Source organism: Paraburkholderia sp. GAS448 (assembly GCF_050435685.1).
Taxonomy (GTDB): domain Bacteria; phylum Pseudomonadota; class Gammaproteobacteria; order Burkholderiales; family Burkholderiaceae; genus Paraburkholderia.
In genome coordinates, this window is the sequence record NZ_JBNDKT010000021.1 from 56,935 (window position 1) to 113,319 (window position 56,385).

Below are 56,385 nucleotides of genomic sequence, written 5' to 3' on the forward strand. Positions count from 1 at the left end.
GGGCGCACCGGTCGCGTTGATCGCTTCGCAGAAGAATCTCCACCCTATCCAAAGTCAACCTTGCGTGGTACAGGAAGTTCACGAGCGTCTGCTTTCCCGAAAGCCGAATGACTACAGGGTCGGTGAGAGTCAGTCTTGTGGGAAAAATGGCTTCCAGCTTAACGCGTTGTCGTGGGATTCACGCGTTCAATCGAGCGGAACCGTCAGCCGGTCGATGACGGCGCGCGTCTCGGGCCGCACGCCACGCCACCAGGCGAACGCTTCTGCTGCCTGCTCCACCAGCATGCCGACACCGTCCGCGACACCCCGCACACCCGCATTGCGGGCCAGCCGCAGAAAGGGCGTTAGTCTCTTGCCGTAGGCGAGTTCGTAAGCCGCGCCTGCGGGACTGAAAACAGTCGGTGGAACTGGCGGCAGATCGCCGGTAAGGCTGGCCGACGTCGCGTTGACCACCAGGTCGAACTGCCCCATCGCCTCAAGATCGCCGTACCCGCAGGCGGCCAACGGACCGCTCGTGGCGACTTGTTCGACCAGCGCCCGAACCTTCGCAATGTCCCTGTTGGCGACGACCAGTTCAGCGGGTCGCGCGGCAAGGAACGGCAGCAAAGCACCACGCACTGCGCCACCCGCGCCGAGGACCAGCACGCGCTTGCCGGCCATCGGCAGCTTCAGGTTGACTTCGATGTCGCGCACCAAACCGACGCCGTCAAAATTCTCGGCGACGATCCTGCCGTCTCTGAAGCTCAGCGCATTGGCGGCACCAGCCAGTGCCGCGCGCTCGCTGCGTTCGTCGGCCATCGCGAACGCCTTCAGCTTGAAGGGCGCGGTCACGTTCATGCCTTTGCCGCCCGCCGCGATGAACGCGCGCACGGTCCCGGCGAACGCGTCCGGCGGCTCCATCGGACCTTCGATCGCCGCATAGGACATGTCCTGCCGCGTCTCCTGCGCAAACAGACCGTGGATCAATGGGGATTTCGTGTGTCCGATCGGATTGCCGATCACCGCGTATTGGTCAGTCATGATGGCCTCACCCTTGAATACAACACACCGTCGGTCTGCATCGCGTCGATCTCGGCAGCGCCGAAGCCCAGCGATTGCGCCACTTCCGCATTGTGCTGACCGAGATCGGGCGCGACCTCGCGGATTGTCGTGTCGCAGTCGGAGAAGCGAAACGGCAGGTTCGGCAGGCGCAACTTCCCGTAACGCGGGTGCTCCTGCTCGACCACCATGCCTCGCGCGACGATTTGCGGATCGGCCAGCACTTCGTCGATGCGCTGCACCTTGGCACAAGGCACATCGATTCCATCGAGCAGTTCCAGCACCTGCGCCACCGGTCGGCCGGCAACCCAGGGCTGCACCACCGCCAGGATCTCGAGCCGATGAGCATTGCGTCCTGCGAGGTTGTGGAATCGTGTATCGGTGCCGAAGCCGGCCGGTCCTCCATGCGCCTCGATGAGGGCGGCGAAGCGCTTCCACGCGTCGTCCACCTGCGCCGCGATCACGAGGTCGCCATCGGCGGCACGGAACACGCCATAGAGCGTCGACGTGGGCATGTCGTGACCGGTCTGTTCAGGCACGATGCCTTGCATCGTGTAGCACTGCACCGCGTATTCGTGCATCGACACCAGCGTGTCGTACAGCGCCATGTCGATGTGCTGGCCGCGACCGCTCTTCACGCGACCGAGCAGCGCGGCATTGATCGCCGCCACCGCGTGAATGCCGGTGTACATGTCCCCGAGCGAGATGCGCATCAGCGGCGGCGGCTCGCCGGGATTGCCGATCATCTGCATGATCCCGCTCTTCGCTTCGGCGATCAGGCCAAAGCCGGCGCGATGCGCATCCGGTCCCGTATGGCCGTAAGCCGAAATCGAGCAATAAACAAGGCCCGGATTTCGCGCGGACAATTCGTCATAACCCAGCCCCAGCTTGCCCAGCGCACCGGGCCGGTAGTTCTCGACGAACACATCTGCCGAGTCGCACAGCCGCTGCATGAACTCCTTGCCGCGCGGGTCCTTCATGTTGATACTGACGCCGCGCTTGCCCATATTGAGCTGCAGGAAATAGCCGCTCTGCTCGTCATCGAGCACAGTGGCGTGCTGACGCCCCGCGTCGCCGCTGCCGGGGCGCTCGACCTTGATGACTTCGGCGCCGAGCGCCGCGAGACAGCGCCCAACATACGGACCGGCCAGAAAATGGCTGTAATCGACGACGCGGATACCTTCGAGAGGACGTGCCTGCATCAGAATGCTCCCGGTCGGCGCGGCACCATCAGACGATGCTCGCCATGCTGAACGATCTGGCCGTCCTGATTGATCAGCTCAGACGGCAGCACGACAATACCCCAACCGGGACGGCTCCTGCTTGCACGCATCGAACCCACTCGGAACTTCACGTGCAGCACGTCGTTGACCTTGATCGGCAAATGGAAGTCCCACGTCCAGCCGAGCGACATGCCTGGCAGGAAACGGTATTCGCTTTGGGTCTTGAGCCCATCGGCGATAGACAAACCAAACAGACCGTGCGCGACGATCGAACCGAAGTGGCTCGCGTTCGCATATTCCTCGTCCACATGCACCGGCGTGTGATCGCCGGTGAGGTCGGCGTAGGCAAGAATACGTTCCTTCGTCACTGTGTAGTTCGGGCTCACGCATTCGTCACCCTCGCGGGCATCGTCCCAGTATTTATCGACGATCGTCATGTCACACCTCCGCACGCGGGTTGATGTCCAGTGCCCGCGCCACGCACGAAGCGGGCCTGGCCTGGATCAGTTCGACGGCGAGGCCGTCCGGCAGGCGCAACCAGTTGCGTCCCTGCGGCATTTCGCTGACGTCATACCGTTGCGCGGCGGCCAGCGCGGCCTCCATGTCTTCGCACATCACGCCCAGGTGGGCGAGCCGGCCTTCAGGGCCTTCGTGGTTCGGGTCATGGATGAATTGCAGGCCGCCGAGCGTCCAGTACTGCCGGGGTTCCTCGATGGTGCCGTCGACCTCGCGCATCGTCATGCCGAGTACGTCTTCGAAAAAGCGGATGTGCCAGTGAATGTCCTTCACCCAGATGGCGACATGCTCCAGATAGGCCTTGCTGCCGTTCATGTGGTTGTCTCCTTTGTCGACCAGAGTGGGCGATTTAGCTGTCGACCAGAGTTCGCGCTTTAGCGCGATACTCCGGTCCCATGCAAAGCACTTACTCTGGTCCCATGCAAGATGTTGCTGAGTTGCCGGTCGGTCATGGCACGTTCGATGCCCTTGATGCAGGCCACCAGCGTCGCGTTGACCGGAGTCGGCACGCCGTGCCGCTGTCCCCAGCGCACGACCGCGCCGTTGATAAAGTCGATTTCGGTGATGGAGCCTTTTTCGAGGCTTTGCAGCATCGAGGTCTTGAAGGCGGCGGAAAGTCCTTCGCCGGCGAGGGTCCACGGGCCCTCAGGATTGGTGGTAGAGAGCGTCACGCCAGCGGCCTGGGCGACCGCCATCGCTTCGGCGACCGCCGCGAGCGCGGCCGTTTTCAGAAGCGGCTCGTCGTAGAGTTGCCCGTAGGTCAGGCCCGTGACGCCGGTCAGCGCGCCTGTTGCGACATTGACCAGCAGCTTGTCCCAGATCGTGCCGACGATGTTGTCGCTGACCGTGGTGACGAGTCCGGCGACATTGAAGATTTCGGCGATCGCCGTCACGCGGGAGGTGACCCGGCCATCGAGTTCGCCGATGTAAGTCGCCTTGCCGGCGACGCCGGACTCGATGTGCCCCGGATTGCGCATCACCCCGCCGACGTAGGTCTTGCCGGCCAGCACCCGCTCGCGACCCACGATGTCGGCGAGCACATCTTCGTGCCCAAGGCCGTTTTGCAACGACAGGACCAGCGTTTCGGGTCCGATCAGTTCCAGGGCGCCGCGCATCGCCGCATCGGTATGAAATGACTTGACCAGCACGACGACCAGATCGACTGCGCCGGCCTCGGCGGCCCGTGTCGTCGCCTGGACCTTCACTCGACGCGAGCCATTCGCGTCGTCAACGCGCAGACCATCGCGCCGCATGGCCTCCACATGCGCCGCCGAGCGGTTCAGCAACCAGACTTCGTTGCCGGCTTCGGTCAGCGCCGCGCCAATGGCACAGCCCAGTGCGCCCGCACCCAGAATCGCAATCTTCACTGCTATCTCCTTGATATGGAGACCAGGATACGATTTGGCGCTCATGCCGGCAATGCAATGGGTACAATGACATCATTGCGCTGGACAATATAGCCATGAATTCGACAGAACTTCCCGATCTGAAGCTACTGCAGCTTTTCGACCTTCTCTACGATGTCCGCAGCGTCACGCGCGTGGCCGAGCAACTCGGGCAGAGCCAGCCGACGATTAGCATCTGGCTGGGGCGTTTGCGGGAGTATCTGCAGGACCCCTTGTTCATACGTACGCCGGGCGGCATGGCACCGACGCCGCAAGCCGATGCGCTGATCGGGCCGTGCCGGGAGATTCTCGAATCGCTGCGGCGCTTCGCTGCGTGGGAAATAGCGTTCGATCCAGCCACCGCGAAACGGCGGTTCCGTATCTGCATGACCGACGCCAGCCACATCACGCTGCTTCCACGAATGCTGGCGCACGTGCGCGCGCAGGCACCGGGCTTGCGGCTGGAAGCGACGAGAATCGACGGCAATACGGAACGGACGCTGGAATCCGGTGAGGCCGACCTCGCGATCGGCCATGTGCCGTGGCTTGGCGGTGAGATCTACCAGCAGCAGCTATACATGCAGGACTGGGTCTGTCTGGCGAATCGCCGTCACCCGCGGTTGGGCACCAGACTCGGCTTGAAGCACTATCGCGCGGAGGGGCATGTCGCGATCAGCGCGGGGACGGGAGCACAACTGCTCGAACAGGCGCTGGTACGCGAACACATCGATCGCGACGTGGTGCTGGAGTTACCAGGTTTCCTCGGGCTCGGGGCGATCATCAAGAGCACCGACCTGATCGCCACGCTGCCGCGACACATCGGTGAGACGCTGGCGAAGGTCAACGATCTGGCGGTCCATCCGTGCCCGGTTCCCGTAGAAGGTTTCGCCGTTCGGCAGCACTGGCACGCCAGATATCACCACGAAGCGGGTAACCGTTGGCTGCGCGGTCTGGTGGTGCAGTTGTTTGGAACATCGGGCCGATAAGGCGCGTACCTCGAAGGGGCTCGCGTCGAACTATCACCGAGGCGCTGGTATATCGGACGAGTCATGGCGAACTGTTCGTGAGCCATCACCCACGACGGCCGTCTCGCCACGATCGAAGTGAACATGGACCGCCGCACTGTAGAAGGCCTGCCTGGGTGACCGACCCCTCGGTCGATAAAGCCAGCGGCTACAGATGCAACATGATCTCTGTCGCGAAGGCGCGAATGACTTCTTCATTTCGCGCTAGGAACATCCACTGACCAACACGGGTCGAAACGAGCAGTCTCGCCTTGACCAACACCGCGACTTGCGCTGATACAGTCGATTGAGATAGCCCACCGCGCGCATGGATTGCATTTGACGGTACCCCGCAACCAAGATCGACGTATCCCTCTACAAAGTATTTGTTGGGCGCCTTTAACCACCTCAAGATCTCGCGCCGGAACGGATTTGCGAGTGCTTTATAGATTAAATTCTCGTTAGCCATAGATTTCGACAAACACCTCGATAGAAGCTGAACTAATACGCGGGAGGTCACTCCGAAAACGCATTGCACCCATCAGGTTGCGCTCATGGTCGTGTCACTCTTTGCGAGACCGGAGCTCATCTTCGCTAGAACATATCCGTGGCACTCTTGCGTCTTCCTGGTGTCGGTGCATGGGCCAAACCTCACTGCATCTGGGCCATGACCGGCATTCGTGAGACGATTCAGGTGGATGCCATCGCATCATGGCGAGCGGCATCCCGGTTCGTTGAACGAGCCTTGACTTTGCGCTCACTTGCGCTGCCGCGACAATGACTCTGTAATGCTTCTGGCGAACTCTTCGCCAAGGTCCTCCCTGACCAGAGCCAAGGCCACCTGGATGCCGTCACTTACGCCGCGCGACGAGTACAGGTTGCCATCCTTCAAGCAGCCTTGATTGCTCACGAAGTGTACTAAGGGATACTCGATGGAGAGATGTGGCGCGTCGCGCCAATGCGTGGTCAACGCGCGATGGTCGGCAAGGCCGGCGCGTGCGATTAAAAAAGCCCCGTTGGACACCGACGCGAGCCTTCGCACCCTACGTCCGGCATCACTGAGCCAGTCCACCAGTTCGCGGTGCTCACGCCCCGTACCGATGACCGGGGAACCTGGCACTACGACGATGTCGAATGAAGTATGCGCATCCGACAGACATTCCGTCGTGCCCACCGCTATGCCATTCGAGCAGAGGACGGGCCCCGGGGACGGCCCCACGAGATGCTGCTCGTACAACATTGCGCCGCACAGACGGTTCGCTTCGTGGAAAACATCCATCGTGCCCATCACTTCGAGCAGCCGAAAACCTGCGTACAGCATCATCGCAACATGCATGAGCCGTCACCTGCAAGGCGCTCGGCGGCGGCTGGGAATCGACTTACGCCAATCCACAAGCCTCGCGTTGATGGGGGCACTGAGGGGGCAGATGTAGTGTCTCTCGTAGGCGTTCAAGGTTACGTAGATTCGACCGTACACGCGTTGTTGACTGAAGAGGTGACAAGTGAAATTCTCGATGAAAAATGAAATCCGCCCGGACGATGTTTCAACGATTGAGCATGCGATGAAGACCGTCGATGCCGACGCGAAGGTCAACGTTGACATTGACGCGAAGACGGTGAGCGTCGCTGCCATGACAAAATCCTTGCGATGAAGCGACTTGTCGCTCACGCACAACCGCCCGTCGTAAAAGAGACGCTGCCACTGCCGGATCATCCCGTCACCGATATTGTTGAGCAGAAGTACCTTGACGGGCACGCCATACGTGGCTCGGGCCGGCGGGTTTGAGTTTGCCTGCCGCGTTGAAACGCTCGGCGAGCTCGAGGACAAACTCAGGGCCTTCGTGGAATTTGACGGACCGGCTTTCCTCGAAGTCATGATCGACCAGAACGCTGACGTGTTTCCGATGGTGGGGCCGGGGCAAAGCTACGCGAATATGATCACCGGGCCGTTTATCCCGTCCCGGTCTGAGCGGGAACCTGGTGGAGGTAAGAGTGCAGGGCGTCAAGGGGCTGCGGATATGTTCTAAGCCGGCACGTGCTCACCAGGAACGCACGGGCAAACCATAGCCACTCCGCATCCGCCACAGGTCCCGCTCGTTGAGGTTGCCTGTGCTGTCGGCTGCATGCTGACTTCGCAGCTATACTACAGATCTGTGTTCGTCTGACGGCGCATCGCGCAAGCGGCCATGCAGCCCCCAACTCCCGACGTTGTACGTCTGTTCCCAACCTTCGTTTGGCAGGGCCGCCTTGAGCCGGCGTGCTACGAACCACTTAACCGGGATCTGCTGGCGTACGTTGAAACCTTGATGGGCGCTGGTGGAGGAACCCGCACAGGCGCCGCCTGGCAATCCGGGCACGCGCTCCAGCAGAAACCCGAATTTGCGGCGCTGATCCCCCATATCGAAGCCGCCGTGAGCAATGTGCTCGACTTTATCAAGGTAGTCGGTGCACCGTTCCGTATCACTGGGTGCTGGGCCAACGTGCTGGACCCTGGTGCGGCACACCCCATGCACAGCCATCCAAACAATTTCCTGAGCGGCGTTTACTACCTGCAGACCCAGACCGGCTCGGACACGATCAATTTTCACGATCCGCGTCCTCAGACTGCCATCATTCGTCCGCCGATCACCGAATTGACGGCGTACAACACCGACCAGGTGGTGGTGACAGTGAGCGATGGCACCTTGCTCGTGTTTCCCGCCTGGCTGCCGCACTCTGTGTCAGCGAACATGAGCGGCCGCCCGCGCATCAGCGTTAGTTTCAACGTCATGTTCACCGCTTACGACACGGCTATGAGCCCGCCGCTATGGGGCAAGGAATAGTGTTCGACCTGATCGGGCAGGGCCCGGACGGCTGCGGGGCGACGGCTGACCGGTGGTCCGCATCGCGGCGTCGCAAGCGACGTCAGCATGGTCTCGGCGTACTATAGTTGAATGCAGTACGACGCCGTCGGGCCCGCGCCCCGCAGTGAGGCGCCCGGCGCTATTGCCAGTCCAACATGTCCACGGTTCCGGCGTCGAACGTTCGGCGATCTCACGCAGCTCGTTCGTGTCAACGTTCATGCTGCGCGTCCTCCAAAATGACGATGGAGATTGAAATGGCCCACGCTGAGAACATGTACAACGGATTTAAGTACCAGGTTCAAACGCTTGCGAAACACGGCGTCGGGGGAGAGCACCTGAAGATATTCGGATTTAACGGTTTCGTGCTTATTCCTCGCGAATTTGATACAGAGCGACCCATGCAACTTCCCGTTCAATGCCTCGTGGAAGAGGGGTATCGTCGGGAAGACTGGGCGTTGAACGCGGCGATTGACGAAGCGAAGGCGATCGTCGACGGCAAGCGTCCGCCGATTGACCCGAAAACGTTTCGATAGGACTGGCTCCATTAACCGTTCCCAGGTCGGACATGCGCGGCTGGGAAGGGCTCGGCGGGACGCTCTGGGGGCAACGTAGCCGCCGGGCTTCATGAGCGTTATCCGATGACCGGCGTACGGTGGGGCCGCGTGCCACCAGGATGCTTGGCGTTCGGCCGATGTGCGCTGGAAAGCGATCCAGCCCGGTACGCGGCGAGCGTCACCTTGACGCGATGCGATTGGGCGAGCATTCGATGGTGATGATGCTGCGTGCCCGCGTAATACAGGCCCGGCATGACGACGGGCGTGTCGTCGCCATTCAGCCAGCGGCGAATCGCGACCAGATCCGCCGAACGCGCCCGGGAAGATCGCGCGCCGAGGAGCGCAATAATCAGCGGACCGTTCGGCATGTTGGTTTCGACCACGATGCAGCGTTCTGCCTCGTCGGTATAACCGGTCTTCGCGAGCTGAAGGTCCCAATCCGGCTGATCGACTATCGGGTCGGTGTTCCGATAGAACCTCGTTCTGCTGCCGATTGCCTCCTCGTAGCGCGGAAGTGTCGTGAATGCGCCGATCAACGGATAGTGCGACGCGGCATCCGCCATTTTCACGACATCACGCGCGGTGGAGAAGTTGTCTGGTGACAGCCCTGTTGGATCGTCGAAGTGCGTGTTGGCCATGTGCAGCTCGCGCGCCTTGTGGTTCATCTCCCGGATGAAGGCAGGCTGACCGCCCGGAAACGCGCGCGATAGCGCGGAGGCCGCGCGGTTCTCAGACGACATCAGCGCAAGGCGCAGCATCTCCTCGCGTTCGAGCGCAGCACCGACCGGGATACGCGAACTCGTATGTTTGAGCCGATCGATATCGGCATTGTCGATGGTCAGTGTTTCCCCCAATGCCTGCGCTTCGTCCAGCACGACCATGGCCGTCATCAGCTTGGTGAGCGAGGCGACGGGCCTGACTTCGTCAGGATTCTTTTCCAGCAGGACTTCGCTGCGCCCGACGTCGTACACGAGCGCGCTGTGGGAATAGAGAAGTGGCGTCCCGGCGGACGTCACGAGCGGTGCGGAGGCGAGAAGCAGCACGCCGGCGAGTTTCTTCATGTCAATCACACCCTGGGACTGCAATCAGGCGAACAGGCGATTACGGGTCCAACGTGCAGAATCGTCCCTAACAACTAAACTGTAGTTGTTAACCGCAGAAATGTATGTGGGCAGGAAGACAGATTCTGTCGCTGGAGATCAGCGGTCATGAGATGTTTGCTCGATGCAGTCTTTACCGTCCCGGTTCTGGCGGCACCGGCCGTATCGTTCGCTCAGCAATCCAGTTCGACCGTCCCGCGGGAACAGGTGAAAGCAGAACTGATGCAACTCGAAAGGACCCGCTGCAATCCCGTCCGTCGTAACGCCAACTATCCGGAAGACATCCGCGCCGCGCATGCGCGCGTCGCTGCGCAGAGTGGCGCGGCGCCGGGCCAAACCAGTTACGTTCCTGCGAACCGCGGTTCGTCGCAGTCGGGCGTCCCCGGCAATTGACGGCGGATAACCAGATCGCTTCGACCGCTCACACCATCAACCAATCGACTGGCGGAGGGCGGAAAAGCAGTCGATGGGAGATCGACGGTGTCACGGATATCGATAAGCGGAAGGCGCGCTCTTGTGGCGCTCGTGCTCTGCACAGGCGTTACGTGCCTGGCAATTGGCGCAACGCTGCTGTTCGAGCTGTCAGTGATCAGCCGTGCCATTAGCGATTTCCGTCTGGAAGAGGCAGTAGAAAACGCACGAATTTCCCGTGGCGAAAAGCCTGCTATCGAGGATCTCCTTAACCCGCCATACCTGAAGCGATACGGCCTGGACCTGAACCTGTACACGGACAAGCAAGGCCTGCTGTCGCCGACAGGCTCTGACTGGCAGCGATGGGGACTTCGGACAAAGGCCGCGGCCACGGTCATGTGGCTGGGTCACGATCCGCCTGGAACGTGGTGGACCTTCTTTCAGATCAGATGCGTCGACCGCTTTTATGAAGCTCATCGCGACAGCGAGCCGATTGTCGACGTCGCTGACGCTTGCCTTGGACAGCCACATTGACCGACGTTTATCCAATCGGTAGGGAATCAAATGAAACGAGGGACCGTTGTCACGCTGTCTGTCGCAGTGCTCGCGATCCTTGGCGGTTGCGGTAACAAGGACGGCGACCAGTTTATCGGTAAATGGGAGAATGCGAAGCGCAAGGAGACAGTTGAAATAAGCAGAAACGGTGACGGTTTTATCATAACCGACACGGCGCCTAACTTCTTTGGGGGTGGAATGAAGACTGTCAAGATTCCTGCTACCTATCAGAAGGGAATGTTGCAGGTGGGCACTGCGTTCGGTAATGCAAATATCGGCTATGACAGGCAACACGACACGCTCATGATGCCAACGATGGACGGAAGCGCAGAGCTGACCCGTGTCAAGTGACGTGTTCACTGTAAGAGACACGTTGACACTGATCGTACAAACGCCTCACGGCACGGGCGAATCGCAGTCGACCGAGGCCAAAGGACTCGCACTGGCGCAAGTCGAGAAGCGCATTGGATGGAGCGAAATGCGGGGCAACGGCATCCACGATGACGAAGCGTGTCTGACGCGGGACGCATCTTTCGATGCTGCAAAAGGTGCTCGCTGAAAGTGGCTTCGCACCGCGTTAAGCCATGACGGAAACCCGTCGTGCGTGCGAGTGTCGTGCAGTTCGCACCATCGCTCCGCTCGGCGAGAGAGAGTATTTGCTCGTACCACGATCTCCTTGTAGTTGGCTGGGAGCGCGCCATGGATGACGAAGTCTATGCAACTCATACGCATGTAGCGCGCGTCCGCGTGATCAAGACTGTGACTGGCCGCTACCGCGGATTCGTGTACCTGCGCCGCATAGGTGATGATCCGGAGTCGGCCCAGCTGCATCACACTGAAGAGGACTTTGCGCGGGAGGTTGAGGCGCGAAATGCCGCGCGCGCTCTGGCTCGCAAAGTGCTTAACGAGTATGGGAGCTGAAATCACGCGGGCCCTGTCTCGGCGCAGGTCGCGTCTTGTCGGTTGCGGCAACCCGAACGTCGAATCACAGCGGAACACATCGCAAATATTCAACAAGCCCGTACGGGTGTCACGCCTGGGCAGTGCGGACGAGCTTTCTGCCCGAATCGACTGTCGGATCTGTTCGACAGCCAACACTGCTTCAGGCAAGGGTCGTGTAAAAATCAAATCGCTTTAAATGCAGCTTTGTGGCGAAGGCATGATCCTTTCAATTTCGACAGATAACTTCGAGTATCGAGACGTTGCTTCCTTACCGCTCAGGCTTGGCACATCGTATTTTCTATATTTCTGAATAAGTCGACGGTTTATATCATGAAAAATGATATTGAAGCTTCCAGGTATTTCCTCTCGATGTTTGATCGGGAAATTGAAAAAATAGGACGATCGGCATGCCTGTCAGTAGACATCAAATCCGTCTCGGACCAATCCACCAGGAAAGTATTTGAATCGGGGCTCAACTGGCTTGCAGACTTTATCATGAGACCGCACGCTGAACTGGGTCGCCGCGGCGCCGTTTGTCCTTTCGCCAGGCCAGCTCATGACGAAGGGTCTTTGGTTTTTTGTGTCTGGGACGTAACAGAACTACCATTCGATACGTTCCTTTCGATATTAAACAGGCTGCCCGCTCTTTATCATAAACTGTTTGCCGATGTGTCCGGAAAATCACGACTATCTTCGATATGCATATTCCTGAATGGCTTGAAAGAAGAGCAATATTCTGAATATATAGACGAGGCGCATTCGATGGTGAAGCCTGTTTTCATGGAGGCCGGATTGATGATCGGAGAATTTCATCCTTTGAGCATGACTGCAGGGGTCCACTCAAGGACATTCCGGCCGATGCGTAGTAACCGGCCAGCTTTTGTTGTACGGGCAATAACGCCTCATGATGCGATGTTTATTGATAGAGACGGTAGCCCAGCAGAAGTGCGTCTTCGCGAACTATTGACCTATAAATCATGGGTTGGAGCAGTCCTGCCCGAAGACGAGATCCTGGCAATCGAGAAGCGGATTACAGAGTTGCGACTGGCGATCGCGAGTCGAAGTTGACGCGGTTATCGGGCCGCTTTGCGCGGACCGATCTGGAGCGACATCCGGTGCAGCGAACTCGGGTGTACAGCTGGGGCGCGCAAGACGCCGGTGCGCCCGGCATCGAGAATCCTCTCGCGCAAAAATTCCTCGAAATGAGCCATCACGACGTCACGCGCTGTGTGCGAGAACAACGCGTGATCCACCCTCGCGAGTATCTTTGCCGTAACGTTCGTCAGCTTTCCGAGTTCGCTACCGTTCGGCCCAAAACGGATCGCCAGTTCATCCAGCCCCGCATCGAGCGGCCCGTACACCAGCGACGTTTGCACGCCCTTGCGCTCGAGGTCCATGATGAGTTGGCGGATAGCACCCGTCGAGGTGTTGACGCCGAACCAGCCTTCGAACGGCCTGCTGGCGAGCGAAGTCAGGCGCACATACCAGCGGCGTCCCAGCTCCACGGCGATCGCTCGCCCATTTGCCCGGCCGGTCAGCAGCCGGAGCCACTTTTCGGGGTTGCGGATCGAACGCCAGTACACCCGACTCGATTCGATATGGTGAGCGCCCGGCTTCGTTTGCGGGCCCCCCCAAAAGAAAAACGGCAGGTTGACCGACATGCAGCCCACCACGCGAGGATGCGCTAACGCCGTATGAATACTGACGTATGCGCCCGTGCAGACGCCAAACGTGACAACCTCCGGGTATCCGGCCGCCGTCAGCCATTCCACTCCCGCTGTCGCGTCGGTGACCGAATGACGGGCGTACACGGCTTCGAGCGTCGGCGAATCTTCGTGATGAAGACTATCGCCGAGGCCGCCCAGGTCCATGCGTAACGAGGCGATGCCTTGACCCGCAAGCCGTCGGGCCATCAGGACGGCAAGCCGTCCGTCGCCGACGCGATGAACGCCGCCCGTATTGACGAGCAGCACAGCGGGGGCGTGCTCCTGCGCGCAGCGCGGCTGGCAGAATACGCCGACATAGCGCCCGCCTCCGAACACGACAGGTGTCTCATGACCTGCCGCAAAATCGATCCGTGCATCGGCGGCCGGTGCAAGTATCTCCACCGCCGGCGTCGCCGGCGTGCCGGACTGAAAGCCGAGCCACTCGAGCACACTGTCGAAGGCCCGCCGAGGCGGCACGCTGAACCGTGGGTCGACCAGGAACTTGTCGTACTCGGGAAAAATCTGCACGTCCGCGCTCACACCGTGACCACGGTAATGCCCGACCAGCCGATTCATCGAAAGGCTGTCGCAACTGTCATGCAGCAGCACGCGGTGCGCGGCGGGCCGCCCGCGCTGTACGAGGTCGACGGCAGCGAGTTGCTCGAGCGTGTCGGCATACAGCTGAAATCCGAACGCGCCCACGGCGCGCCCGATGTCATCCGCTTGCGCGCTTTCGCGGCCGTTTGGGGTCTTGAGCCAGCTCTGATGCTGCAAGCCCAGTTCCCGTATATAACGCTTGCCAGCGATGACGGGCGCCATCAAAACCAGGCTATCGACGCCGCCCAGTTCTTCGGCCGCGAGGACTGCCAACGTCGCCCCCAGACGCAAGCCGCACAAGATCACGCGTGTTATGCCGGTCGCAGCCCGCAGATACTCCGCCGCAGCCTTGATGCTGTCGATCCATGTGCGAAAGCGCTGCGGGTCTTCCTCGTTGCCGTCCGAATCGCCGGCTCCCGGATAGTCGAAGCGCAGAACGGGAATACCGCCCGCCACCGTCAGTGCTTCTGCAAAGTCGCGCCAGCCGCGGTGCACGCATAGCGCGTCGTAGCCGAACGGGCTGCACAGCACCATGCCCGTCGTGGCCCCGCCGCGTGCCGGCAGGTGCAGCGACCCGTAACAGCCACCAAAGGTGACCGGCCTCATCGCAGGATTGCCTGTCATGGCTATCGCCGCGCAGCCGCATACTGCCGGCCCGCCACCGACTCCTCACGCACGAGCGGTGCGAGCCCGCTCGTGAGCGAATCGATACATTGAAACAGGTCGAACGTAATCAACTCTCCCGGTATTTCTATGCCCAATACGTCTTCAACGGCCAGCATCAAACGGACCGTGCCGAGCGAAGATAGTCCAGCGGCGTAAAGGTTGTCGGTGTCGCTCAAGGTTTCGACCGGCACGTCGAGGCATGCGGTTTCCGCAAGAACGCGGCGCAAATCGGCTTTCATTGGCTCCCCTTTAAGGCTCATTTTGGTATCAATGCACTCATGCGCGGCGATGGCTGGCTATTCCTTGCCGGGATCTGGCACAAACCTCAGGCGGCAACCTCGCCGCGTGCGCACTGTCCGGCGAGGGCCATTCTGTCGATTTTCCCGTTCACGTTAAGCGGGAACGCATCGATGGCAACGATCCGTTGCGGCACCGCGTAGACCGGCAAGCGTTGCCGGCACGCCCGCAGAACCAGCGCGATCTCAACCCGGGCGTTTGTCACGAAGGCGACGAGGCCGGTGGCTCGCCCGACTTCATCGAGCGGCCACGGGATCACCGCGCACAGCGCAGCATGGCTGCACGCTTGCACGACATGTTCGACTTCTTCCAGCTCGACCCGGTTGCCGCGAATCTTGACCTGCGTATCGAGACGTCCCTGAAACACGATTCCGTGTTGCGTCGTTGCGCGCGCGGCGTCGCAGCTTCGATACCAGCGTTGCCCGCGCCGGCCCGGATAAGTCTTCGCCACGAACCTGCTATTGCCGGCTTCGTCAGGCGACAGATAGCCGCCGGCAAGCTGCGGGCCACCGATCAGCAACTCGCCCGTCTGCTGCGCGGCGACCGGTTCGAGCCCGGCATCCACGATCATCAGTTCCACCCCAGGAAGCGCCCAGCCGAGCGGCATGACCGTGTGCTGCGGATCGTCGAGGAATCCGGCGGTGACCTCGAAGCACGTGCAGGCGACGGTCGCTTCGGTCGGCCCGTACATGTGCAGGACCCGGCTGTTCGGCGCGGCCCGCATCCACGCCAGCGCCAGCGAGCGAGGCAACGGCTCGCCGCCGAACAGCGACATTCGAACACTTGGGAAGGCACCCGGCGTCAGCTTGCGCATTTGCTGCATGAAGCCGGCCGCGGACGGCACGCTGTTCCAGTGTGTAATCTCGTGACGCTTGATGAAGTCCGCGTTATAGACAGGATCGACGGTGTGCGGCACGTACAGGCAGCCGCCGTTCGCCCAGCAGACGAACATGTCGTGCACGGACGGATCGAAGCTCAGCTCGCAGAACTGCACATAGCGCGCATCGCGCACTTTCTCGGCCAGTTGCAATTGGCCCGTCACATACGCATCGGCGTTCGCATGCGTGATCGGCACGCCCTTCGGCGCGCCCGTCGAGCCAGAGGTAAAGAGTACGTAAGCGACGTCGTGCACGGTGCCCTGGTGTTGCACATACGGCGCGGCTGGCAACGACGACAGAGTGGCGGCAACGGAGGGCAGATGTGGATCATCCGCGTCTTCGTCGAGCAGGAAGATCTGCGGGCGTTCGTCGAGCAAGGACAGCACTTCATCAAGCGACGCGGCACAACGCCGATCGATCAGCATCAACGGCGCACCGGACTGCTCGATGATGGCGGCGATCCGCGTAGCCGGCATCTTTGGGCTGAGCGGCACATAGGCCATACCGGCGTCGAGAATTCCCAGCACGCCAACATAGGCGGCGACGCTGCGATGCGCAAACAGCAAACATCGGCGGGCGTCGCTGGTCCGTGCAACCGCTGCCAGTCCCGCAGACACGCGACGCGCCCTGGTTTCGATTTCGCCGTAGCTGTAAAGACGCTGATCGACCCATAACGCGGGGCTGTGCGACTGGCTCGCGGCAGAATCGAAGAAGAAGGATTGCAACATCTGACGGCCTCGATCGTTCCAGGGGAGACAGCGACCCGCCGCAAGCACTAACGGTGTCAGCGGCATGCCATCCCGTCATCCGTCGACGAATCGCCGAGGAAACGTTCGCTGCCGACAGCCGGGCGGGTCAATCCTGTCTCCTCCAGTAAGCTTCAAGCCCCCCCGTTGAAGGCTTGCGAAGAAGCGTAGCGTTTCAACCCACGGGTCTCTGTGCGATACCGCTCGCAACCTTTTCAGTTGGTTGGGCGGTTTCCAGACTGAAGCGCAACGCTGATGTCATTGAACGGAATCATCAGATTTGGGGGAGCAGGAGCGAGGCTTGCAGCAAAGACTGCAAACGGCGAACGGAATTGTCGTGTGGCGCGAGGTTGGCGGCGATACTATCAAGATCGCCTTCGCCGTATATCGAGCAGTCGAGGAAGACGGAGCTCTGGCGGCAGCGGTGCTGGATATCGATACTCCGCTCGACGGCTAAATGGCTGCGTGCGAAAACGTGTGCATCCGCGCCGCGCTATTGCAGCACCAGGGCCACCCGGCCGAAACCGCCCACGCCTCTTGCATTTCGCGGAAGAGCCTGTGGGAGACGATGCGCAAGCACGCAATGGCAGCCGAGCCATCGCATTGAAACGCGAGGCTGCGTCAACACGCTGCGGGAGAGCGGTATGGAAGCAGACGACGATGAAGGAATGCTCGAGACCCGGCTGGTCACGGTGTGTGGTCTCGTGCAAGGCATAGGCTATCGGGAAGCCTGCGTACGCCGTGCCGATGCGCTGAGCGTCACCGGTTGGGTACGCAATCGCATGGACGGTTCAGTGGAGGTCATGCTGCAAGGGTCGCCGGCGCAGCTTGCCGAGATGTGCGCATGGCTAGGCGAAGGGATGTCCGCAGCGCTCGTCGAGCAACTCGAAGTAACCGAAATGCAGCCTCCCTTTCCCCGCTTTGACCAGTTTCAGCGCTTGCCCACGCTGTAGCAACCGACGAATTGTCATATGGAAAGACAGTTCGCCTTCACCGGCCGCCAAACCGGCGCCCGTTGCTCGAGGAGCCCGATTGCCACGTTGCTGCTGGCAAGTCGCAAGGTCGATGGCCCTACAATGATCTCGCGGGAACAGGTGCACGCGTAGCCAGATCGGGGATGCGCGTTCCGGGTTCGGGCGATCTGGATTGGCGACGGTTCGGAGAGACTCAAGGAGAGAAAATGAAAGTGGCTGAACTGGAAGGAGAGCTGCTCGACTACTGGGTTGCTCGCGCTGCGGATTTGCTGAATCCTCGCGTCGACGATGGTTTTTGTTGGGTCGAGGAGCCCGCGTGCGATGGTGATCCCGCCGGCACGCTCGAGGCAGCATTCTCACCGTCGGCGGATTGGGCGACCGCCGGTCCGATCATCGAGCGCGAGCGCATCGCCTTTGTGCCGCACCGGGACGATCAATTGGCGTCCGCGTTCAAGATCGACGGTGACACCGTTTCAGGGGAACGATTCCGACAGACGGGCCCGACTCCACTCGTAGCCGTCATGCGTTGCTTTGTGTCCAGCAAGTTTGGCGAGGAGGTGTCTGACACGGCGTAGATAAGCGCATCACCTCTGATGAGCGGCGACCGCTTAAAGGCTCGTACACGCTGCTGCTCTGGCTGGAAGAAGAAGGAAGCCATGGTTATTGCGGTGCAGCGAGCGTTCACCCGGGCAAAGCGGAAAATCTGAATCTGGATCGTGCCGAAATGAGGGTTTCATCCCCCGGAAGCGGATACGAACGTATCCCCACAGTGGTAGATAGAGTCGCTCTGCGCGACGGGGCCGGTGAAAGTCTTATTTTGGTCTACGCTATATGCAGCGATCTGTTGTGCGTTTTCGTGTTTGTGCCGCATCACTGCTGTTGGGGTGGCTTCTGGATTCGCTGCGTTCGCAGCGGATCCTCCCGCGTGATACAGCTCCAACGGGCAGAGGTCGACCTTTCACGAAAACCAATATCCTGACCCTGCTTCAAACCAGCCAGAGTCCGTTGCTCGCACAGCAGCAATAGCACCCTGGCGCACCCACCCCATGGAGGATGAAGATGTCGATTCGATTAGGAGAAGAAGCTCCCGATTTCACCGCCGAAACCACCGAAGGGACGATCCGTTTTCACGAATGGATAGGGGACCATTGGGTAATCCTGTTCTCGCATCCGAAGGATTTCACGCCCGTTTGCACCACCGAGCTCGGGTACATGGCTGGGCTCAAGCCGGAATTCGACAAGCGCAACACCAGAGTTATTGGACTCAGCGTCGATCCCGTCAGCGACCACCAGAAATGGATGAAGGATATCGAGGAGACGCAGGGACACGCAATCAACTACCCGTTGATCGGCGATGCGGACCTGACGGTCGCGAAGCTCTACGACATGATCCACCCGAACGCAGCAGGCGGTGCGCGTACCGCAGCGGACAACGCGACGGTGCGCTCGGTGTTCCTCATCGGGCCCGACAAGAAGGTGAAGGCCATGCTCGTGTATCCGATGAGCGCAGGCCGCAACTTCGACGAGGTGTTGCGTCTGCTCGATTCGCTGCAACTGAACGCGAAACACACAGTGGCGACACCGGTGAACTGGAAACCGGGCGAAGACGTCATCATTCCGACATCCGTTTCGGACGATGACGCAAAGCAGAAATATCCGCAGGGTTTCAAGACCTTGAAACCGTACCTGCGGTACGTGGCACAACCGAGGTAACGCCTTCATCAAGCGAAGCCGCGAAGCGCCGGGCAACCTGGGTCCGGCGCCTGTCCTGATGGTGCGCGCAATCCGTGGTCATACGAATGGATGCGAGTCTTTGCGGGTCACGGGCTTACTGCGATGCGGGTCTGTTCGGCTGCTGAGGTGTTCGATTGATTCTTGTGGAATCCCGGATCAGTTGGTCCGTCATGGCCGCAGCGACCGGATTCGAGCCGCGGCGATCCGGGCTGTCCCGGCCGTGTAGGTCCGGCGGCGGCAGCGACGGATCGAGTTTGGCAGACTCCCTGACCAGTTCGTCCGTCATCGCCGTCGAGACCTGGTTCGAGCCGTGTCGACGCAGACCGTCACGCTCACGCTCGACGCGCGACACCGGGCCTGCCTTTGAACCGAAGGACTCCTCGACGTCAGCTGACCCGAGCCTACGAGCCGGCTGTTGATGCGGCAGTGCTTCTGGTTGAGGTTGTCTCGCAAGGTGCCTGGCTGGCAGACCGGGTTCAGGTGCCAAGGCCCTGGCCGGCGACGGCGGCGGTGGCGTTTCGATGTCGTCAGTGTTTCCGATATTCGGTACTGCGTGAACCACCGTTCCCGTGGCGACATGCGCGTCACCCACTCCAGGGCCGGGCGTTGTCGTTGTTGCTGAGCCGCTCATCACGGAGCCGGTTTCCGTCGTCGACGGTTCACCTTTTGGGAACAGCAGGTAAGAGGCGAATCCCAATCCAGCCAGGAACACGCCCGTGATCAGCACCTTGCCTGTATTCGTCATATCTAACAAACGGGTCGTTCAAGCGATGCGATACACCCATGATAGTCGACTGTCCAGAATGGAATCCAGGGTCAGAAACGAAGCGCCACCCGCGCGTTGAAAACATCGAAGTACGCGTGGTTTGAGAGCGGACCGGGATAGCATCGTCCGATAGCCGTCGGAACGGTGCGTTTCTGAAGGGAGAGAGCGGTGTAAGATGGCCGCATGCCGTGTCCTGGAGGCTCGCCGTGTTTGCCGATCCTGTTATCCAGATCCCTGCGTTCATCGAATTGACGTTGCTTGTGATCGTCTTGATCGCCGTCAGCGTGGTCCGTGCGCGACGGCAACGGGAACGCCAGCGCAACCGCCCCGGTGCTGGCCCGCAGGCGAGCAGATAGAGTGGCCGCCGACGTTCCACGAAGCTTGCACGTTTAGTACCGCGCACCTATGCGCTGTGGTTGCGCAGCCGCGTGTCGGCGCAGGTGAAGAGCGCGCGCAGCTCGCGTTTTATCGCAGCACCGCGCGCAGCCTTACCAGGCCATCGTGTGCAGGGCAGGGTCCCCGCACATCCCATCAGCCGCCGTAAATATCGAAGTCGAAGTACTTAGCTGCGAGCTTCCTGTAGGTGCCGTCCTTGAGCATATCCGCGATGGCCTTATCGATCTTTGTCTTCAGATCGGGGTCGTCCTTGCGCAGACCGATGCCGGCGCCGATGCCGAGCACCTTCTCGTCGACCAGTTCTTCGCCGACGAACTGGTAGCCCGCGCCGCGCGGCGTCTTCAGAAAGCCCAGGTCAGCCTGCACTTCGTCTTGCAGCGTCGCATCCAGACGACCCGACAGAAGATCGGAATAGACCTGATCCTGATTCTGGTATGACACGACGTTTGCGCCCTTCGGCGCCCAGAAGGTCTTCGCGTAAGTTTCCTGGGTGGTGCCCTGTTCGACCCCCACCGACTTGCCTTTCAGCGATTCCGTGGTCGGCAGGATCGTCGAACCCTTCTTTACGACGAGGCGTGTCGGCTGGTTGTAGATTTTCGTCGAGAAGGCGATCTGCTCGGCGCGTTGCGGCGTGATGGACATCGACGACAGCACCGCATCGAACTTCTTGGCCTTCAGGGCCGGGATCATCCCGTCAAAGTCGTTTTCGGACCACACACACTTCGCTTTCAGGCGCGCGCAGATTTCATTGCCGAGATCAATGTCGAAACCGACAAGCTTGCCATCAGCTGCCTTCGATTCGAACGGTGCATAGGTCGCGTCGGTACCGAAGCGGATGGTGGTCCAATCCTTCGCGTGGGCTGCGCCTGCCGATACGGCAAGCAGGGTAACCGAAACGGCTGCAATCAGTTTCTTCATCTAATTCGCTCCTTGGTGTGGTCTGTCCAGTTCAGAACGGTAATTCGTGAGGATTGCGCACCGGAAGCCAGCGACCGAAACAGCATTGCTCGCCCGGACGGGGCCCCTCTCTGGCGGGGCATCCGCATTGGGACTATAGGCCAAAAATAAAATAAAAGTCTAGAATGGACAAAAATATACATCGTCGATCATGAGGCCCGGGTATCGCCGAACCCTTGAGCATTTCGTCCGAGCGGACGTCGCGTGATGCCTTGCGCCCCTCGCAGAGCGCGAAAAGCAGCTACTTGCGGCGGTGCCGGCATACGCAATACTGGGCGAGGCCGTGTTTTGGGACACGCTCGCTCGTCGTTTTCCCCTGATTCAATCAGCGATCCTGGAACCTGGCCGACCCGACCCCTCCTGACGGTCGCCCTTGTCTGCGATCCAGTCAACGTCTGCGGCCGGGCCTCAAAAAGAACGCCCAGGAAAATAAGTTATCCGAATCAAATGGGGGGTGCGAACCTGCGCGGTTTTAGCCTCAGAGAACACGAAGGGGCTGATACGAGAGGATTCCGCTACGACTCCGGCAAGACCAATTGCACCCGAAGGCCTCCGTCCGGATGATTGTCCACGGAAAGGCGCGCTCCGCAGCTCCGCGACAGTTTCGCAACGATGGCGAGACCGAGACCCCAGTGGCGGTCGCTGCCCTCTTTGCCGCGCAGACGAACGAACGGCCTTGTCGCGTTGGATAGCTCGTCCGCCTGGATTCCGGCGCCATGGTCGCGCACGCTGAGAAGCCATCCGTCGGGATCCCTCGATGTACTGATCTCGATCGGAGGCGCCCCGTGCGCGAGTGCGTTGTCGACGAGATTGGCCATGAGGCGTTCGAGCAGCGTGCGCGGCATGGCGAACTGCGGGCCGGCCCTCAGGTCGAGGGCGAACCACGCTTTGTCCATCACACTGGTGAACGAGAACCGGTCGCGCAGGAACGCGTCCACGGGCACGGTCTGCTGGTCTGCACCGGACTGCCCGACTACGTCGAGAAATTGCTGCGCAATGGTCGAAAACGAGTCGATGTCTTCGACGAAGGCGACCCGCTTGTGCCATTCGGCAATGCCGAGCGCACGGGTACGCAGACGCGCGGTCCGGAACTTCATATACCGCGTAAGCCCTACTATGGCGACGGATTGATCCTCGGCCGCCTCATGGCGGCGACGGAGCATCTCGTTGAACGTCCTGACCAACTGACGCAACTCGCCGAGTCCCTGCTCGGGAAGCACGGTCAGCTGTCGGCCATTCCTGTACTCGCACGCTGTGCGCGTCACGTCCGCGAGGGGGCGCCGCATGAGCCGGGTACCCAGGAACGCGAGAGCGAGGAGTTCCGCCCACGTCAAAAAAACGAGGCGGGGCTCGAACGGAGAATCGAGGGATGTCATGAACTGCAGTGGACCGTCCCTGAAACTGGGCTGCACAGGCGGTAAAGGTTGTGCGGAGACTTCACCGGTGATTCCTGTTGCCGGCCCTTCGATGGCGTGTTCCCGCAGGTCGACCAGTTTCGGCCGGACGACAACGTCCGGCTTTGCCACCACCGGCGCGACCGCCACCGCCGGCCGGAATACGGACGAGGGAAGGGCAAGGGAGTTTCCCAGGGAATGCTGGGTGGAGTCCAGCGTGAAAACAGCACCTGGCGTATCCCGGTCGTCGTAGCCGGAAGATTGCGCCGCAACCTGCGTGAGGCAACCCGCGCCCGATACCAGCAACGTCACTATCGAAAGCAGAATCAGATTTTTGAACAAGGTGTCCAACGGTTCCTCTTTCCATCGTTGAGGGGAGGGCGGTGCCGATCGCGCATCCCGGGCGAGCCGGACGTGAAATTAAAATGTCACGAGGCTAAAGAATCCCAGGCGATGTCCGTTAACAAGTAAAAAGAATCGACGTGGCCGCAGCCGGTCTGGTTGGAGAGCGTCGCCAGCACATCATCGCAAAGCTCGTGACTATAAAACCTGTGAACATGCGCCGGGAAGTGCAAGTCCTTACCAAATCTTTCCTTTTGTTCCGCTGACCGGATTCACAGGCAGGCGGGCGCGTTGTCGCTTTCGGGGCGCGCAACCGCAGACCGGCAACGAAGGTCGGCCTGGGTTTCCGCGGATGTATCCGTCTCTGCCGGCCCGCGCCTGAACCGGATGGGGGCAACACGGGCGTTTCATGCCGCACCGCTGCAGCGTTTCTCCGGACGCGTGACAGGAAAAGAACCTATGCTTGTTTGGGCGGCGCATACGAGCCTCCGTCGGAGGGTCTGCGCCGTCGAACAGGAGGCACGTCATGCGTATGCTGCTCAACGTCCGGATCCCGAATGAGCCCTTTAACAGTCTCGTGCGCGATGGAACCGCGGGAGACGTGGTCGGGCGGATCATCGAGGACTGCAGGCCCGAGTCGATCTATTTCACCGAGCAGGATGGTGCCCGCGGAGCCGTTGTCGTTGTCGAAGTCGCTTCGGCGGCCGACATTCCAAGGCTTGCCGAGCCCTGGTTTCTGATGTTCGATGCCGAGTGCGAGTTACGCATTGCGATGACTCCGGAGGATCTTCAGAAAGCCGGACTGGACAAACTGGGCTCCAGGTGGCAATGAGCAGCGGCTGTCATCGCGGCTAAAGCGCTGACCGATAACGGGAAAGGCGCCCGCGGCGCCGTTGAAGGACCGGTAAGCAGCGGAAAGATGAATTTCGTCTGGCTACAACGGCGTGAATGGCAAAATCACCGGCTTCGCACAGACGTAGAAACCGGAAAGAGAGAATGTCTGAACTCAGGCTGGATCTGAAGCTCACGACCGACGGATCGCATCAACTCGTGCTATCGCTGCCGCACGGCCCCTACCTCATGGACGCGAACGGTGTGGAAGTGCTCGCCCGGACGCTGGCGCAGCAGCGGGACAAGATGCAGCCGGCGGTCGCCATGAGCAATCCGACAGGACCGCGGACTGCCATTCTCGACCCGCGCTGGTACGTCGCGCACGAGTCGCTCATCGACGGATGCGCGCTTCATCTTCGTCATCCCGGCTTTGGCTGGCTTTCGTTCGGGATGCCGCGTCAAAGCCTTCTTGACCTTCAGAAAATCATCGCTAACGTGCTCGACCGTGTGCAGCACGAGCAGGAATCGTTGCGGCCCAACTAGCGCATGTCGTCGTGTGCGTCCGGTCTCGATGGTTCTTCCGGTTGTGGGTGAAGCGCAAGGGGCTTGCAGGCGGGGTAGCGAGGCCTGTGACGCGTCCTGGCGGGTTGGGAACGGATGCACCGAGGCTCGCCGCGCCGATCCCGCTGTCGATGCGCTTTCGCGCAATCGGATAAGATCGACACTATCGGCAGTTCATTGAAGGCCGCCCGTAAGCCGATGGCGGCCTGTCGTCCTCCAACTATCAGGAACACAACATGGTCACATCGAGCTATACAGATACCCGACTCTTGATCAACGGCGAGTGGTGCGACGCTGCGAGCGGTAAAACCATCGACGTCATCAATCCGGCAACCGGTCAGGCGATCGGCAAGGTTGCGCACGCCAGTATTGTCGATCTGGATCGGGCACTGGCCGCCGCGCAAAAGGGCTTCGAGGCCTGGCGCAGGATTCCGGCCAACGAACGCGCGGCGACGATGCGCAAGGCTGCGGGCTTCGTGCGTGAGCGTGCCGAGGGCATCGCGCGCCTGATGACGCAGGAGCAGGGCAAGCCCTTCGCGGAAGCGCGCGTCGAGGTGCTGGCCGCGGCCGACATCATCGAATGGTTCGCCGACGAAGGGCGCCGTGTCTACGGCCGGATCGTGCCGTCGCGCAATCTGTCTGCGCAGCAACAGGTGCTCAAGGAGCCGATCGGCCCCGTGGCGGCGTTCACGCCGTGGAATTTCCCGGTCAACCAGATCGTGCGCAAATTGAGCGCCGCTCTCGCGAGCGGTTGCTCGTTCCTCGTGAAGGCGCCGGAGGAAACACCGGCTTCGCCTGCGGGCCTGCTGCAGGCGTTCGTCGATGCAGGCGTGCCGGCCGGTACGGTCGGCCTCGTGTTCGGCGACCCGGCTGAGATTTCCAGCTATCTGATTCCGCATCCGGTCATCCGCAAGGTGACGTTCACCGGCTCGACGCCGGTCGGCAAGCAGCTGGCGGCACTGGCTGGCGCGCACATGAAACGCGCGACCATGGAACTGGGGGGGCACGCGCCCGTCATCGTGGCCGAAGACGCCGACGTGGCGCTCGCCGTCAAGGCGGCGGGCGGCGCGAAGTTCCGTAACGCGGGGCAGGTCTGTATTTCGCCGACACGCTTCCTCGTGCACAACAGCATCCGTGAAGAATTCGCCGCGGCGCTCGTGAAGCACGCGGAAAGCCTGAAGCTGGGCGATGGTCTGACCGAGGGCACCACGCTCGGGCCACTCGCCAATGCGCGACGTCTTTCCGCGATGGACAAGGTTGTCAGCGACGCACGCGCGACCGGCGCCACGGTCGCGACCGGTGGTGAGCGCGTGGGCACGGCGGGCAACTTCTTCGCGCCTACGGTGCTGACGAACGTGTCGCTGGAAGCCGATGTGTTCAACAACGAGCCGTTCGGACCGGTCGCGGCGATCCGCGGCTTCGACAAGCTGGAAGACGCGATCGCCGAGGCCAATCGTCTGCCGTACGGGCTTGCCGGCTATGCGTTCACCCGGTCCTTCCGCAATGTCCATCTGTTGTCGCAGCAGATGGAGGTTGGCATGCTGTGGATCAACCAGCCCGCGACGCCGTCGCCGGAAATGCCGTTCGGCGGGGTCAAGGATTCCGGTTACGGGTCCGAGGGCGGTCCGGAGGCGATGGAAGCGTATCTCGTGACCAAGGCTGTGTCGATCATGGCGGTATGACAAAGCCGCGACCGACCTGGTGTCAACCAGCACGTTGTTGAGCGTGCTGCAGATCGTGCTGGCGCGCCCGCTCATTCAGAGGGGGCGCGCCTCATGGTCCGACCGTTTGTCCATTTAGTGATGAGCCGCCTGTGAACCCATTCTCCGAGACAGAAGCGGGTCGGATGCTCGCCGGCAAATGCCTGTGCGGAGCGGTGCACTACGCTGTGAAAGACGAGTTTGTCTATGCGCTGAACTGCCATTGCTCGAATTGCCGCCGCGCAACCGGCTCGGCATTCAAGCCTTTCGCCGGAATCGAGCATCACAAACTGAGCCTGACTCGAGGCGGCGACAACCTGTTGATCTTCGGCGACGAGCGAGCCGCTCACGATGTTCATTGCAAGACATGCGGATCCTTGATGTATTCGGTGGTTCGGGAGGGCGCGTTCGTGCACGTCACGCTTGGGACGCTCGTCGATAACCCGGCTATTCGCCCCACCGCACATATCTTCGTCGGCTCCAAGGCGCCGTGGTTCACGATCACGGATCAATTGCCTCAATACGACGAGTTTCCTTGAAGAGCCTGCACACGAACGCAATAGCCGGACACCGCCTTGCAGTTCGGCTCAGCACGCATCGCGCCACAAGACCTCGAGTCTGATTGAGCGAATGCTGCTCTATATCCGGATGGAAATGCTATAGCGTGTCGAATACCAGACTCTCGCGCATAGGGTCGCTGCGTGATAACACCACTCGCACGTTTTACCCAGACTGAACAAATCTAATTTGCATAGTATTGCGCCTGTTATAACGATCGCGCGGAATACCCGGAAAGGATTTTTATATTGACAGGCGATTCAGCCTAATACATAGTTATTGCATGCAATCGCTCAACATTATCGCCATCACAAAACACCGAATGAACGCCGTATGGGGCGTGTCATCGGGGGCGTGTGTGCGTTAGCAATCTTCAAAATCGCAAATCACAAGGCCTCGCCGGAAACGGATGGGGCCTTTTTGTTTTATGTGCCTTTTCCGTCTGTCGGCTCTATTGACGGAGAAGAAGATGGATCGTGCAAGCCAGCAGTCCGTTTGTCCCGATTTAACCGGATGCGATTCGCGCGAAGCGAACCGGTTGCCGAGAAGGGTAATCCACTTCGCGCTCATGCCGGGGCGGACCGTTTCGCTGCGTCTGGACGCGGATTCCGAAATCCGCGTTCGTGCCACACGTGTATGGCTCACGCGCGTTTTCTCTCCCTACGACTACTGGGTCCAGCCGGGAGATGTCATCCGGTTGCAGCGTGGCGAGCGTATCTGGCTGAGCCCAGACGGCGACGAAGTGGCCGAAGTGACGCTCACCAGCGAATACATCGAGCGGTATAACGCAGTCAGTCGCTGGATTTCCCGGTGGGCGGAACGGCTGTTTGATCTGTCTGTTCCGCGTTCGCGATGAATGCAGGTATTGGGTCCTGTTATCCGGGCATGTCGCCACGGGGATTGACAAAATCTTCCATGTGGATGAAGCTTGATGCCATGAACTACCACGCAATCCTGATCGCGCTGATTATTAGCACCATTCAACGAATGGTGGGTTAGCGCGCGTCTGATGGTAGTGACCGAAACCCGCCCCAAGAGGCGGGTTTTTTGTTTCCGCCTCCTGGATGCATGAAGACCACCCAGGAGCTTGCCATGCCGGCACACCAGACCAGACACGCTGTCGAAAGCGAGAGCGTGATCCAGCAGAACGACTATCTGAAGAAAACCCTGACCGCCCGCGTCTATGATGTGGCCCGCGAGACGGAGCTCGAACATGCACCGAATCTGTCGGCGCGGCTACGCAATCCGGTGTACCTGAAGCGCGAGGACAATCAGCCGGTTTTCTCGTTCAAGCTGCGCGGCGCCTACAACAAGATGGTGAATTTGCCGGCCGACGCGCTCGAGCGCGGCGTGATCACCGCCTCGGCGGGCAACCATGCGCAGGGCGTGGCGCTGTCGGCGGCACGGCTTGGCGTGAAGGCGATCATCGTGGTGCCGGTGACGACGCCGCAGGTGAAGGTCGACGCGGTGCGCGCCCACGGCGGCCCGACGGTCGAAGTCGTGCAGGCCGGCGAATCGTATAGCGACGCCTACGCGCATGCCGTGAAGCTTCAGGAGGAGCGCGGCCTCGCCTTCGTCCACCCGTTCGACGATCCGTACGTGATCGCCGGCCAGGGCACCGTGGCGATGGAAATCCTGAGTCAGCATCAGGGCCCGATCCATGCGATCTTCGTGCCGATCGGCGGTGGTGGCTTCGCGGCGGGCGTGGCCGCTTACGTCAAGGCGGTGCGGCCCGAGATCAGGGTGATCGGCGTGCAGACCGAGGATTCCTGCGCGATGGCGCAGTCGCTGAAAGCCGGGGAGCGCATCGCGCTGAACGAGGTGGGCCTCTTTTCGGACGGCACCGCGGTGAAACTGGTCGGCGAGGAAACCTTCCGGCTGTGCCGCGCGTATCTCGACGAAGTGCTGCTGGTGAATACCGACGCCCTGTGCGCCGCGATCAAGGACGTCTTCCAGGACACCCGCAGCGTGCTCGAACCGGCGGGCGCGCTGGCGGTGGCGGGCGCCAAGCAGTACACGGAACGCGAAGGCATCGAAAACCAGACGCTGATCGCGGTCACCTCGGGCGCGAACATGAATTTCGACCGGATGCGCTTTGTCGCCGAGCGTGCCGAAGTGGGCGAGGCCCGCGAAGCGGTGTTCGCCGTGACGATCCCCGAGGAGCGCGGCAGCTTCAGGCGCTTCTGCGATGTGGTCGGCACGCGCAGCGTCACCGAATTCAACTACCGGATCGCCGATGCGCGTTCGGCGCACATCTTTGTGGGCGTACAGATCCGCAATCGCGGCGAACCGGCGGAGATCGCGAAGGCGTTCGAGGCGCACGGCTTCGCCACCGTCGACCTGACGAACGACGAACTGTCGAAGCAGCATATCCGCTACATGGTGGGGGGCCGTTCGCCGCTCGCGCACGACGAGCGGCTGTTCCGCTTCGAATTCCCGGAGCGGCCGGGCGCGCTGATGAAGTTCCTGTCGTCGATGGCGCCGGACTGGAATATCAGCCTGTTCCACTACCGCAACCAGGGCGCGGACTACAGCTCGATCCTGGTCGGCATTCAGGTGCCCGGCACGGAAGACGGCGAATTCGCCCGTTTTCTCACGACACTCGGCTATCCGTACTGGGAAGAAAGCGCGAATCCGGTCTACCGGCTGTTCCTTGCCTGACAGACCGGCCGGGAAGACCGCCGTTCACAGACGATGAGCACTCGCGGATGGCGAAAGTGCTATGTAAGCCTTTTATGGCTTGCCACGGCAACGTCACAGCGTCATTGCCCGAGGCCGGCGCGTGGAACGACGGCCGCCGCCACGATCAACAGTAAGGCCCGGATACGGTTCGCGGGGGGCTGGAGCCTTGTCCCGCGGGACCCACAAAAAAAATTGAAGTCTCGCGTAGTTTGTACCGTTATAGGGGGTGTCTTCACACGGCGAAACTATGATGTCCCACTCCAGTCCGGTATCGTCTTCAGGCAAGAAGCGCCGCGTCGCCAGCCAGGTAGCGGCCAGTACGCGATTGCTGCCGCTCCCCGATGAGGTGGTGAGCGCTCTGCTGATCGACTATCACATGGCTTTGGCCAGTCTGCGTCAGGGACGCGGCGATCTGCACCATTTTGTGACGATGGCGCGGGTTGTCGTGGTGTCCTGCCACCTATTCGACGCAGGCTACGGCGAGGCCCATATCGACGGTTTGATGGAAGTTCAGGACGCGCTGGATCGCAGCCACCGGATGGCTGCGCAGACCGGCAACTGGTGCCTGGACGACGCGACGTTCGAATTGCTCGCCGACCTGTTGACGCTGCACGAGCAGCAACTCCGTGAAGCGCCGTTTCACGTCGTCGCCAGATCGAACGAGAAGATGGAGCAGGGCGTCAGCATGTCGGGCGCCCGTGCGTCGGGTATGCGCACCGCGGCGTGATTCGCGCGGTATTAGTCTCTTCTGTCCCCGCTGCCGGGAAATTCAGCTTTACGCGCTTCCATACGTCCGGCGTCCGCGCACGCGCTCGACGATCCGCCCGAACGCGAGCCATTGCTGCGCCAGCAGACCCTGTCCATAGGCGCGCCCCACGCCATGCGGCGCGGGCAACTGGTCACGGATACCAGTTGGCTCCACCGTCCTGTCCCACGAGGCGGTGCGAAAGATCATGTCCCACCACGGAAACAGCACGCCGAAATTGCAGCCATAGCGGGTGCCCTCGTGGCCATAGCCGACCGCATGATGCCGCCGATGGAAAATCGGGCTGACGATCAGACGTTCGAGCAGCCATCCATAAGGCAGCCGGGCGTTCACATGCTGGACGCTCTGCATGAAATTGCCGACTGCCACCAGCACGACGAACTGGGTCGGCTGCACGCCGATGAAGAGCGAGATAGCCGCGAAGAACGCTGCCTGGATGATGTCGTCGAGAAAGTGGTTACGATCGTCGGCCCATAGCGACATCTGCTGCTGGCTGTGATGCACGGCATGCAGTTCCCACCACACGCCGAAGCGATGCTGCCACCGGTGATACCAGTAGCCCGCGAAATCGAGCACGACGAGATAGATCAGGAACGACACGACCGGCTGGTCCGTCACGCCGGGCCCGATGCTGTCGAGATCGATGTTGGGCACGTTGTGGATGACCATCAGGCTCTGCCAGTGGTTGAACAACGGCTGCAGCATGAAAAAGAACGCGGTGTTGATGATGCCCAGTTTGGCGATCCAGGTGTCGATCACGTCGGCGCGCAGCGCCTTGCGGTCGCGCCATGTTTCGGCGGGCCGCAGCGCCTCGAGCGGCCGCAACGCGAGATACGTCACGATGACCTGCAGCGCGCCGATGATCACCCAGTAAAGCGCGTCGTACGTATCTTCGTCGTACCCCATCAAACCGACGCGGTAGAAAAAGGGTTGCACGACATCGACATACAGCAGCGTCTGCAGCGCCGAGATACCGTTGTCGAGCTGGGCGAGGATTTCGTGAATCATCAGAAGTCTCTTTGAAAGCGGGTCATGCGAGGCATCGGGTTTGCTCTTCAGTCCGGATTCGGCGCGACGACCGGCGCCCGTTCGGCGAAGTACAGGCCGTGCGGCGAGCGGCCGACTGCAATCGTCTGGACCAGCTTGTGCGTGGTCATATCGATCACACCGACATGCTTCGCGAACCGGAACGTCACCCATAGATAGCGGCGATCGGCCGATAGTTCCATGTCGTCCGGCCCAGGCATCAGTCCGGTGATGTCGCCGACTTTGGTCAGGGTGTTGTAGTCGAGGATGCTGATCGTACTGTCGACGCGATTGGTGACGGCGACGTGCGAGCCGTCGTCGAGATTGCGGAAGTTGTGCGCGCCGCGCCCCGTCTGGATTCTTTTCACCACTTGCCGGCTGTGCCAGTCGACGACGGCCACGTCGTCTTCGCCCGTCATGCCGACGAGCAGATAGCGATCGCCTGGCGTCATCCAGAGCCCGGCCGGCGTGTTGCCGACCGGCATCTTCCACAGGACGGTTTGCGTGGGCAGATCGATGGCGGCGAGTTCGCCGGTGTCCTGCAACGTGATGAACACCGTGCGGCTGTCGGATGAGAACGTCATGTGGCTCGGCGTTTTCGCGAGCGGGACGCGCGCAGCGAGCGTGAGGTCATGACCGTCGTACCGGTAGATGTCGATGCGGTCCAGACGCAAGCCCGCCGTCACGAACCACTTGTGGTCCGGAGAAAAGCCCAGCTGATAGGGATCTTCGATGTTATCGATGCGTCGCTGAAGCTGGCCGGTGTGCGGGTCGACGAACATCAGATCGTTCGAGACCGAATCCGCGACGATCAGCGAGTGGCCGTCCGGTGTGATCATCAGGTGATGCGGCTCCTTGCCGGTCGGCTCGGTGCCGACCACTTTGTGAGTCGCCTGATCGATCAGGGTCAATTGAGCTTCGCCCGAATCGAGCACGATGATCCGGTCAGCGGCGTGTGCGGAACCGACGCAGGTCGATGCAACGAAAAAGGCTGTGAGCAGGCTGGATCTTGTAGCTGAAATGATGGGTAATTCAGGCATTTTGAAAGATTGCGCGCAAAGAAGCCAGGCGAACGAAAGCCTGGCGTCGGAAGCTGTAAGGAAGCCGACGGAGGGGATGTCTGCCTAACGGATGAGCGGGTGCAGTGGATGACACGCAAGCGGGTTCAGCTTAAAAAAATCCGTCTGGATTCGCGTGTTTGTACTGTGCTCGTCCGCTGTGAAGGCACGAAGTCAGGAGCGAAGCGGATCTTCACGCGTCGTCCGCTGTGCCGGTGATCACCGACGCGGAAATCCATGCCTGCCATTGGGACGCGAAATCAAAACCGGAATCGACTGCGAAGGCCGCATCCAGTGCCTCGCTGAGCGTCGATCCGCGCTGCAACGCGACGAACGCAGCGTGTGCGGCAGCGGAGTGAACCAGTACCGTGGGACGCCACAATGGACGGACGACGAGCGCGTGCGTCGGTACGTCGATGTGTTCAGGAAAAACGCCGCCCGGTTGATGGGCGAGCCAGATGTCGGCGATCGCATACGGCGACACGATGGACGCGCACGCAGGATGCACCGCGAGGCGCCCATCGAGCAGCGCTTCGCTGCCGGTATCGTTCCACGCGTGCGGCGTGAAGACGGCAACGTCCGCGGCGAACCAGGCGACGTGCACCGCCCATTCGAGGCGTGCGACATCGGCGAAATATCGAAAGCGTGGATCGTGTTCGCGGGCTTCGATGAAAACCGGCAGTGAAGCGCCGAAACGGTTGAGGTCGCCGCTTTGCGACGGATGCGCCCCTCCGTAGGCGAGCGACAGCGCGTCGAAATAGCTGTCGCCGACGAGGGCAAGCAGTACCGGATAGGCACTGGCGAGTGCTGCTCGCCAGTGGGCCCTCAGGTTGCGCCGGTACAGCTCGACGCGCTTCGCGAGCTCGCCTGGTGGATCGGGCGACGATGGTGCGGGTTTCAACACGGCGAGTGCTGCCGGTTCGCGTTCCGTGCTGGCCAGCGCATCGGCGAACGCGCGCTGAAGCGAGTCAAGTGGCGCCGGCGACGCCGGTGACTCAGGCTGCGACGTCATCGCCGTCTCCCTGAGCAAGCGTCGCGGCGCCGGTGTGCCTTGCCCGATGCTGTCGTGCGAGTCGAACCTCGTCGAGCAGCACGTTCAACGGCGGCAAATCGGTGTCCCATTCGATCAGCGTCGGCTTCTTGCCGAACCGCTCTAGCGCGTATCGATAGAGCGTCCAGACCGCAGGCGCGACGCGTGAACCGTGATCGTCGATTACAGCGACGTCGGTCACGCAATGTCCGGCAAGGTGGATCTCGCCGACCATGCCGGGCGACAGTTCGTGCATCGCCGCCACGGCGTCTTCGCCGTGATTGCACTGATTCACGTAGAGGTTGTTGACGTCGAGCAATACACCGCATCCGGTGCGGCGCGACAGTTCGGCGAGAAAGGCGGTTTCGCCGTATTGGTCATCGCGATAGCGCACGTACGTCGAAACGTTCTCTACGAGGATTGCCTGGCGAAGCGTGTCCTGCACTTCGCCGATCCGGGCACAAAGCCGCTCGAGCGCCGCATCGGGCAGCGGCATCGGCAGGAGGTCGTTCAGATGGCCCGCCGGTGTCGCGGACCAGCATAGATGCTCGGAGACAACCGCAGGCTCGATTCGCTCGACAAGCCGCTTGAGCCTGCCCAGATGCACGGTGTCGAGAGGAGGAGTCGAGCCGAGGCCCAGGCCGACACCATGAAGGCTCACTGGCAGATCGCGGCGCACGACGCCGAGCACGTGCAGGTCATAACCGCCGTCGCCGAAGTAGTTCTCGCTGTGCACTTCGACCCAGTCGACTGCCGGCGTGGCGCCAAGGAAGTCGTTGTAGTGCGCGTGACGCAGCCCGATACCGACGCCGGGCGGTGCGCTGGCCTGTGAGCTGTGATCAGTCATGCTGGAGCGGGCGTGAGCGCCGGGAGGGCGGCAACATGAGAGCGTCAGGTACCGACCGTGCCACCGAGTTTTTCGCAGGTGCCTTTGGGGACATTCTTGAAGTCGCCCTTGTCGTTGTCGACTTTCGCCTCGCCCGCGCAGCCGTGCACGCCTGTCTTGCTGGCGCAGTCATTCTGGCCTGCTTTGGCGATACCGTAGCACTGCACGTTTGCCTCCGCGTGGGCGGCCGGGATGCCAGCCGTGGCGAGGCCGGCGAGTGCCGCCGCAACCAGCGCCTGGCGACCGGGATGCGAGCTCATGGTCTTCTCCTGGGTGTTTTGCTACCGATCAATATAAGGACTTCGCGCATCCACCGCGATGTTCAGGTGAACCACATCGCCATTTTCCTCAAAAATCGGCAGGAGAGGTGGTCCGTTGCAGGGCAATTGCATGAAATTTCAGAGAGTGCATAAAGGTTAGACGGAAGGGTTGTCAACAAAGTGGGGGGCGTTGACTCTGATTTTTGCCCCGGAGAAACGGATGCAGGACGCTGGACTGGCTACGTCCCCCTATTCCGCTGGGACAGGGCATTCCCTCTCACGACACCTTCGGTCGAGGTTTCGCTGCACTCACTGTGCGTGGCTCGCATCAGGCTGGCCAGCGGTGCATCGTCAGTGACCTCTTTCAACCGATGGCAGCAGCCGGGCCTGTGGCCCGGCATGCGCTCGATCGTGATGGTTGAGGTCACCCGCGAGATCGGCGCCAGGATGACGAAAAAGCGCCGCTGCTACGTCTCCAGCCTGCCCAGGACGCGGCACGCATCGCCCATACGGTGCGCTCCCGCTGGCGCATTGAAAACAACCTGCGCTGGTGTCGTGAGGTGGCCTTTGGCGAAGGCCAGCGCCGGGTGCGCGTGGATAACGCCGCGCAGAACTTCGACCTCCCCAGACGCATCGTCATGAGCGCTGCTGCGCCAGGACAGCATCACTAAGACATGACTGAATAACCATCGTCTGAAGGCCCGCGCGAGCGATGTCTATCGCGCTCAAATCCTTGTCTGGTAAGCGATCCGGCGATCTGGTACGTCATCCAATTGCCCTGATTTGATATTCGGACTGTGCCTATTTTCACTCTGTCTCGAAAATATAGACTGGAGTCAGTTAAAGAGATCAGCGCAACGCGATCTGATTCTTCCGGAATTCAAAAGTTATTGACCGATCGTCACTGGCTGTCCGGTGTCGAGGAGCGTGTGACCGTCACGATTTTCTAGCGAGATATTGCTGATCTGGAAGGCACGGATGGTCTCCATAAGATCAGTAATCCTACGTTATATCGATTAACCAACTCTTGCAAAAGGAACACATCATGAACAAGTCATATGTCAGCGTCTGGAATGAAGCGCTTGGGTCGTGGGTAGCGGCGTCCGAGAATACGGTTGCACGCGGCAAGCGTAGCAAGGCAAAGGCTTCCGCAGTTGTGGCGACCGCGCTTGTGGCCGCTGCCTCGTGGGCGCCGGTAGCGCACGCACAGTACAACGCGGGCGGCGGTACTGCCACGGGATTACATGCGATTGCAATTGGCTCAGGGGCTAAGGCTGCTGGTATGAATGTCAACAGTATAGCTATGGGGTATAACGCTTCCGCGGATTCTGGTACGTCGGCAGGTGCATGGAGTGCTACTGCTATCGGCACCAATGCGGCCGCAAGCGGTGATGGTGCTGCCGCATTGGGTGATTCCGCTACGGCCGCAGCGGACAAGGCAATTGCAGTTGGCCGCGGTGCAATAGCCTACGCGGTCGGTTCAAGCGCAATCGGCGCAGGCGCCAGCGCGACGGCGGCGAATTCGGTGGCGCTGGGCGCGGATTCGATTGCCGACCGCGGCAATGTGGTGTCGGTTGGCAATGAGACGCTCAAGCGCCAGATCATCAACGTGGGGGCCGGCACGCTGTCGGCTGACAGCACGGACGCGGTGAACGGCAGCCAGTTGTACTCGACCAACCAGAACGTGACGACCAACACGGCCAACATTGCGACCAACACGACGAACATCGCCGGCAATTCGACGGCGATCACCAGCATCGACGGCCGCGTGACCAACGTGGAAGGCTCGGTCACGAACCTGACGCAGCAACTGGACGGCGGCACCGTCGGCCTGGTGCAGCAGGACGCGACCAGCAAGGCCATCACGGTGGCCAGGGCCCTGGACGGCACGACGGTGGACTTCACCGGCACCGATGGCGTGCGTACGCTGACCGGCGTGAAGGCCGGTGCGCTGAGCGACACCAGCGCCGAGGCGGTGAACGGTTCGCAGCTGTACGCGACCAACCAGAACGTGACGGCCAACACGGCCAACATTGCGACCAACACGACGAACATTGCGACCAACACGACGAACATTGCAACCAACACGACGAACATCGCCGGCAATGCGACGGCGATCACCAGCATCGACGGCCGCGTGACCAACGTGGAAGGCTCGGTCACGAACCTGACGCAGCAACTGGACGGCGGCAGCGTCGGCCTGGTGCAGCAGGACGCGACCAGCAAGGCCATCACGGTGGCCAGGGACCTGGACGGCACGACGGTGGACTTCACCGGCACCGATGGCGTGCGTACGCTGACCGGCGTGAAGGTCGGTGCGCTGAGCGACACCAGCACCGAAGCGGTGAACGGTTCGCAGCTGTACGCGACCAACCAGAACGTGGCGGCCAATACCACCGAGATCGCGAACCTGAACAAGGCGGTGGGCAACGCGACCCGCTACTTCAAGGCCGGCGGCCTGGAGGATGGCACCGACGATGCCACGGCGACTCTCAATTCGGTTGCGATCGGTGCCGGCGCATATGCCGAGGACGGCTTTGCCGCCACCACGAATTGGAATAATCCTCTTGTCGCGGGGAGCACGAAGGAAGTAAATTCTGTCGCTATCGGAAGTGGCGCCCGCGCTGTAGGTGGCGGTACGGCGCTCGGCGATACGGCGGTAACCAGCGCGTTTTCTGGCGTGGCGCTGGGTGCCTACACCGTGGCTGGCTCGCACGGGACCGCAGTGGGCTCAGGCGCGATGGCCCAGGGTACGGATAGTTCTGCGCTGGGGTTCAACGCTCTTGCCACTGCAAGTGCTGCGCTGGCAGTGGGTAACTATTCGACTGCCTCGGGAGCCAATTCCACGGCACTTGGCTCGAAGGCGAATGCAACGACGGCGAATTCGGTGGCGCTGGGCGCGGCTTCGATCGCCGACCGCGGCGATGCGGTGTCGGTTGGCAATGAGACGCTCAAGCGCCAGATCATCAACGTGGGGGCCGGCACGCTGTCGGCTGACAGCACGGACGCGGTGAACGGCAGCCAGTTGTACTCGACCAACCAGAACGTGACGACCAACACGGCCAACATTGCGACCAACACGGCCAACATTGTGACCAACACGACGAACATTGCCGGCAATGCGACGGCGATCACCAGCATCGACGGCCGCGTGACCAACGTGGAAGGCTCGGTCACGAACCTGACGCAGCAACTGGACGGCGGCAGCGTCGGTCTGGTGCAGCAGGACGCGACCAGCAAGGTCATCACGGTGGCCAAGGGTCTGGACGGCACGACGGTGGACTTCAGCGGTATCGATGGCGTGCGCACGCTGAGCGGCGTGAAGACCGGTGTGCTGGGCGACACCAGCACCGAAGCGGTGAACGGTTCGCAGCTGTACGCGACCAACCAGAACGTGGCGGCCAACACGGCCAGCATTGCGACCAACACGTCCAACATCGCGGACAACGCGACGAACATCGCCGGCCTGGACAGCCGGGTGACCACGGTGGACAACCGCGTCACCAGCATCGACGGCCGCGTGACCAACGTGGAAGGCTCGGTCACGAACCTGACGCAGCAACTGGACGGCGGCAGCGTCGGCCTGGTGCAGCAGGACGCGACCAGCAAGGCCATCACAGTGGCCAGGGCCCTGGACGGCACGACGGTGGACTTCACCGGCACCGATGGCGTGCGTACGCTGACCGGCGTGAAGGCCGGTGCGCTGAGCGACACCAGCACCGAAGCGGTGAACGGTTCGCAGCTGTACGCGACCAACCAGAACGTGACGGCCAACACGGCCAACATTGCGACCAACACGGCCAACATTGCAACCAACACGACGAACATCGCCGGCAATGCGACGGCGATCACCAGCATCGACGGCCGCGTGACCAACGTGGAAGGCTCGGTCACGAACCTGACGCAGCAACTGGACGGCGGCAGCGTCGGCCTGGTGCAGCAGGACTCGACCAGCAAGGCCATCACGGTGGCCAGGGACCTGGACGGCACGACGGTGGACTTCACCGGCACGGACGGCGAGCGCAAGCTGACCGGCGTGGCCGACGGTGCGGTTGCTGCGGGCAGCAAGGAAGCCATCAACGGCAGCCAGCTGTATGCGAACTCGGCGAGCGTGGCCGCGGGTCTGGGCGGCGGTTCGGTGGTGAACCCGGACGGCACGATCAGCGCGCCGAGCTACAGCGTGGGCGGCACGACGGTGCATAGCGTAGGCGATGCCGTCACCAACATTGATGGTCGTGTGACGGAGAACACGACTGACATCACGAAGATCCAGAACCAGCTCGGTGACGTCGGGACGGAACTGTCGGGCGCGGTGCAGTACGACCGCAACGCCGACGGTTCGGTGAACTTCAATTCGGTCACGCTGGGCGGAGCCCAGAGCGCAGGTCCCGTGGTCCTGACCAATGTCGCGAACGGCGCGAGCCAATACGACGCGGTGAACTTCGGCCAGCTGTCGGCGTTGCAGGACCAGGTGACGGATCTCAATGGACAGGTGTCGAATCTCAACACACAGATGTCGAATGCCCAGCCCGGAAGCCCGTACTTCGACGCAACCGATGTTCCGTCGGCGAGCAGCGGCGATGGCGCGGAGGTCAATGCGGCGATGCCTGGTACCGGCGTGGGCAGCACGGCCGCCGGTGCGGGTGCGGCTGCCTCGGGCAACTACGCCACGGTGATCGGCGCGAACGCCAGTGCGGCAGCGGACAACGCCGTGGCGGTCGGCGCCAGTGCGGCGGCGACGGGTGTCAACTCGACGGCAATCGGCACGGGCTCGCAGGCTGCCAATACGAACTCGGTCGCGTTGGGTCAGGGTTCGGTGACCGACCGCGACAACTCGGTGTCGGTGGGCTCGGCGGGTAACGAACGCCAGATCACCAATGTCGCAGCAGGTACGGCGGCAACCGACGCGGTGAACGTGGGCCAGATGAACAGTTCGGTGGCGCAAGGCGTGCAGCAGGCCAACAACTACGCCGATCAGCGCTTCAACGAGGCCAACCGGGCGATTAACGACGTAGCCAAAAACGCCTATGCCGGTATCGCTGCGGCGATGGCCATGCCGAACATGACGCCGTCCGGTCCTGGCCGTACGATTGTCGCTGCCGGCGGGGCCACCTACAAGGGCGGCAGCGCTGCGGCAGTGGGAGCAACGTACCGTTCCCGGAACAGCAAGTGGCTGGTGAACGGCGCCGTGTCGGTCACCTCGACGGGCGATGCAGGCGTGCGTGCTCAGGTCGGGTACGAGTTCTGATAAAGAACCAGGAACGGCAAATGAGGAAGTAAGAAGTCGCAGAAAGGTAATGTTGCACGGTCTTGCCGGTCACGGCAGACCGTGCTTTTTTTTGACACAGTGTATGTGGGCAAATTGAATTGAACGGTCTGCGCAGCGAGGACGCACTGGGTATCGAGGAAGCTTTTGGGGATCTGGAGGAAATCGCCCTGTGGTCCGCCGGCGGTCAAAGCCTATTTCACGTCGAACGCGTAATCACCGTGGGTGCGATGTCCATCGGAGGCGACCGCCACCCAATGCACGGTGTAGCGCCCGGCTCCCAGAGCCGGTAACGGGACGGAAACCACAGCCGGCTGATGTTCATCGACCGTGGATTTAGCGGTGTTTACCTGCTTTCCGGTTGAGTCGGTGACGGTGAGCGCCGTAAATGCAGGCTCCAGCGGCCCGTCGAATGTGATCTTCACCTGGGCGGGCGCCGCGACCGTCGCCCCGGCTCCCGGCTCCTGTTTCTGCGGAAAGACATGCGCGAACGCCGCACTGGCGAAGACGAGTCCTGCGCAAAACGCGGACCACTTCACCATTGTCTGTTGCAGGCCATTTCGATGCATTTTCATTATCGACTCCCTCATCACTGGAATAGCGGTCTACCGATCGTCGTTGGTGCGACGTCGTCGAAGAAAATGTGGGCCTGCACCAGGATGCCCACGTGCGAGCCGCTCGCGCGGTTGACCGGCAGTTGCGCCTCGACGCCAAACTGACCGTAGCGGTTGATCCAGATGAAGCCGGGGTTGACCGTACCGGTTGTCTGTCCCTGGCTTCTCGACAGCGGAATCTCGACGATGGGGATGAGGTTCGACAGCGGCTGCGGCAAACCGAGGTCATGCACGTGCTGCTGCAGATACGGCAAGCTGTACTGGACCGTGAAGCCATAGTTGAACGCGTTGGGTTGTCCCGCCCCAGTGGTCAAAGCCGGGGCGGCTTCACCCGTGATCGCGATCGGGCGCAGATAAGCCAGCGAATCGGGAAGATCTCCCATGCCCTTGCCGGCATAGAGGGTCGGCGAGATGGTCGAGAAGTTGTTGGCGATTGCGCGGCTTCCCGTGCCGCCCAGCTGGGCATTGACGCTCACCGACGTCATGAACTCGTGCGCGTCGTTGACGTACAGCAGATACTTCAGGCCGACGCCGAAGTTGTCGAAGCCGCGGGCCGTCGGGTTGTTTTGCATCACATAGGCGCCGGTGACCGAGAAAGCCAGCCTTGGTGTGATCAGTTTGTCGTACTCGAAACTGAAGGTGTTGATACTTTGATCGCCGTTGTCGCCGGGGACGCGTATGTGGCCATATTCAACGTTCGCCTCGTCGCCGACGCCGGGGTCGTCCACAGCCATGGTCGATGGAAAGACGCGGTCGCCGGCGATCGCATGGGCGCGGGCCACGGAGGGCACACCCATTTGCGTCTTTATTTTCGACTACGGGAAAACCCTTAGATGCGATATCATGTCGTCCGAAAGGAACATCGACATATGCCCCATCGTTTTCAGCTATTTGAAAGAATCGCCTTCTCGCTGGTCGTGCTTTCCGCAGTTGCCTGCACCGCGTTCATTGCTTACGAACAATGCCCCGCTGTCAAAAGTGCGCTCCACGAGGGAGAGGATCTGCTTCGCCAGAGTGGCGAATATGCGCTCGCGTGCTCCGCGCCAGCGAACAATCCGTGTGCCGGGGTCCCGGCCGACTGAATAACCGCCTCGCCTGCTGGCGGGCTTCAGCACGCCAGCGCAGGCTTGCCGTGCGTTCGCTGCGACAGCGCGGCAACGTCCGTCACGCAGGGCGTTTCAGAGCGGATCATCAAGGTCGTCCCGCTCGTGAGGCGTCTGCGATGCCGCATCGCCACCCAGCGCCTGGCGCTTGCGCCGAACGTTATACGCCGTGAGCAACCCGTGCGCCACCATGTCGAGCGCGGGCTTCACGAGGCCGTTCTTGTCCGTCCACACCTTGGGTGTCAGCGCGCCGGTAAGCGCCACGCTATCGGCGTCGCTCAAGGCGAGCAGGGCGGTCTGCACGTCGTCGTCGAAGGCGATTACGTTCACAAACAGCGTTTCGCCATCCCCGGCCGTTGCGCGCACCTTGCAGGTCACGAAACGCCTGCCATTCTGTCCTGTGCGGATCTGCGCTTCGCCGTAGAGCCGGCCACCTACCAGTCCATCGATCATCGTCCCTCTCCTGTTCGTTTGCCCTGCACGCGGCACGGCGGCAGCGCATGCTGCCACAATCCATTCCCCAAGGTAACCTGAATCAGGGCAAGGCGTGCGAAGCGGCAGGCGAGCGTACAGGCGTCATTGGGATCCCTGACCCTGATGCGGCGAATTCGACGCGACGGTATCGGTTTCCCATCCGCCGCCGAGGGCGAGGAACAGGTTCACCTGGTCAAGCGCGACCTGGCCTTCGGCGGCCGCGACCTGCGCATGGGTCGAAGTCAGCGTGCGGGTCGCATCGAGATCCGAGATGAACGATTCGCGTCCGGCGACATAGAGCCGGTGTGTTTCGTTCGCCGACTCGGAAGCGGACTGATACGCCGAACGCAACGCGTCAGCGCGGTTGTAGTCGGCGGCATAGGTGGCAAGGTTGGTCTCGGTCTCGCGCAGCGCGTTGAGCACGACCCCGTCGAAACGCGCCAGCGCGGCGCTTGAATCCGCCTCGGCCTCACGCACGCGACCGCGTGCCCCGTTGACCGGGAAGGTCCAGCTGATCAGCGGCCCGAAGGCCCAGCGTGCCGTGGGCTGCGTGGGGATGTCTTCGAGAATCCCGGTAAATCCCGCGGATGCGCCGAAGCTCACCGTCGGATACAGCGCGCCGGTAGCGACGCCGATCCGCGCCGTCGATGCGGCCAGCTGACGCTCGGCTTCGCGCACGTCCGGGCGGCGCTTGAGCAATGCCGCGCCGTCGCCGACGGGAATCGGCTGTTTGATCTGCGGCACCTTGTTGCAGGTCTTCACGGCCGCCGGCAGTTCGGACGGCTTGCGCGCAAGCAGCATGGCGAGCTGGTACTCGGCGATCCGGCGGCGCGCCGTGAAGCGCGGGATGTCGGCCGCAAGCGTTGCCACCTGGGTCTGTCCGCGGGTGACGTCCGGCTGGTTGCCGCGACCGGCGTCGCGCAGCCGGCGCGATACGGCGACACGCTCCTTTTGCAGATCCAGCGAGCGCTGCGCGACAGCGAGTTCTTCTCCCGACGAGCAGGCCTCGACATACGCGCGCACGACACTCGCGACGACCGTGATCCGCGCGAGATCGCCGGCCGCCGCAACGGCGTCGCTATCCGCGCCAGCCGCTTCGACGCCGCGACGCAGCTTGCCGAACAGATCGAATTCGTACGAGACGTTGATGCCGAAATCGCCTTCGTTGGCAACCGGCAGCTTGCTAAAGAGCAGGAACTGTTCCGCCGATTCCTGCGCCCGCTCGACGAGTGCCGATGCGTTGCCCGAGAAGCCCCCCTGCGCCTGCGCGACGCCGAGCGCCTCGCGCGAACGCGCCAGGTTGGCGGCGGCGACGCGCAGGTCGGCGTTCGACTTCATGGCCTCGCTGACGAGTCCTTCGAGCACGGGGTCGTCGTAGAGATGCCACCATGCGGCCGGCACGGCCTGCTGCGAGACGGGTGCGCCATCGGTGCCTTCGAGCGGCGCGTTGGCGAGCGGCGCGTTGATGAGCGCCTCTTTCGGCAGCGAGTAGTTGGGTCCGACGGTCATGCACGCGTTGAGCGCGAGCACGACGGGCAAAAGCGGCAGGAGCGGAAGGGCGCGCGACAGCTTCATTGCGCAGCGCCCGATGCCGGCTGTACCGCGGGCTGCGACGTCGAAGCGGGCACCGATGCGGATGCCGAAGCCGAAGCCGCCGCGCTACCCGAGGCGGCACGCGCACCCCGTGCGCGCGCGGGCTCCCGCACGGACACCGTGGCGGTTCGCCCCGCGATCAGGCGGAAATCGGCGGGCACTTCGTCGAGCGCGACGCGCACCGGAATGCGTTGCGCGAGCCGCACCCAGCTGAATGCCGGATTCACGTTCGGCAGCAGATTGGAGCCCTGTGTGCGATCCCGGTCCTCGATCCCCGCGACGATGCTCAGCACATGACCGCGCAGCACGTTCGGCTCACCCATCACCTGGATATCGACGGGCTGGCCGATATCGATGCCGCGCAACTTGGTCTCCTCGAAATAGCCGTCGACGCGGAACGAATGCATGTCGACGACCGCCAGCACCGGCCGGCCCGACGCAACGTACTCGCCCGAGCGCGGCGCGCGGTCGTTGAGGTAGCCATCGACCGGGCTCACGATGGTCGTGCGCTGCAGGTTGAGGCGGGCCGTATCGACGGCGACTTCCGCGTCGGCGAGGAGCGCCGTGGCCTGGTCGACACGCGAGCGGGTTTCTTCGCTGGCTTCCAGGGCGACCAGGTTGCCGAGCTTGCGGTTACGCGCATCTTCGCGCCGTGCCTGGTCGAGTGTGGCGCGCCGCTGCAGCACGGTGGCCTGTGCCTGGCGAAGCGTGAGCGCGTAACGCGCCTGGTCGATCACGAACAGCACCTGCCCGCGCCTGACCTGCTGGTTGTCGACCACGTCGACCGACGTAATCAGTCCGGAGACGTCGGGCGCCACCTGGATGACGTCGGCGCGGACGTGGCCGTCGCGGGTCCACGGCGAGAACATGTAGTAGTCGACCAGCTTCCACAGCACAACGGCCGCGATCGCGACCACGACCAGGGTCAGCAGGATCTGTCCAACGGAGAGCCAGGTTTTTTTCACGGTTCGAGTCGATGCGAAACGATGACGACAAGACCCAGCACCAGCACGTAGATGCCGAGATCGAAGATGGAGCGATGCCAGACGAAACGGTAAAAGCCGATGCGCTCGAACACGGTGCGGATCGCGAAATTGATCAGGTAGGCGATGAACATCAGCACGAGCACGGCCGGCACGAAGACGCCGAGAATGTCGATCTCGCCGATCATCGTCTGGCCGCCGGAAGGTGGATGAATGTGTGCATCAGCGGGCGGGTTCCTGTGGGGGTGGGGCGGCAGGCGCGAGGGTCGCCGGAAAGAGCGACAGACGCAGGCCGACGAGCGCATGCAGCGCGTCGCGCAACTGCCGCCTGGAGATCTCCGCGCTGTCTGACTGGCTGGCGAGGCCTTGCGCGGTCACACGGCCGACCGCCGCGTCGATCGACGTCTTCAGGCTTTCCGGCACGGGTTGCCGGGCGCGCCGGTCGATACACAATGCGAAGTGGGCCTCGACACCGGCGAGCACGTGGTCGATGGCGGGGGGCACATCGCCGCGCAGTCGCGGGCGCAGGCGCCGCAGATCGATCGCGTTGAAGGCGATGCGCAGATCGCGGAAACCTTCGATCGACGGGTGGCGATGGTCGTCGGTTGCGGCGAGGCGCGGGATCAGCTGCATCAGCCGGTCGAGCATGCGCGAGGCGAGATTGCGCTGATCTTCGATCGGCCGCGTCGACGCGCTCAACGCCACGTCCGCCCAGCTCGAACGCATCAGCCGCGCTGCCGCGAGTTCGGCGCCGAACGGGCGTGTCGCGCGGGTCCAGAGGAAGGCATAGAGAAGGCCGGTGAGCCCCGCGATGTTGCTGTTCAGAAAGACGAGGAAGTCGGCGTCGTAGGCGCCCTGGATACTGATGAAGGTGGCGGTGTTGACGGCCACCAGCATGGTCGCCAGATTGAACTGCGGGCGCGGGATCAACGTGCCGACGAGGATGAAGGGCCCGGCGAATATCACCACGAGCATCGGGAAGTCGTGGACGTTCGGCAGGATGACGAACAGATAGAGGCCGGCGAACACGACGCTCGCGCTCGTGGCGACGAAGAATTTGAACACCTGGGGGGCCGGCTCGTCGAGTGCGGCGAAGAAGCAGCAGGCGATGGCCGCGAGTGTGACCGCCCCGGCGCCGTCGTTCCAGCCCGAACTGATCCAGAGGCCACAAGCGAGGATGATCGCCCCGACCGCCGAGCCGGCCGAGAACAGCAGCATGCCGCGGTCGAAATAGCGCTCGGTGCCGCCGGTGCGCCAGTGCCTGAAGTGCGGCCGCCATGAACCCTCTTCACGCGTGATGATCACACGCAGCGTGCGGCAGTCCTGCCAGACATCGATGGCTTGCCGCAGGCGCCATAGCGCATTCGACAGCAGTGCGCCGTCCCAGCTCGCGATCGCCTCTCCGCGAGGGTCCAGCGCGGCGATGCGTTCGCGCAGCGCGTCGGCTATGGGGTCAGGCTGTTCCCCGGCACGTGCTTCGGGCAGCGGAGCGTCGAACCATTTGACGACGTCGGTGAGGAGTGCCTCCAGCCCGGCGGGCCGGGCCTCTTTGCGGCCGAGAAGCGCAATGAGCGGATCGGCAAGCGACGACATGATCGGCAGCAGCAGTTGCATGCGGCCGCGCAGTTCGTGGGCGCGTTTCACGATATCCGGCCGGGTGTGGTCGTAGGCGAGCTGGCTCAGCAGGAATTCGAGGCCGTTGACGGTCGCGGCGAGTCGTTGGCGGCAGGCCGAAATGGCGGCACCCGCGATGCGGCCTGACAACGTTTCCTGTGCGTAGAACGCGGCGTCGCGGAACCAGGCATCCGTGCGCTCGATGATGGAGGGTGCCAGCCGGTTCGGAAACACGGCGCCGCCCACGACGCTTGCGCACACGATGCCAAGCGTGATCTCCTGGGTACGTGTGATGGCCAGATCGAACACGCTCGCCGGATTGGTCACCGCCGGCAACGCGATCAACGGCAGCGTGTAGCCGGCTAGCAGACAGATATAGCTTTTCGCCGTGCGATCGGAGATCGCCAGATAGAGCAGCGTGCCGGTCCACAACGCGACGATCACGCTGAAAAGCCAGGGCGATTCGACAAACGGCGGCACGAAGAGCACTGCTCCCGAGGCCCCAAGCGCAGTGCCGAGCACACGATAGATCGCCTTCGAACGCGTGGCGCCGACGAACGGATTCGACACGATGTACACCGTCGCCATCGCCCAGTACGGGCGCGGCAACTGCAGCGCGAGCCCGATATAGAGCGCGATCATCGCAGCTGCGAAGGTCTTGACCGAATACAGCCAGTCGCGCAGTGAGGGATAGATCATGGGGACTCAGGCTGCATCGTTGCTGTCAGGATTTGCCGTATCCGCCAGCTGATCCGAAGCCTGAAAGGCCTTCAGCACGCGCAGCGTCGCTTCAAGGTCGGCGCGGGTCACGCCTTTCAGCACCTCCGCGCGCAACCCTACCAGTTCTTTCTCCATCTTTGCGGTGACCGCGCGGCCTTCGCCGGTGAGCGAAACGGTCTTGGCCCGGCGGTCGTCCGGGTCTTCGTCGCGACGCATGAGGCCCGCCATGCACAGCTGATCGAGCAGGCGGACGAGCGACGGCCCTTCGATGCCTACGTGTTCCGCGAGCGTGACCTGGCGCACGGCCTCGCCAAGCCGGCCGGCCGCGAGCAGCGGCGCAGCGCAGGCTTCCGAGACATTGAAGGCGGCCAGGACCCCGTGGCTGGTGCGTCGCCACTTTCGGGCGGCGACGACAAGCGTGCTGCTGACGGAGCGGCGCAGGTTGTCGAGATTCGGCATGGGCCGCATTGTATTTCGGAATACATTCGTTAGCAAACTATTGAAATGCTTGTGCGAAGTCTCCGACACGGAAGGCCGGCAAGGTCCGGAATCGCCTGCGCGTGTGTCCCGTACGGACACGGGGACACGCGCGCGTGTCACGCAGTCGTAACGGGAGGGTTTGCTTCAGTGCTGCTGCAGACGCGCGGGACCGCTCTTTGTGTAAGCGGTCCCGCGCGCTGCGTTTACCTGTGCAGAATGCTTTGTGGCGGGATGCCATCGTCGACCGGTTGGCGGGCGGCTGGAAAGCCCGGCGGATAGTCGACCACGCGCGATGCGGCGGGAACCGGTTGCGCGATAACGCCGGCATGGGTGCCGATCCTTGCGCCGCCGATGATGGCGGTCATGGCCCTTCTGTCGAGGTCGACACTTTCGGCCAGGTCCTTGATCGCGATGGTTGCCATAGCTGTTCCTGAAGGTTGAGGTCAATAACCGGTACCGCTCGACGGGCAAGCCTGTCCGACGGGCTGCAGAAGGTCCGCTCAACCAGTATAGGAAATCCGCTTCCAGAGCGCAGCTAATTGCGATGCTGGCGGTGAGAGCCGTTACGGTCTCGCGCCGCCGCCTGTTCTATTTCATGATGATGTTGTTGTTGTTCTCCACCTTCGGGCTGATTGTCGTGTTGACATTGCTCAGGAAGGCCGAGTTGTCGCCGGTGGCGGCCTGGATTTCGAGCAGCGTGTTGTTCGACTGGCTGGCCGCGACGTACTTGCTGAAGTCGAACGAGACAGGCGCATAGTTGAAGTAGCTGTACGACGGGTAGGGCACCGAGCCGCCGCGCACAGCTGTCATCGCCCTGCTGTCGAGCTGTTCGGTGAGGGGCAGGTCCTTGATCATCAGCGTGTTCATTTCAGTCTCCGTGGAGGACATCAGGTCTTGCGGTGGTTTCGTGAATCATGTCTGTCCGGATGTCGCTGATGCACAGGCCATGCCAGCCTTTTCGGTGTGCTGCTCTTAAAACGCGGGGAGGCTGATACGTATAGGTTATGGGCGCTGTCGTGCCACGTCGCGGCGAAACGTCTGGCAGGATCGCACACCGCTGATGGTGGCTCGCAGCCAACAACCTGCCGCACCCTGTTGGCCACCTTGCAACACCCGCCCTGCCCATGTGCCGCGGGCCTATCCTGGTTTGCGAAAGGAGCAGGTGCGGGCTAGTATCGAAATAGGGCACATGTAACTGGTTACGACAGCGATTCCCCCGGTTTTCCGGTCACCACGGAGCTGCTTTGCTTCGCACAAATGGCTAGCCTTGCGCATGTGATTCGCGATTTCCAGAATGGCGGGCTGTCGCGCGACGAATTCGTCGCCCAGCTCGACAGCACGCTGACGACAGAAGGTCTCAGTTCTGCACGCCTGCTGGAAATCCTTGGCGAAGCGCACACACGTATGCCGTTGCCTTCCGAGCTCTATGCGGAAGTGCGCCGCAGGATCGAGCAGCTACCGGTGTCGAATCTCGCGGCCGGCGGCGAGGAAACCCGTGTGCTGACGGCGACGGAACAAACGCCGTCGCTGACTTCCGGCATCGCTGCGCCGCCGCCCGGACTGGATCAGATCAAGGGCACCGGCGACACACTGAACAATCGTTTCGTGCTGGAAGAATGCCTGGGTGTCGGCGGGATGGGCACCGTCTACAAGGCGCTCGACCTGCGCAAGCTGGAAGCATCTGACCGCAAGCCTTACCTGGCGATCAAGGTCCTCAATGTGCAGTTTCGCGGCAACCCGAAATCGCTGATCGCGCTGCAACGCGAAGCGAGGAAGGCGCAGGTGCTCGCGCACCGGAACATCGTCACCGTGTACGACTTCGATCGCGACGGCGCGATCGTCTACCTGACGATGGAATATCTGTCGGGCAAGGCGTTGAGCCAGATCCTGCGCAGCCAGGACTTCAAGGGCATGCCGCTACGCGCCGCGCAGCCGATCGTACGCGGCATGTGCGGCGCGCTCGCCTACGCGCATGAGCGTGGCTTCGTGCATTGCGACTTCAAGCCTGCCAACGTGTTTCTCACCGATACCGGCGAAGTCAAGGTGATCGATTTCGGCATCGCACGCGTCTTCCAGCGGCCGGAAGAGGAGAGCGACGCGACGGTATTCGACCCGGGCAGTCTCGGCGCGCTGACCCCCGCTTATGCCAGTCCGGAGATGCTCGAGCATCGCGAACCCGACCCACGTGACGACATCTACGCGCTCGGCTGCATCACCTACGAACTGCTGACCGGGCGGCATCCGTTCGACCGGCAGTCGGCCACCCAGGCGCGCGCCACGGGCCGCATGCCGGAGCGGCCGGAGGGTCTCGGCACGCGTCAGTGGCGGGCACTGCGCTCGGCACTGTCGTTCGACCGCAATACCCGCATGCCAACGGTTGCGCGTTTTCTCGAAGAATTCTGCGCGGAGGAGCGCCCGGCGAAAAAGACGGCGCCGCGTGTGAAGCGCGGCACGCTCGTGAAGGCGGGCGTGGCAGGGCTTGCCGTGCTGTGTGCGGCGGGTGTGGGCGTTTATGTGCATCACCGGGCGGCGCCGGGCGAAAATGGCGTGACGGCTCCGTCGTCGATGGCTTCGGGCGCGTCTGTTCCTGCTTCCGATGTTCAGGTCGCCTCCGCGGCGCCCGAGGCGCTTTCGGCGTCGGCCCCGGCATCGGCCGCACCTGGAGTCGAGGCGGCGCGGCCAGCACCGCCGTCCGCGCCGCCGGCCGTCCAGCCCCCTGCGCCGCCGACGCTGTCGCTGGCGGCGGTCACGCCGCTGCTGGCGCAGGTGCCGTGTTCGGCACTGGTGGCCGACGTGCAGGGTCACGCATTGAAGGTGCGGGGATTCGTTGCGCAGCGGTACGGCGCGACGCGTCTGAAGAATGACCTGAGCGCACTGCCCGGTGTCGAGTCACTGAATCTTGACGTCGAGCAGATCGCCGACGACAAGTGCGATGCGATCAAAACGTTCGCACCGTACTGGACACGCAACTGGCAGGCCGGCCGCATCGCGGCGCTGCATGTGCGCCCGCCCGATGCGCAATTGACCGAAGGCGATTCGCTGGTCGTCGACGTGACGACACCCGGCTTCGATTCCTACGTCAATCTCGACTACTACGTGCTGGACGGCAGCGTCGTGCATATGGTGCCGGGCCCGCGGGCGAAGGACAACCAGGCTCCGCCGCACTATGCCGCGACGATCGGCAGCGCGGGCGACTGGACCATCTCGAAGCCGTTCGGAACGGAGATGGTCGTGCTGCTCATCACGCCCGCGCCGCTCTTCGACAGTCTGCGGCCCGAGAGCGAATCGCGTGCCGACTATCTGCATGCGCTCGAAACGCGCCTGGGTCAGATCGCCAGCAAGTATGGGCAGGACCGCATCGTTGCCGATATTGCGCTGATCACGACGAAGGCGCGCGCGCATTGAGCGTCGGGCGCCGTCGTCCGCTACCTCAGGCGCGTGACGACGCAGACGGGATTTCACTTCAGGTCCCTGACGACCCTGAAGCCATTCTGCGACTGGCGCACGGTCGCGCTGTACTTGAAGCGCGTCGAGGTGAGCATGTAGTTCGCGCCTTCGCGCCAGGAACCGCCACGGATCACGCGCATGTCGCAGCCTGGGCTGTCCCACGTGCGGCCGTCGGCGGGGGCGTTCTGGTACGAGTTGTGCCAGCAATCGCTGACCCATTCCCATACGCCGCCGTTCATGCCGTACAGCCCCCAGGGATTCGGCGCGAAAGCATCGACATTTTCCGGGCCTTCGGTGTGCCAGGGGTCGCCGCAATCCTTGCAGTTCGCGCTGCCCTTGCGCATCTGGTCGCCCCACCAGTATTTCGTCGTCGTGCCACCTTTGTCCGCGTACTCCCATTCCGCCTCGGTGGGGAGGCGATAGGGCTTGCCGGTGACCTTGACCAGCCACTTGACGTACTGCTGCGCGTCGTCCCAGCTCAGATCGCGGGCGGGTGCATTCCTTGTCGTACTGTTCTCGCTGGAAAGCCGCGTGCAGGCTTTCGCATCGACGCAGGCGTCCCATTGTTCGACCGTCACCGGGTATTTGCCGATCGCGAAGGGCGCGCCGATCGTGACGCGATGCACCGGTTTTTCTGACGGATCATCGGTGCTGCTGCCCATCATGAACGAGCCCGCTGGCAATGCCACCATCACGGGGCAGGCCGCGCAGTCCTTGCTTTCGCTCGTGCCGGAGGCGTTGTTGACTGCTTTGGACTGAGGCGACGCGGGAGCCACCGGCGCCGCTCCTGCCGCAGACGGGGCCGGGGCCGGAGCGGGTGCCGGCGCAGGCGTAATCGCCCGTGGATGCTCCTGTGGCGGCGCGCCGGCAGATGCCGCCTGCGGCGCTTGCGGTGCTTGCGTTCCGGCGGCTGGCGTTTGCGGCGCGGACGCTCGCAGCCGTTCGATGCGCGCGCGCGCAAGCGGCGCGAAGCGGCCGTTCGGATAAGCCTTCAGATAGGCCTCGTAGTCACTCGGATAGGTGCTGTTCTTGATCGAATCCCAGAACGTGATCTCGTATTGCTCGCTGCTGTCCTTTGGCAGTATCCCGCGACTATGCAGCGTGACGACCGCTTCGTCCGCGTCCATGTCGGTCGATCGGGCGTCAGCCAGCAAGGGCGCATCGACCCGGCCGGAACCAGGCAGTGCGTCGTCGGAAAGCGATGACGCAACCCAGGGCCTCTGTTCGCCGTGCGTGAGCTCGCGAACGTCAGCCGCGACACGCCGCAGCATCGTCGCGAGGTCGGCCGGCGGCGCGGCCGCGAGCGTACGCAGCAGCGCACCCGTGTATATCCCATGGCGCTTGCCGTCTGCGGCAGATCCGCCCGGGGCAGCCGCGTAGGCAATCATCGTCCGGTCCGGGAGTGCGACGGGGAACGGCGTCGCACCGGCGGCCTGGAACGGGTCGTTCAGGCACGTATCGAGTATCACCAGATTGAGCTTGTCGGGACGTGGCGCCGACATCGCGCGAAGCACGCTCGACAGTCCCACGCCGCTCTCCAGAAGAGGCGCGGGCGAACCCACATCGACGCCTGCCGGGACGAGCACTGCGTCGTTGGCCGCCTCGAAGCCGTGCCCCGCGAAGTAGAAGACGCCTGTGCCGCCCGCGCGCAGGCGCCGGCCGAAATCGGCGAGCGCCTGTTTCATCTGCTGCGGCGTTGCATTCGTGCGGAGGATCACGTCGAAGCCAAGCGCGCCGAGCGCGTCGCTCATGCTGCGGGCGTCGTGCGCCGCGTTGGGGAGCGCGCCGCCCGGATAGTCGTCGTTGCCGATCACGAGCGCGACACGCGGGTTGTCCGCGTGGGCGGACGGTGCTGTGACCCGGGCAGTCGAAGCCACGCTTCGGGGGGCTGGCTGTGCCTCGACGCCGAGCCACGGCGCGAGGATTGCCCCGGCCATGCACACGAGCAGGAGTTTTCGCCACATATTCAAATCCTGTTTTGGTATGGATCGAACATCGGTATCCGTCGACGGGCAAGCCGCTGTCGGTCACTGCCATGCGCGCGGCGAATCTCCGCGCAATCTGCATGCAGCGCCTCGAGGTCGTCATCAACAACGATAGCACGCAGTCAAGGCGTCAGAACGAGAACGAGAGTGGCGTATCTTTTTGGCAAGTTCCGTCCTAAGCTAAAGCACAAAGAACACAGCACTGATCGGGGTCTTTTACCGGTCGTTCCGACACGCACGTGTGCACACACCCGCCGCGAAGGGGTGGGAAGGCTCTTTGCACGAAAGGGGCGACCCGGACAATTCTTCGGGAGAATGTGCAATGCAAAGAACAACAATGCGCTGCAGCCTGGCCGCTCGCGTGGGTCCTGCTGGCGCCACTGCAGTTACCACTGTAGTTACCGCTTTAGTCACCTCCGTAGTCACCACGATCGTTGCCGCGGTTCTCGCCACCCTGGTATGGGGTACGGCGCTGGCGGCCCCGCCAAGAACCCCGTCTCCGCCAAACGCGGAGGAATACATCATCTGGCCGGCTGACGGCACGGTGATCCATGGCGGCAAGCTGTGGGTGCGCATGGGACTTCGCAACATGGGCGTCTGCCCTAAAGGCGTCGACTTCCCGAAAACCGGGCACCACCACCTGCTGATCGACACCGATCTGCCGCCGCTCGATCAGGAAATTCCATCGGATCGCAATCACCTGCATTTCGGCGCAGGCGAGACCGACGCGCGCATCGAACTGCCGCCTGGCAAGCACACGCTGCAGCTTCTGCTGGGCGACCAGAACCACGTGCCGCACGATCCGCCGGTGTATTCGAAGAAGATCACCATCATCGTCAAAGCCAATTGACCCGCTTCGGTCTGTCAGGACGGGGAGCACACTCCATGCACAAGATTATCGTCGCCGCGGCGCTGGCCGCTCTGGCCTTTCTGAACTTCGCCTATGCGGGCACCACGCCGTCGCCCCCCGGCGCATACGCGTATATCGGCTATCCGAACGATGGCCAGGTGGTTCCGGCCAACAAGCCGTTTCGCGTCTGGTTCGGGCTGCGCTACATGGGTGTCGCGCCCAAGGGCGTGAAGTTTCCGAATACCGGACACCACCATCTGCTGATCGACACCGACCTGCCGCCGATGGACCAGGAAATTCCCTCGGACCGCAACCATCTGCACTTTGGCGCGGGCGAAACGGAAACGACGATCGAACTGCCGCCCGGCAAGCACACGCTGCAGCTGCTGATGGGTGACGACAAGCACATCCCGCACAACCCGCCGGTCTATTCGAAGAAGATCACCGTCATCGCGAAGTGAGCGGGTAGATACCGGCTCATAGACCTGACCTGCAGTCAGGCGACCCTTCAATACATCTTCTCTCGTGTAGCTGCCTCGCCTTGCGCGACACTCGTGCAGCTCGCGCGAAAGCGACTGTCTTCTCCAACCCAACACCCTCGTGCGCGCTGTCTGGCACAGCCCGTCACCGACGCACGGGGCGCATCTTCCAGGGCGCTGCCCGGGCTTCATCGGTGCGTGGCGAGTTTCCCTGTTTTCAAGCCTCGGCGCGGTTTCTCCGGTGTCCGGCGTGCGCCTGGCACAGGCTATGCGTGAGTAACCTCCGGGCAGACAGCATTCTCGAATCCGAACGCAAGACCTGACCTTCCTTTCAGGAGAACCGGGATGAACACCCTGACGATCAAAGACCTCCACGTGACCGAAGAACTCGACATCAACAAGATGCGCGCCGTACGCGGTGGCCTCATGCCGATCCCGTCGAACAACTTCGTGAACATCACGCCGATCAGCCTCGACACCAGCAAGAACGTCTTCGCCACGCAGTCCAACGGCACCGGCCTCGACACGCTGATTTCCACCGGCAACGGCTCGGCGTTCCTGACCGACATCTACACGAAGTCGAATCCGTACGTGGATAACGGCAACAGCATCGCGCTTTAACAAGGATCGTTGCGGGGAGACCACCGCTCAGGCCTCGATGCCCCGGCGGACCGCAGCCCGAAGATAACCCCGGCGCCGGACGACTACAGCACTGCGTCGTCCGGTAACCGTAAAAAGCAACCCGTAGCCAATCGTTCTTTCCACACGCCCCGCATCACGCACAAACACCCGCGCCCCCTTTTGCGCCGGTCTCGATGGAGATGCCGGACAGGACATGCTTTACTTGAAGGGCGCATTACCGACATGCGGTGCAGCAGGGATTTACCGGAGAAAATCGTGTCAGCCTCGCTTCTTTCGATCGTCCGTCATGGCTGGCGCCTTGCGTCGGCGAACCGCTTCGCGATGGACGGCGTGGACAGTGTGGAGAGCGTGGGCCATCGTCATGCCGCAACGCGCGCGCTTGCCGCGGCGATGTTGTGCACATTCGTTCTCTGCGCCTGCGACGTCAGCATGCCGGCCTACAAGCGTCCTGACACGCCTGCCAAGGCGGGTTGGTCCGACAAAAGCGGCTCCGCCATTTCCGCCGCCGATACGATCGACCCGCAGTGGTGGAAGGGCTTTCACGACCCGTATCTGGATACGCTGATCGCAAAGGCGATCACCGGCAACTTCGACATCAAGGTGCTGGCTGCCCGCATCGACGTCGCCGGGGCGCAGATCGGCGAGGCACAGGCCGGCGCGCTGCCGACCATGGACGTCGGCGCCGGCGCCAATTTCCAGAAGACCAACGGCGCGCCGTTCCTGAAGCAGTACAACGTGGCCACCCAGGTCAACTGGGACATCGACATCTGGGGCAAGGTCGAGAAGGGCGTGCAGGCGCAGAAGGCCGAATACCACGCCACCGAGGCGGACTGGCGCGCAGGCTATCTCGAACTCGTGGCGACGGTAGCGACCACCTATTTCCAGATCCTGCAGTTCGACGACCAGATCGAGCAGCAACAGAAAACCCTCGCCACCAACAGACAGATCCTCGCGATCTACGACGGTCAGAACCGCAATGGCCTGATCCCGAAGACCCAGGTGATGCGGCAGCAGGCAGAAATCAATCGTCTGACCAACGAGTTGCTGGAACTGCGCCGCTCGCGCGACGTGGCGAACAATGCGCTGTCGACGCTGATCGGCGTGCCCGCCGGCGAGTTCACGCTGCCCGCCGGTCATCTGCAGCAACGCGTGCAACAGCCGCCGGTGCCGGCTGGCCTGCCTGCGCAACTGCTGTCGCGGCGTCCGGACGTCGTCGCGTCAGAACTGAGGGTGCTGGAAGCGTACAACCTCGTCGGCGAGGCGAAGCTTGCGCAGCTCCCGTCGATCAGCCTGACCGGTCACGCCGGCACCGCCAGTTTCGCGCTGACCGATCTGCTCAAATCGTTCACGTATGGCTTCATGCCGAGCATCAACCTTCCGATCTTCGACCCCAGCGTGCGCGCGCACATCAAAACGACCCAGGCGCAAAGCACGGTCGCTGAGCAACAGTATCGAACCACCGTGATGGGTGCGTTCGAAGAAGTGGAGAACGCGCTCGTCAACCTGAACGCGCACAAACTGCAGCGCGTGGAACTGCAGCAGGAGGTCTCGCGCCTGCGCATGGTGGCCGACCAGATCGAATCGCAACTGCGTGAAGGCCTGGTGTCGCAGCTCGAAGTGTTCGAGACGGAACGCACGCTGCTGCAGGCGCAGCAGGACCTGCTCACCAATCATCAGCAGATTCTGTCCGATACCGTGCTGCTCTATAAGGCGCTGGGCGGCGGCTGGCCGTCCGTCGACGTGCAGGCCGAAG

Annotated in this window: 56 protein-coding genes and 3 pseudogenes (1 of these 59 only partly in view); 29 read left to right on the top strand and 30 right to left on the bottom strand. The window is 62.3% G+C overall.

What is annotated here, in order from left to right; all coding sequences use genetic code 11:
- Positions 1–186 precede the first annotated feature (186 nt).
- From aroE to P3T23_RS30425, 5 genes are read right to left on the bottom strand one after another with little or no spacing between them, the layout of a single operon-like run.
- Complete coding sequence (aroE, locus tag P3T23_RS30405) at positions 187–1,020, bottom strand: shikimate dehydrogenase (protein WP_429319792.1); 834 nt, start codon at positions 1,018–1,020, stop codon at positions 187–189.
- A complete protein-coding gene (locus tag P3T23_RS30410; protein WP_429319793.1) occupies positions 1,017–2,240 on the bottom strand; it encodes a CaiB/BaiF CoA transferase family protein in 1,224 nt (407 codons plus the stop codon). The genes aroE and P3T23_RS30410 overlap by 4 nt, the downstream gene beginning before the upstream one ends.
- Entirely contained in the window at positions 2,240–2,698 is a 459-nt protein-coding gene (locus tag P3T23_RS30415; RefSeq protein WP_429319794.1) for a MaoC family dehydratase, read from the bottom strand. Before P3T23_RS30415 ends, P3T23_RS30410 begins: the two co-directional genes overlap by 1 nt.
- A gap of 1 nt (position 2,699) precedes the next feature.
- Entirely contained in the window at positions 2,700–3,092 is a 393-nt protein-coding gene (locus P3T23_RS30420; RefSeq protein WP_429319795.1) for a VOC family protein, read from the bottom strand.
- 59 nt (positions 3,093–3,151) lie between these two features.
- The gene (locus P3T23_RS30425; RefSeq protein WP_429319796.1) at positions 3,152–4,144 is read right to left on the bottom strand and encodes a ketopantoate reductase family protein; all 993 of its coding nucleotides are present in this window, start codon (positions 4,142–4,144) and stop codon (positions 3,152–3,154) included.
- A 95-nt stretch (positions 4,145–4,239) separates the two neighbouring features.
- Between P3T23_RS30425 and P3T23_RS30430 the strand changes: the two genes are divergently transcribed.
- The gene (locus P3T23_RS30430) at positions 4,240–5,148 is read left to right on the top strand and encodes a LysR family transcriptional regulator (protein WP_429319797.1); all 909 of its coding nucleotides are present in this window, start codon (positions 4,240–4,242) and stop codon (positions 5,146–5,148) included.
- Between the two features lie 187 nt (positions 5,149–5,335).
- Here the strand turns inward: P3T23_RS30430 and P3T23_RS30435 are convergent, their stop codons facing one another.
- Together P3T23_RS30435 and P3T23_RS30440 are read right to left on the bottom strand one after the other, a co-directional pair.
- On the bottom strand, positions 5,336–5,635 hold the full coding sequence (locus P3T23_RS30435) for an ArsR/SmtB family transcription factor (protein ID WP_429319798.1): 300 nt from the start codon (positions 5,633–5,635) through the stop codon (positions 5,336–5,338).
- A 288-nt stretch (positions 5,636–5,923) separates the two neighbouring features.
- Positions 5,924–6,502 carry an AraC family transcriptional regulator gene (locus P3T23_RS30440; RefSeq protein WP_429319799.1) on the bottom strand — a complete coding sequence of 193 codons (579 nt, stop codon included), beginning with the start codon at positions 6,500–6,502 and terminating at the stop codon, positions 5,924–5,926.
- Positions 6,503–6,668: 166 nt separating this feature from the next.
- On the opposite strand from P3T23_RS30440, the pseudogene P3T23_RS30445 reads away from it, so the two are divergent.
- Positions 6,669–6,791: pseudogene (locus tag P3T23_RS30445) on the top strand (copper chaperone); the annotation flags it as partial.
- Here the strand turns inward: P3T23_RS30445 and P3T23_RS30450 are convergent.
- Positions 6,791–6,931 (bottom strand): annotated as a pseudogene (locus P3T23_RS30450) (thiamine pyrophosphate-dependent enzyme); the annotation flags it as partial. The pseudogenes P3T23_RS30445 and P3T23_RS30450 sit on opposite strands and share 1 nt — an antisense overlap.
- 1 nt (position 6,932) lies before the next feature.
- Between P3T23_RS30450 and P3T23_RS30455 the strand changes: the two are divergent.
- The 3 genes and pseudogenes from P3T23_RS30455 to P3T23_RS30465 all read left to right on the top strand — a co-directional run.
- Positions 6,933–7,193: pseudogene (locus P3T23_RS30455) on the top strand (biosynthetic-type acetolactate synthase large subunit); the annotation flags it as partial.
- Positions 7,194–7,352: 159 nt separating this feature from the next.
- Complete coding sequence (locus tag P3T23_RS30460) at positions 7,353–7,988, top strand: 2OG-Fe(II) oxygenase family protein (RefSeq protein ID WP_429319800.1); 636 nt, start codon at positions 7,353–7,355, stop codon at positions 7,986–7,988.
- Positions 7,989–8,263: 275 nt separating this feature from the next.
- The gene (locus P3T23_RS30465) at positions 8,264–8,542 is read left to right on the top strand and encodes a hypothetical protein (RefSeq protein ID WP_429319801.1); all 279 of its coding nucleotides are present in this window, start codon (positions 8,264–8,266) and stop codon (positions 8,540–8,542) included.
- A gap of 98 nt (positions 8,543–8,640) precedes the next feature.
- Here P3T23_RS30465 and P3T23_RS30470 read toward each other — a convergent pair whose 3' ends face one another.
- On the bottom strand, positions 8,641–9,624 hold the full coding sequence (locus tag P3T23_RS30470; RefSeq protein ID WP_429319802.1) for a serine hydrolase: 984 nt from the start codon (positions 9,622–9,624) through the stop codon (positions 8,641–8,643).
- 147 nt (positions 9,625–9,771) lie between these two features.
- Between P3T23_RS30470 and P3T23_RS30475 the strand changes: the two genes are divergently transcribed.
- From P3T23_RS30475 to P3T23_RS30500, 6 genes are all read left to right on the top strand, one after another.
- The gene (locus tag P3T23_RS30475; protein WP_429319803.1) at positions 9,772–10,056 is read left to right on the top strand and encodes a DUF4148 domain-containing protein; all 285 of its coding nucleotides are present in this window, start codon (positions 9,772–9,774) and stop codon (positions 10,054–10,056) included.
- Between the two features lie 123 nt (positions 10,057–10,179).
- Positions 10,180–10,608 (top strand): hypothetical protein, encoded by a 429-nt coding sequence (locus P3T23_RS30480; protein ID WP_429319804.1) that lies wholly within the window; start codon positions 10,180–10,182, stop codon positions 10,606–10,608.
- A gap of 30 nt (positions 10,609–10,638) precedes the next feature.
- Positions 10,639–10,980 (top strand): DUF3876 domain-containing protein, encoded by a 342-nt coding sequence (locus P3T23_RS30485; RefSeq protein WP_429319805.1) that lies wholly within the window; start codon positions 10,639–10,641, stop codon positions 10,978–10,980.
- Positions 10,981–11,002: 22 nt separating this feature from the next.
- On the top strand, positions 11,003–11,188 hold the full coding sequence (locus P3T23_RS30490) for a DUF7706 family protein (protein ID WP_429319806.1): 186 nt from the start codon (positions 11,003–11,005) through the stop codon (positions 11,186–11,188).
- A 140-nt stretch (positions 11,189–11,328) separates the two neighbouring features.
- The gene (locus tag P3T23_RS30495) at positions 11,329–11,550 is read left to right on the top strand and encodes a hypothetical protein (protein ID WP_429319807.1); all 222 of its coding nucleotides are present in this window, start codon (positions 11,329–11,331) and stop codon (positions 11,548–11,550) included.
- Positions 11,551–11,901: 351 nt separating this feature from the next.
- On the top strand, positions 11,902–12,639 hold the full coding sequence (locus tag P3T23_RS30500) for a DUF6875 domain-containing protein (protein ID WP_429319808.1): 738 nt from the start codon (positions 11,902–11,904) through the stop codon (positions 12,637–12,639).
- A 5-nt stretch (positions 12,640–12,644) separates the two neighbouring features.
- Here the strand turns inward: P3T23_RS30500 and P3T23_RS30505 are convergent, their stop codons facing one another.
- From P3T23_RS30505 to P3T23_RS30515, 3 genes are all read right to left on the bottom strand, one after another.
- Complete coding sequence (locus P3T23_RS30505; protein WP_429319809.1) at positions 12,645–14,498, bottom strand: alpha/beta fold hydrolase; 1,854 nt, start codon at positions 14,496–14,498, stop codon at positions 12,645–12,647.
- 2 nt (positions 14,499–14,500) lie between these two features.
- Entirely contained in the window at positions 14,501–14,779 is a 279-nt protein-coding gene (locus tag P3T23_RS30510; protein WP_429319810.1) for an acyl carrier protein, read from the bottom strand.
- Between the two features lie 86 nt (positions 14,780–14,865).
- On the bottom strand, positions 14,866–16,443 hold the full coding sequence (locus tag P3T23_RS30515; protein ID WP_429319811.1) for an amino acid adenylation domain-containing protein: 1,578 nt from the start codon (positions 16,441–16,443) through the stop codon (positions 14,866–14,868).
- A 319-nt stretch (positions 16,444–16,762) separates the two neighbouring features.
- Between P3T23_RS30515 and P3T23_RS30520 the strand changes: the two genes are divergently transcribed.
- From P3T23_RS30520 to P3T23_RS30540, 5 genes are all read left to right on the top strand, one after another.
- Complete coding sequence (locus tag P3T23_RS30520) at positions 16,763–16,918, top strand: hypothetical protein (RefSeq protein WP_429319812.1); 156 nt, start codon at positions 16,763–16,765, stop codon at positions 16,916–16,918.
- A gap of 187 nt (positions 16,919–17,105) precedes the next feature.
- Complete coding sequence (locus tag P3T23_RS30525) at positions 17,106–17,414, top strand: acylphosphatase (protein ID WP_429319813.1); 309 nt, start codon at positions 17,106–17,108, stop codon at positions 17,412–17,414.
- A gap of 227 nt (positions 17,415–17,641) precedes the next feature.
- Positions 17,642–18,010 carry a phage protein NinX family protein gene (locus tag P3T23_RS30530; RefSeq protein WP_429319814.1) on the top strand — a complete coding sequence of 123 codons (369 nt, stop codon included), beginning with the start codon at positions 17,642–17,644 and terminating at the stop codon, positions 18,008–18,010.
- A gap of 484 nt (positions 18,011–18,494) precedes the next feature.
- A complete protein-coding gene (locus tag P3T23_RS30535; RefSeq protein ID WP_429319815.1) occupies positions 18,495–19,148 on the top strand; it encodes a peroxiredoxin in 654 nt (217 codons plus the stop codon).
- A gap of 993 nt (positions 19,149–20,141) precedes the next feature.
- Positions 20,142–20,291, top strand: coding sequence for a hypothetical protein (locus P3T23_RS30540; protein ID WP_429319816.1), 150 nt, complete (start codon positions 20,142–20,144; stop codon positions 20,289–20,291).
- Positions 20,292–20,466: 175 nt separating this feature from the next.
- On the opposite strand, the gene P3T23_RS30545 is transcribed toward P3T23_RS30540, so the two are convergent.
- Positions 20,467–21,249, bottom strand: a complete 783-nt coding sequence (locus P3T23_RS30545; RefSeq protein ID WP_429319817.1) for an ABC transporter substrate-binding protein — start codon at positions 21,247–21,249, stop codon at positions 20,467–20,469.
- 554 nt (positions 21,250–21,803) lie between these two features.
- The gene (locus P3T23_RS30550; protein WP_429319818.1) at positions 21,804–23,033 is read right to left on the bottom strand and encodes an ATP-binding protein; all 1,230 of its coding nucleotides are present in this window, start codon (positions 23,031–23,033) and stop codon (positions 21,804–21,806) included.
- 517 nt (positions 23,034–23,550) lie between these two features.
- On the opposite strand from P3T23_RS30550, the gene P3T23_RS30555 reads away from it, so the two are divergent.
- The 7 genes from P3T23_RS30555 to P3T23_RS30585 all read left to right on the top strand — a co-directional run bounded on the left by P3T23_RS30555 (position 23,551) and on the right by P3T23_RS30585 (position 30,083).
- Complete coding sequence (locus tag P3T23_RS30555; protein ID WP_429319819.1) at positions 23,551–23,856, top strand: panthothenate synthetase; 306 nt, start codon at positions 23,551–23,553, stop codon at positions 23,854–23,856.
- A gap of 164 nt (positions 23,857–24,020) precedes the next feature.
- The gene (locus P3T23_RS30560; protein WP_429319820.1) at positions 24,021–24,398 is read left to right on the top strand and encodes a hypothetical protein; all 378 of its coding nucleotides are present in this window, start codon (positions 24,021–24,023) and stop codon (positions 24,396–24,398) included.
- A 254-nt stretch (positions 24,399–24,652) separates the two neighbouring features.
- Positions 24,653–26,098, top strand: a complete 1,446-nt coding sequence (locus P3T23_RS30565; protein ID WP_429319821.1) for an NAD-dependent succinate-semialdehyde dehydrogenase — start codon at positions 24,653–24,655, stop codon at positions 26,096–26,098.
- Positions 26,099–26,262: 164 nt separating this feature from the next.
- Positions 26,263–26,655, top strand: coding sequence for a GFA family protein (locus P3T23_RS30570; RefSeq protein WP_429319886.1), 393 nt, complete (start codon positions 26,263–26,265; stop codon positions 26,653–26,655).
- A 488-nt stretch (positions 26,656–27,143) separates the two neighbouring features.
- Positions 27,144–27,530, top strand: a complete 387-nt coding sequence (locus P3T23_RS30575) for a DUF2917 domain-containing protein (protein WP_429319822.1) — start codon at positions 27,144–27,146, stop codon at positions 27,528–27,530.
- A gap of 236 nt (positions 27,531–27,766) precedes the next feature.
- Positions 27,767–29,335: a threonine ammonia-lyase, biosynthetic gene (gene ilvA / locus P3T23_RS30580; protein WP_429319823.1), complete on the top strand. Its 1,569-nt coding sequence runs from the start codon at positions 27,767–27,769 to the stop codon at positions 29,333–29,335.
- Between the two features lie 271 nt (positions 29,336–29,606).
- Complete coding sequence (locus tag P3T23_RS30585) at positions 29,607–30,083, top strand: hypothetical protein (RefSeq protein WP_429319824.1); 477 nt, start codon at positions 29,607–29,609, stop codon at positions 30,081–30,083.
- Between the two features lie 48 nt (positions 30,084–30,131).
- On the opposite strand, the gene P3T23_RS30590 is transcribed toward P3T23_RS30585, so the two are convergent.
- The 5 genes from P3T23_RS30590 to P3T23_RS30610 form a co-directional block, all read right to left on the bottom strand.
- Positions 30,132–31,130 (bottom strand): sterol desaturase family protein, encoded by a 999-nt coding sequence (locus P3T23_RS30590; protein WP_429319825.1) that lies wholly within the window; start codon positions 31,128–31,130, stop codon positions 30,132–30,134.
- 47 nt (positions 31,131–31,177) lie between these two features.
- Positions 31,178–32,188: a beta-propeller fold lactonase family protein gene (locus P3T23_RS30595; protein WP_429319826.1), complete on the bottom strand. Its 1,011-nt coding sequence runs from the start codon at positions 32,186–32,188 to the stop codon at positions 31,178–31,180.
- Positions 32,189–32,399: 211 nt separating this feature from the next.
- Positions 32,400–33,218, bottom strand: coding sequence for an HvfC/BufC family peptide modification chaperone (locus P3T23_RS30600; RefSeq protein ID WP_429319827.1), 819 nt, complete (start codon positions 33,216–33,218; stop codon positions 32,400–32,402).
- On the bottom strand, positions 33,202–34,083 hold the full coding sequence (bufB, locus tag P3T23_RS30605) for an MNIO family bufferin maturase (protein ID WP_429319828.1): 882 nt from the start codon (positions 34,081–34,083) through the stop codon (positions 33,202–33,204). The genes P3T23_RS30600 and bufB overlap by 17 nt, the downstream gene beginning before the upstream one ends.
- 44 nt (positions 34,084–34,127) lie before the next feature.
- The gene (locus P3T23_RS30610) at positions 34,128–34,382 is read right to left on the bottom strand and encodes a BufA1 family periplasmic bufferin-type metallophore (RefSeq protein WP_429319829.1); all 255 of its coding nucleotides are present in this window, start codon (positions 34,380–34,382) and stop codon (positions 34,128–34,130) included.
- Positions 34,383–35,427: 1,045 nt separating this feature from the next.
- Between P3T23_RS30610 and P3T23_RS30615 the strand changes: the two genes are divergently transcribed.
- Entirely contained in the window at positions 35,428–39,630 is a 4,203-nt protein-coding gene (locus tag P3T23_RS30615) for an ESPR-type extended signal peptide-containing protein (protein WP_429319830.1), read from the top strand.
- 212 nt (positions 39,631–39,842) lie between these two features.
- Here P3T23_RS30615 and P3T23_RS30620 read toward each other — a convergent pair whose 3' ends face one another.
- From P3T23_RS30620 to P3T23_RS30665, 10 genes are all read right to left on the bottom strand, one after another.
- Positions 39,843–40,190 carry a copper resistance CopC family protein gene (locus P3T23_RS30620; RefSeq protein WP_429319831.1) on the bottom strand — a complete coding sequence of 116 codons (348 nt, stop codon included), beginning with the start codon at positions 40,188–40,190 and terminating at the stop codon, positions 39,843–39,845.
- A 47-nt stretch (positions 40,191–40,237) separates the two neighbouring features.
- Entirely contained in the window at positions 40,238–41,059 is an 822-nt protein-coding gene (locus P3T23_RS30625; protein WP_429319832.1) for a hypothetical protein, read from the bottom strand.
- A 381-nt stretch (positions 41,060–41,440) separates the two neighbouring features.
- Positions 41,441–41,818: a single-stranded DNA-binding protein gene (locus tag P3T23_RS30630; protein WP_429319833.1), complete on the bottom strand. Its 378-nt coding sequence runs from the start codon at positions 41,816–41,818 to the stop codon at positions 41,441–41,443.
- Between the two features lie 123 nt (positions 41,819–41,941).
- Entirely contained in the window at positions 41,942–43,414 is a 1,473-nt protein-coding gene (locus tag P3T23_RS30635) for an efflux transporter outer membrane subunit (protein ID WP_429319834.1), read from the bottom strand.
- Positions 43,411–44,397 carry an efflux RND transporter periplasmic adaptor subunit gene (locus tag P3T23_RS30640; protein WP_429319835.1) on the bottom strand — a complete coding sequence of 329 codons (987 nt, stop codon included), beginning with the start codon at positions 44,395–44,397 and terminating at the stop codon, positions 43,411–43,413. The genes P3T23_RS30635 and P3T23_RS30640 overlap by 4 nt, the downstream gene beginning before the upstream one ends.
- On the bottom strand, positions 44,394–44,603 hold the full coding sequence (locus P3T23_RS30645) for a DUF1656 domain-containing protein (RefSeq protein WP_429319836.1): 210 nt from the start codon (positions 44,601–44,603) through the stop codon (positions 44,394–44,396). The genes P3T23_RS30640 and P3T23_RS30645 overlap by 4 nt, the downstream gene beginning before the upstream one ends.
- A gap of 34 nt (positions 44,604–44,637) precedes the next feature.
- Positions 44,638–46,728, bottom strand: coding sequence for an FUSC family protein (locus tag P3T23_RS30650; RefSeq protein WP_429319837.1), 2,091 nt, complete (start codon positions 46,726–46,728; stop codon positions 44,638–44,640).
- Positions 46,729–46,734: 6 nt separating this feature from the next.
- Entirely contained in the window at positions 46,735–47,208 is a 474-nt protein-coding gene (locus P3T23_RS30655) for a MarR family transcriptional regulator (RefSeq protein ID WP_429319838.1), read from the bottom strand.
- A 224-nt stretch (positions 47,209–47,432) separates the two neighbouring features.
- Complete coding sequence (locus P3T23_RS30660) at positions 47,433–47,651, bottom strand: hypothetical protein (RefSeq protein WP_429319839.1); 219 nt, start codon at positions 47,649–47,651, stop codon at positions 47,433–47,435.
- 166 nt (positions 47,652–47,817) lie between these two features.
- Entirely contained in the window at positions 47,818–48,096 is a 279-nt protein-coding gene (locus tag P3T23_RS30665) for a hypothetical protein (protein WP_429319840.1), read from the bottom strand.
- Positions 48,097–48,486: 390 nt separating this feature from the next.
- Between P3T23_RS30665 and P3T23_RS30670 the strand changes: the two genes are divergently transcribed.
- Positions 48,487–50,634 carry a protein kinase domain-containing protein gene (locus P3T23_RS30670; protein WP_429319841.1) on the top strand — a complete coding sequence of 716 codons (2,148 nt, stop codon included), beginning with the start codon at positions 48,487–48,489 and terminating at the stop codon, positions 50,632–50,634.
- 53 nt (positions 50,635–50,687) lie between these two features.
- Here the strand turns inward: P3T23_RS30670 and P3T23_RS30675 are convergent, their stop codons facing one another.
- On the bottom strand, positions 50,688–52,640 hold the full coding sequence (locus P3T23_RS30675; RefSeq protein ID WP_429319842.1) for an SUMF1/EgtB/PvdO family nonheme iron enzyme: 1,953 nt from the start codon (positions 52,638–52,640) through the stop codon (positions 50,688–50,690).
- Between the two features lie 343 nt (positions 52,641–52,983).
- On the opposite strand from P3T23_RS30675, the gene P3T23_RS30680 reads away from it, so the two are divergent.
- The 4 genes from P3T23_RS30680 to P3T23_RS30695 all read left to right on the top strand — a co-directional run.
- On the top strand, positions 52,984–53,511 hold the full coding sequence (locus P3T23_RS30680) for a DUF4399 domain-containing protein (protein WP_429319843.1): 528 nt from the start codon (positions 52,984–52,986) through the stop codon (positions 53,509–53,511).
- A 35-nt stretch (positions 53,512–53,546) separates the two neighbouring features.
- The gene (locus P3T23_RS30685) at positions 53,547–53,972 is read left to right on the top strand and encodes a DUF4399 domain-containing protein (RefSeq protein WP_429319844.1); all 426 of its coding nucleotides are present in this window, start codon (positions 53,547–53,549) and stop codon (positions 53,970–53,972) included.
- Positions 53,973–54,335: 363 nt separating this feature from the next.
- A complete protein-coding gene (locus P3T23_RS30690; RefSeq protein WP_429319845.1) occupies positions 54,336–54,611 on the top strand; it encodes a hypothetical protein in 276 nt (91 codons plus the stop codon).
- A gap of 411 nt (positions 54,612–55,022) precedes the next feature.
- Positions 55,023–56,385: the 5' portion of an efflux transporter outer membrane subunit gene (locus P3T23_RS30695; RefSeq protein WP_429319887.1), read on the top strand. 14 nt of this gene lie beyond the right edge of the window; the window shows 1,363 of its 1,377 coding nt (coding positions 1–1,363); it begins with the start codon at positions 55,023–55,025; its stop codon lies beyond the right edge, outside the window.

Coding starts and splice junctions, on each gene's coding strand:
- aroE (WP_429319792.1), bottom strand. CDS start 1,020: ATGACTGACCAATACGCGGTGATCGGCAATCCGATCGGACACACGAAA.
- P3T23_RS30410 (WP_429319793.1), bottom strand. CDS start 2,240: ATGCAGGCACGTCCTCTCGAAGGTATCCGCGTCGTCGATTACAGCCAT.
- P3T23_RS30415 (WP_429319794.1), bottom strand. CDS start 2,698: ATGACGATCGTCGATAAATACTGGGACGATGCCCGCGAGGGTGACGAA.
- P3T23_RS30420 (WP_429319795.1), bottom strand. CDS start 3,092: ATGAACGGCAGCAAGGCCTATCTGGAGCATGTCGCCATCTGGGTGAAG.
- P3T23_RS30430 (WP_429319797.1), top strand. CDS start 4,240: ATGAATTCGACAGAACTTCCCGATCTGAAGCTACTGCAGCTTTTCGAC.
- P3T23_RS30435 (WP_429319798.1), bottom strand. CDS start 5,635: ATGGCTAACGAGAATTTAATCTATAAAGCACTCGCAAATCCGTTCCGG.
- P3T23_RS30440 (WP_429319799.1), bottom strand. CDS start 6,502: ATGCATGTTGCGATGATGCTGTACGCAGGTTTTCGGCTGCTCGAAGTG.
- P3T23_RS30460 (WP_429319800.1), top strand. CDS start 7,353: ATGCAGCCCCCAACTCCCGACGTTGTACGTCTGTTCCCAACCTTCGTT.
- P3T23_RS30465 (WP_429319801.1), top strand. CDS start 8,264: ATGGCCCACGCTGAGAACATGTACAACGGATTTAAGTACCAGGTTCAA.
- P3T23_RS30470 (WP_429319802.1), bottom strand. CDS start 9,624: ATGAAGAAACTCGCCGGCGTGCTGCTTCTCGCCTCCGCACCGCTCGTG.
- P3T23_RS30475 (WP_429319803.1), top strand. CDS start 9,772: ATGAGATGTTTGCTCGATGCAGTCTTTACCGTCCCGGTTCTGGCGGCA.
- P3T23_RS30485 (WP_429319805.1), top strand. CDS start 10,639: ATGAAACGAGGGACCGTTGTCACGCTGTCTGTCGCAGTGCTCGCGATC.
- P3T23_RS30495 (WP_429319807.1), top strand. CDS start 11,329: ATGGATGACGAAGTCTATGCAACTCATACGCATGTAGCGCGCGTCCGC.
- P3T23_RS30500 (WP_429319808.1), top strand. CDS start 11,902: ATGAAAAATGATATTGAAGCTTCCAGGTATTTCCTCTCGATGTTTGAT.
- P3T23_RS30505 (WP_429319809.1), bottom strand. CDS start 14,498: ATGACAGGCAATCCTGCGATGAGGCCGGTCACCTTTGGTGGCTGTTAC.
- P3T23_RS30510 (WP_429319810.1), bottom strand. CDS start 14,779: ATGAAAGCCGATTTGCGCCGCGTTCTTGCGGAAACCGCATGCCTCGAC.
- P3T23_RS30515 (WP_429319811.1), bottom strand. CDS start 16,443: ATGTTGCAATCCTTCTTCTTCGATTCTGCCGCGAGCCAGTCGCACAGC.
- P3T23_RS30525 (WP_429319813.1), top strand. CDS start 17,106: ATGGAAGCAGACGACGATGAAGGAATGCTCGAGACCCGGCTGGTCACG.
- P3T23_RS30530 (WP_429319814.1), top strand. CDS start 17,642: ATGAAAGTGGCTGAACTGGAAGGAGAGCTGCTCGACTACTGGGTTGCT.
- P3T23_RS30535 (WP_429319815.1), top strand. CDS start 18,495: ATGTCGATTCGATTAGGAGAAGAAGCTCCCGATTTCACCGCCGAAACC.
- P3T23_RS30545 (WP_429319817.1), bottom strand. CDS start 21,249: ATGAAGAAACTGATTGCAGCCGTTTCGGTTACCCTGCTTGCCGTATCG.
- P3T23_RS30555 (WP_429319819.1), top strand. CDS start 23,551: ATGCGTATGCTGCTCAACGTCCGGATCCCGAATGAGCCCTTTAACAGT.
- P3T23_RS30560 (WP_429319820.1), top strand. CDS start 24,021: ATGTCTGAACTCAGGCTGGATCTGAAGCTCACGACCGACGGATCGCAT.
- P3T23_RS30565 (WP_429319821.1), top strand. CDS start 24,653: ATGGTCACATCGAGCTATACAGATACCCGACTCTTGATCAACGGCGAG.
- P3T23_RS30570 (WP_429319886.1), top strand. CDS start 26,263: ATGCTCGCCGGCAAATGCCTGTGCGGAGCGGTGCACTACGCTGTGAAA.
- P3T23_RS30575 (WP_429319822.1), top strand. CDS start 27,144: ATGGATCGTGCAAGCCAGCAGTCCGTTTGTCCCGATTTAACCGGATGC.
- ilvA (WP_429319823.1), top strand. CDS start 27,767: ATGCCGGCACACCAGACCAGACACGCTGTCGAAAGCGAGAGCGTGATC.
- P3T23_RS30585 (WP_429319824.1), top strand. CDS start 29,607: ATGTCCCACTCCAGTCCGGTATCGTCTTCAGGCAAGAAGCGCCGCGTC.
- P3T23_RS30590 (WP_429319825.1), bottom strand. CDS start 31,130: ATGATTCACGAAATCCTCGCCCAGCTCGACAACGGTATCTCGGCGCTG.
- P3T23_RS30595 (WP_429319826.1), bottom strand. CDS start 32,188: ATGCCTGAATTACCCATCATTTCAGCTACAAGATCCAGCCTGCTCACA.
- P3T23_RS30600 (WP_429319827.1), bottom strand. CDS start 33,218: ATGACGTCGCAGCCTGAGTCACCGGCGTCGCCGGCGCCACTTGACTCG.
- bufB (WP_429319828.1), bottom strand. CDS start 34,083: ATGACTGATCACAGCTCACAGGCCAGCGCACCGCCCGGCGTCGGTATC.
- P3T23_RS30610 (WP_429319829.1), bottom strand. CDS start 34,382: ATGAGCTCGCATCCCGGTCGCCAGGCGCTGGTTGCGGCGGCACTCGCC.
- P3T23_RS30615 (WP_429319830.1), top strand. CDS start 35,428: ATGAACAAGTCATATGTCAGCGTCTGGAATGAAGCGCTTGGGTCGTGG.
- P3T23_RS30620 (WP_429319831.1), bottom strand. CDS start 40,190: ATGGTGAAGTGGTCCGCGTTTTGCGCAGGACTCGTCTTCGCCAGTGCG.
- P3T23_RS30625 (WP_429319832.1), bottom strand. CDS start 41,059: ATGGGTGTGCCCTCCGTGGCCCGCGCCCATGCGATCGCCGGCGACCGC.
- P3T23_RS30630 (WP_429319833.1), bottom strand. CDS start 41,818: ATGATCGATGGACTGGTAGGTGGCCGGCTCTACGGCGAAGCGCAGATC.
- P3T23_RS30635 (WP_429319834.1), bottom strand. CDS start 43,414: ATGAAGCTGTCGCGCGCCCTTCCGCTCCTGCCGCTTTTGCCCGTCGTG.
- P3T23_RS30645 (WP_429319836.1), bottom strand. CDS start 44,603: ATGATCGGCGAGATCGACATTCTCGGCGTCTTCGTGCCGGCCGTGCTC.
- P3T23_RS30650 (WP_429319837.1), bottom strand. CDS start 46,728: ATGATCTATCCCTCACTGCGCGACTGGCTGTATTCGGTCAAGACCTTC.
- P3T23_RS30655 (WP_429319838.1), bottom strand. CDS start 47,208: ATGCCGAATCTCGACAACCTGCGCCGCTCCGTCAGCAGCACGCTTGTC.
- P3T23_RS30660 (WP_429319839.1), bottom strand. CDS start 47,651: ATGGCAACCATCGCGATCAAGGACCTGGCCGAAAGTGTCGACCTCGAC.
- P3T23_RS30665 (WP_429319840.1), bottom strand. CDS start 48,096: ATGAACACGCTGATGATCAAGGACCTGCCCCTCACCGAACAGCTCGAC.
- P3T23_RS30670 (WP_429319841.1), top strand. CDS start 48,487: ATGGCTAGCCTTGCGCATGTGATTCGCGATTTCCAGAATGGCGGGCTG.
- P3T23_RS30675 (WP_429319842.1), bottom strand. CDS start 52,640: ATGTGGCGAAAACTCCTGCTCGTGTGCATGGCCGGGGCAATCCTCGCG.
- P3T23_RS30680 (WP_429319843.1), top strand. CDS start 52,984: ATGCAAAGAACAACAATGCGCTGCAGCCTGGCCGCTCGCGTGGGTCCT.
- P3T23_RS30685 (WP_429319844.1), top strand. CDS start 53,547: ATGCACAAGATTATCGTCGCCGCGGCGCTGGCCGCTCTGGCCTTTCTG.
- P3T23_RS30690 (WP_429319845.1), top strand. CDS start 54,336: ATGAACACCCTGACGATCAAAGACCTCCACGTGACCGAAGAACTCGAC.